This is a genomic window from Methanoculleus sp. UBA374 (genome assembly GCA_002508705.1).
Taxonomy (GTDB): domain Archaea; phylum Halobacteriota; class Methanomicrobia; order Methanomicrobiales; family Methanoculleaceae; genus Methanoculleus; species Methanoculleus palmolei.
This window is the reverse complement of the sequence record DAYL01000019.1, coordinates 29,890-85,743: the sequence shown is the minus strand read 5'-3', so window position 1 is coordinate 85,743 and position 55,854 is coordinate 29,890. Positions and strand designations below refer to the sequence as shown.

58 protein-coding genes (1 of these 58 only partly in view) are annotated in these 55,854 nt (G+C 60.1%); 30 read left to right on the top strand and 28 right to left on the bottom strand.

Features of this window, described 5'->3' with window-relative positions; genetic code table 11:
- The 5 genes from BRA42_RS06080 to BRA42_RS06060 all read left to right on the top strand — a co-directional run.
- Positions 1-778: the 3' portion of a hypothetical protein gene (locus tag BRA42_RS06080; RefSeq protein WP_292410927.1), read on the top strand. Its footprint begins 230 nt before the window's first position; the window shows 778 of its 1,008 coding nt (coding positions 231-1,008); the start codon falls outside the window, past its left edge; its stop codon occupies positions 776-778.
- On the top strand, positions 742-1,437 hold the full coding sequence (locus tag BRA42_RS06075) for an HAD family hydrolase (RefSeq protein WP_292410926.1): 696 nt from the start codon (positions 742-744) through the stop codon (positions 1,435-1,437). Before BRA42_RS06080 ends, BRA42_RS06075 begins: the two co-directional genes overlap by 37 nt.
- 201 nt (positions 1,438-1,638) lie before the next feature.
- Positions 1,639-1,797, top strand: a complete 159-nt coding sequence (locus tag BRA42_RS06070; protein WP_292410925.1) for a hypothetical protein — start codon at positions 1,639-1,641, stop codon at positions 1,795-1,797.
- Between the two features lie 11 nt (positions 1,798-1,808).
- Positions 1,809-2,564: a heparan-alpha-glucosaminide N-acetyltransferase gene (locus BRA42_RS06065; RefSeq protein ID WP_292410924.1), complete on the top strand. Its 756-nt coding sequence runs from the start codon at positions 1,809-1,811 to the stop codon at positions 2,562-2,564.
- A 377-nt stretch (positions 2,565-2,941) separates the two neighbouring features.
- Entirely contained in the window at positions 2,942-4,021 is a 1,080-nt protein-coding gene (locus tag BRA42_RS06060; protein ID WP_292410923.1) for a TerC family protein, read from the top strand.
- Between the two features lie 184 nt (positions 4,022-4,205).
- Here BRA42_RS06060 and ade read toward each other — a convergent pair whose 3' ends face one another.
- Complete coding sequence (ade, locus tag BRA42_RS06055; protein WP_292410922.1) at positions 4,206-5,852, bottom strand: adenine deaminase; 1,647 nt, start codon at positions 5,850-5,852, stop codon at positions 4,206-4,208.
- 8 nt (positions 5,853-5,860) lie between these two features.
- A complete protein-coding gene (locus BRA42_RS06050; RefSeq protein ID WP_292410921.1) occupies positions 5,861-6,220 on the bottom strand; it encodes a hypothetical protein in 360 nt (119 codons plus the stop codon).
- A 434-nt stretch (positions 6,221-6,654) separates the two neighbouring features.
- Here BRA42_RS06050 and BRA42_RS06045 point away from each other — a divergent pair, with 434 nt between their 5' ends.
- The 4 genes from BRA42_RS06045 to BRA42_RS06030 are packed head-to-tail and all read left to right on the top strand — an operon-like array spanning position 6,655 to position 11,697.
- On the top strand, positions 6,655-7,533 hold the full coding sequence (locus BRA42_RS06045) for a ParA family protein (protein WP_292410920.1): 879 nt from the start codon (positions 6,655-6,657) through the stop codon (positions 7,531-7,533).
- Positions 7,534-7,536: 3 nt separating this feature from the next.
- The gene (locus tag BRA42_RS06040; protein WP_342770269.1) at positions 7,537-10,383 is read left to right on the top strand and encodes a methyl-accepting chemotaxis protein; all 2,847 of its coding nucleotides are present in this window, start codon (positions 7,537-7,539) and stop codon (positions 10,381-10,383) included.
- A 12-nt stretch (positions 10,384-10,395) separates the two neighbouring features.
- Positions 10,396-10,875, top strand: coding sequence for a chemotaxis protein CheW (locus BRA42_RS06035; RefSeq protein WP_292410918.1), 480 nt, complete (start codon positions 10,396-10,398; stop codon positions 10,873-10,875).
- Positions 10,876-10,902: 27 nt separating this feature from the next.
- Complete coding sequence (locus BRA42_RS06030; protein WP_292410917.1) at positions 10,903-11,697, top strand: CheR family methyltransferase; 795 nt, start codon at positions 10,903-10,905, stop codon at positions 11,695-11,697.
- A 124-nt stretch (positions 11,698-11,821) separates the two neighbouring features.
- On the opposite strand, the gene BRA42_RS06025 is transcribed toward BRA42_RS06030, so the two are convergent.
- Entirely contained in the window at positions 11,822-12,079 is a 258-nt protein-coding gene (locus tag BRA42_RS06025) for a hypothetical protein (RefSeq protein ID WP_292410916.1), read from the bottom strand.
- Positions 12,080-12,264: 185 nt separating this feature from the next.
- Here BRA42_RS06025 and BRA42_RS06020 point away from each other — a divergent pair, with 185 nt between their 5' ends.
- Positions 12,265-12,864 (top strand): hypothetical protein, encoded by a 600-nt coding sequence (locus tag BRA42_RS06020; protein WP_292410915.1) that lies wholly within the window; start codon positions 12,265-12,267, stop codon positions 12,862-12,864.
- Between the two features lie 82 nt (positions 12,865-12,946).
- Here BRA42_RS06020 and BRA42_RS06015 read toward each other — a convergent pair whose 3' ends face one another.
- The 10 genes from BRA42_RS06015 to BRA42_RS05970 all read right to left on the bottom strand — a co-directional run bounded on the left by BRA42_RS06015 (position 12,947) and on the right by BRA42_RS05970 (position 21,885).
- Positions 12,947-13,132 (bottom strand): hypothetical protein, encoded by a 186-nt coding sequence (locus BRA42_RS06015; RefSeq protein ID WP_292410914.1) that lies wholly within the window; start codon positions 13,130-13,132, stop codon positions 12,947-12,949.
- A gap of 29 nt (positions 13,133-13,161) precedes the next feature.
- Positions 13,162-13,413 (bottom strand): DUF7123 family protein, encoded by a 252-nt coding sequence (locus BRA42_RS06010; protein WP_292410913.1) that lies wholly within the window; start codon positions 13,411-13,413, stop codon positions 13,162-13,164.
- A gap of 278 nt (positions 13,414-13,691) precedes the next feature.
- Positions 13,692-14,261 (bottom strand): hypothetical protein, encoded by a 570-nt coding sequence (locus BRA42_RS06005; protein ID WP_292410912.1) that lies wholly within the window; start codon positions 14,259-14,261, stop codon positions 13,692-13,694.
- Between the two features lie 212 nt (positions 14,262-14,473).
- Positions 14,474-16,309 (bottom strand): DHH family phosphoesterase, encoded by a 1,836-nt coding sequence (locus tag BRA42_RS06000; protein ID WP_292410911.1) that lies wholly within the window; start codon positions 16,307-16,309, stop codon positions 14,474-14,476.
- Between the two features lie 14 nt (positions 16,310-16,323).
- Positions 16,324-17,529: a potassium channel family protein gene (locus tag BRA42_RS05995; RefSeq protein ID WP_292410910.1), complete on the bottom strand. Its 1,206-nt coding sequence runs from the start codon at positions 17,527-17,529 to the stop codon at positions 16,324-16,326.
- Between the two features lie 29 nt (positions 17,530-17,558).
- Entirely contained in the window at positions 17,559-18,776 is a 1,218-nt protein-coding gene (locus BRA42_RS05990) for a magnesium transporter (protein ID WP_342770268.1), read from the bottom strand.
- The gene (rnz, locus tag BRA42_RS05985; protein ID WP_292410908.1) at positions 18,777-19,730 is read right to left on the bottom strand and encodes a ribonuclease Z; all 954 of its coding nucleotides are present in this window, start codon (positions 19,728-19,730) and stop codon (positions 18,777-18,779) included.
- On the bottom strand, positions 19,718-20,491 hold the full coding sequence (locus BRA42_RS05980) for a sugar phosphate isomerase/epimerase family protein (RefSeq protein WP_292410907.1): 774 nt from the start codon (positions 20,489-20,491) through the stop codon (positions 19,718-19,720). Before BRA42_RS05980 ends, rnz begins: the two co-directional genes overlap by 13 nt.
- Entirely contained in the window at positions 20,488-21,036 is a 549-nt protein-coding gene (locus tag BRA42_RS05975) for a dephospho-CoA kinase (RefSeq protein ID WP_292410906.1), read from the bottom strand. The genes BRA42_RS05980 and BRA42_RS05975 overlap by 4 nt, the downstream gene beginning before the upstream one ends.
- A 150-nt stretch (positions 21,037-21,186) precedes the next feature.
- A complete protein-coding gene (locus BRA42_RS05970) occupies positions 21,187-21,885 on the bottom strand; it encodes an anaerobic ribonucleoside-triphosphate reductase activating protein (protein WP_292410905.1) in 699 nt (232 codons plus the stop codon).
- Between the two features lie 176 nt (positions 21,886-22,061).
- Between BRA42_RS05970 and thiC the strand changes: the two genes are divergently transcribed.
- A complete protein-coding gene (gene thiC, locus BRA42_RS05965) occupies positions 22,062-23,336 on the top strand; it encodes a phosphomethylpyrimidine synthase ThiC (RefSeq protein ID WP_292410904.1) in 1,275 nt (424 codons plus the stop codon).
- Between the two features lie 51 nt (positions 23,337-23,387).
- On the opposite strand, the gene BRA42_RS05960 is transcribed toward thiC, so the two are convergent.
- Entirely contained in the window at positions 23,388-24,119 is a 732-nt protein-coding gene (locus BRA42_RS05960; RefSeq protein ID WP_342685807.1) for a class I SAM-dependent methyltransferase, read from the bottom strand.
- Between the two features lie 169 nt (positions 24,120-24,288).
- Between BRA42_RS05960 and BRA42_RS05955 the strand changes: the two genes are divergently transcribed.
- The 7 genes from BRA42_RS05955 to BRA42_RS05925 all read left to right on the top strand — a co-directional run bounded on the left by BRA42_RS05955 (position 24,289) and on the right by BRA42_RS05925 (position 30,396).
- Complete coding sequence (locus BRA42_RS05955; protein WP_292410902.1) at positions 24,289-24,705, top strand: carboxymuconolactone decarboxylase family protein; 417 nt, start codon at positions 24,289-24,291, stop codon at positions 24,703-24,705.
- Positions 24,706-24,763: 58 nt separating this feature from the next.
- Positions 24,764-25,351 carry a 5-formyltetrahydrofolate cyclo-ligase gene (locus tag BRA42_RS05950; RefSeq protein ID WP_292410901.1) on the top strand — a complete coding sequence of 196 codons (588 nt, stop codon included), beginning with the start codon at positions 24,764-24,766 and terminating at the stop codon, positions 25,349-25,351.
- A gap of 52 nt (positions 25,352-25,403) precedes the next feature.
- On the top strand, positions 25,404-27,827 hold the full coding sequence (locus BRA42_RS05945) for a CDC48 family AAA ATPase (RefSeq protein WP_292410900.1): 2,424 nt from the start codon (positions 25,404-25,406) through the stop codon (positions 27,825-27,827).
- 65 nt (positions 27,828-27,892) lie between these two features.
- A complete protein-coding gene (locus BRA42_RS05940; RefSeq protein WP_292410899.1) occupies positions 27,893-28,345 on the top strand; it encodes an Hsp20/alpha crystallin family protein in 453 nt (150 codons plus the stop codon).
- Positions 28,346-28,599: 254 nt separating this feature from the next.
- The gene (gene fbp, locus BRA42_RS05935; RefSeq protein WP_342770266.1) at positions 28,600-29,697 is read left to right on the top strand and encodes a fructose-1,6-bisphosphate aldolase/phosphatase; all 1,098 of its coding nucleotides are present in this window, start codon (positions 28,600-28,602) and stop codon (positions 29,695-29,697) included.
- A gap of 115 nt (positions 29,698-29,812) precedes the next feature.
- Entirely contained in the window at positions 29,813-30,049 is a 237-nt protein-coding gene (locus BRA42_RS05930; protein ID WP_292410897.1) for an LSM domain-containing protein, read from the top strand.
- A 5-nt stretch (positions 30,050-30,054) separates the two neighbouring features.
- Positions 30,055-30,396, top strand: a complete 342-nt coding sequence (locus tag BRA42_RS05925; RefSeq protein ID WP_292410896.1) for a helix-turn-helix transcriptional regulator — start codon at positions 30,055-30,057, stop codon at positions 30,394-30,396.
- 52 nt (positions 30,397-30,448) lie between these two features.
- On the opposite strand, the gene BRA42_RS05920 is transcribed toward BRA42_RS05925, so the two are convergent.
- From BRA42_RS05920 to BRA42_RS05905, 4 genes are read right to left on the bottom strand one after another with little or no spacing between them, the layout of a single operon-like run.
- On the bottom strand, positions 30,449-30,871 hold the full coding sequence (locus BRA42_RS05920; RefSeq protein WP_292410895.1) for a hypothetical protein: 423 nt from the start codon (positions 30,869-30,871) through the stop codon (positions 30,449-30,451).
- Entirely contained in the window at positions 30,861-31,484 is a 624-nt protein-coding gene (locus BRA42_RS05915) for an ArsR/SmtB family transcription factor (RefSeq protein ID WP_292410894.1), read from the bottom strand. The genes BRA42_RS05920 and BRA42_RS05915 overlap by 11 nt, the downstream gene beginning before the upstream one ends.
- A 37-nt stretch (positions 31,485-31,521) precedes the next feature.
- Positions 31,522-32,988 (bottom strand): IMP dehydrogenase, encoded by a 1,467-nt coding sequence (gene guaB / locus BRA42_RS05910; RefSeq protein ID WP_292410893.1) that lies wholly within the window; start codon positions 32,986-32,988, stop codon positions 31,522-31,524.
- 3 nt (positions 32,989-32,991) lie between these two features.
- Positions 32,992-33,681 (bottom strand): (5-formylfuran-3-yl)methyl phosphate synthase, encoded by a 690-nt coding sequence (locus BRA42_RS05905; RefSeq protein ID WP_292410892.1) that lies wholly within the window; start codon positions 33,679-33,681, stop codon positions 32,992-32,994.
- 44 nt (positions 33,682-33,725) lie between these two features.
- Between BRA42_RS05905 and BRA42_RS05900 the strand changes: the two genes are divergently transcribed.
- Together BRA42_RS05900 and tmk are read left to right on the top strand one after the other, a co-directional pair.
- Entirely contained in the window at positions 33,726-34,406 is a 681-nt protein-coding gene (locus BRA42_RS05900; RefSeq protein WP_292410891.1) for a HisA/HisF-related TIM barrel protein, read from the top strand.
- A complete protein-coding gene (gene tmk, locus BRA42_RS05895) occupies positions 34,400-35,017 on the top strand; it encodes a dTMP kinase (RefSeq protein ID WP_292410890.1) in 618 nt (205 codons plus the stop codon). The genes BRA42_RS05900 and tmk overlap by 7 nt, the downstream gene beginning before the upstream one ends.
- On the opposite strand, the gene BRA42_RS05890 is transcribed toward tmk, so the two are convergent.
- On the bottom strand, positions 34,974-37,568 hold the full coding sequence (locus BRA42_RS05890; protein ID WP_292410889.1) for a valine--tRNA ligase: 2,595 nt from the start codon (positions 37,566-37,568) through the stop codon (positions 34,974-34,976). The genes tmk and BRA42_RS05890 overlap by 44 nt on opposite strands.
- A 194-nt stretch (positions 37,569-37,762) precedes the next feature.
- Between BRA42_RS05890 and BRA42_RS05885 the strand changes: the two genes are divergently transcribed.
- The gene (locus BRA42_RS05885) at positions 37,763-38,959 is read left to right on the top strand and encodes a DUF92 domain-containing protein (RefSeq protein WP_292410888.1); all 1,197 of its coding nucleotides are present in this window, start codon (positions 37,763-37,765) and stop codon (positions 38,957-38,959) included.
- Positions 38,960-39,650: 691 nt separating this feature from the next.
- Here the strand turns inward: BRA42_RS05885 and BRA42_RS05880 are convergent.
- The gene (locus tag BRA42_RS05880; protein WP_292410887.1) at positions 39,651-40,478 is read right to left on the bottom strand and encodes a hypothetical protein; all 828 of its coding nucleotides are present in this window, start codon (positions 40,476-40,478) and stop codon (positions 39,651-39,653) included.
- A gap of 2 nt (positions 40,479-40,480) precedes the next feature.
- Positions 40,481-41,071, bottom strand: coding sequence for a pyruvate kinase alpha/beta domain-containing protein (locus BRA42_RS05875; RefSeq protein ID WP_292410886.1), 591 nt, complete (start codon positions 41,069-41,071; stop codon positions 40,481-40,483).
- A gap of 221 nt (positions 41,072-41,292) precedes the next feature.
- Here BRA42_RS05875 and BRA42_RS05870 point away from each other — a divergent pair, with 221 nt between their 5' ends.
- Positions 41,293-42,462 carry a redox-regulated ATPase YchF gene (locus tag BRA42_RS05870; RefSeq protein ID WP_292410885.1) on the top strand — a complete coding sequence of 390 codons (1,170 nt, stop codon included), beginning with the start codon at positions 41,293-41,295 and terminating at the stop codon, positions 42,460-42,462.
- Between the two features lie 43 nt (positions 42,463-42,505).
- The gene (locus tag BRA42_RS05865; protein ID WP_292410884.1) at positions 42,506-42,826 is read left to right on the top strand and encodes a hypothetical protein; all 321 of its coding nucleotides are present in this window, start codon (positions 42,506-42,508) and stop codon (positions 42,824-42,826) included.
- Positions 42,827-42,962: 136 nt separating this feature from the next.
- Here BRA42_RS05865 and BRA42_RS05860 read toward each other — a convergent pair whose 3' ends face one another.
- The 4 genes from BRA42_RS05860 to larB all read right to left on the bottom strand — a co-directional run bounded on the left by BRA42_RS05860 (position 42,963) and on the right by larB (position 46,553).
- On the bottom strand, positions 42,963-43,787 hold the full coding sequence (locus BRA42_RS05860) for a hypothetical protein (RefSeq protein ID WP_342770265.1): 825 nt from the start codon (positions 43,785-43,787) through the stop codon (positions 42,963-42,965).
- A 133-nt stretch (positions 43,788-43,920) separates the two neighbouring features.
- Positions 43,921-45,222: a hypothetical protein gene (locus BRA42_RS05855; RefSeq protein WP_342770264.1), complete on the bottom strand. Its 1,302-nt coding sequence runs from the start codon at positions 45,220-45,222 to the stop codon at positions 43,921-43,923.
- A 36-nt stretch (positions 45,223-45,258) separates the two neighbouring features.
- Positions 45,259-45,783, bottom strand: a complete 525-nt coding sequence (locus BRA42_RS05850; protein WP_292410881.1) for a nicotinamide-nucleotide adenylyltransferase — start codon at positions 45,781-45,783, stop codon at positions 45,259-45,261.
- On the bottom strand, positions 45,780-46,553 hold the full coding sequence (gene larB, locus BRA42_RS05845) for a nickel pincer cofactor biosynthesis protein LarB (RefSeq protein WP_292410880.1): 774 nt from the start codon (positions 46,551-46,553) through the stop codon (positions 45,780-45,782). The genes BRA42_RS05850 and larB overlap by 4 nt, the downstream gene beginning before the upstream one ends.
- Before the next feature lie 47 nt (positions 46,554-46,600).
- On the opposite strand from larB, the gene BRA42_RS05840 reads away from it, so the two are divergent.
- The 6 genes from BRA42_RS05840 to BRA42_RS05815 all read left to right on the top strand — a co-directional run bounded on the left by BRA42_RS05840 (position 46,601) and on the right by BRA42_RS05815 (position 51,750).
- Positions 46,601-46,933: an ABC transporter permease gene (locus BRA42_RS05840; RefSeq protein ID WP_292410879.1), complete on the top strand. Its 333-nt coding sequence runs from the start codon at positions 46,601-46,603 to the stop codon at positions 46,931-46,933.
- Positions 46,934-46,949: 16 nt separating this feature from the next.
- A complete protein-coding gene (gene hisS, locus BRA42_RS05835; protein ID WP_292410878.1) occupies positions 46,950-48,182 on the top strand; it encodes a histidine--tRNA ligase in 1,233 nt (410 codons plus the stop codon).
- Positions 48,169-49,971 (top strand): DNA topoisomerase VI subunit B, encoded by a 1,803-nt coding sequence (locus BRA42_RS05830; protein WP_292410877.1) that lies wholly within the window; start codon positions 48,169-48,171, stop codon positions 49,969-49,971. Before hisS ends, BRA42_RS05830 begins: the two co-directional genes overlap by 14 nt.
- Positions 49,964-51,052, top strand: coding sequence for a DNA topoisomerase IV subunit A (locus BRA42_RS05825; protein WP_292410876.1), 1,089 nt, complete (start codon positions 49,964-49,966; stop codon positions 51,050-51,052). Before BRA42_RS05830 ends, BRA42_RS05825 begins: the two co-directional genes overlap by 8 nt.
- 108 nt (positions 51,053-51,160) lie before the next feature.
- Complete coding sequence (locus BRA42_RS05820) at positions 51,161-51,454, top strand: hypothetical protein (protein WP_342685806.1); 294 nt, start codon at positions 51,161-51,163, stop codon at positions 51,452-51,454.
- 20 nt (positions 51,455-51,474) lie between these two features.
- Positions 51,475-51,750: a hypothetical protein gene (locus BRA42_RS05815; RefSeq protein ID WP_292410874.1), complete on the top strand. Its 276-nt coding sequence runs from the start codon at positions 51,475-51,477 to the stop codon at positions 51,748-51,750.
- A 623-nt stretch (positions 51,751-52,373) separates the two neighbouring features.
- Here the strand turns inward: BRA42_RS05815 and hepT are convergent.
- The 3 genes from hepT to BRA42_RS05800 form a co-directional block, all read right to left on the bottom strand.
- Positions 52,374-52,643: a type VII toxin-antitoxin system HepT family RNase toxin gene (gene hepT / locus BRA42_RS05810; RefSeq protein ID WP_292410873.1), complete on the bottom strand. Its 270-nt coding sequence runs from the start codon at positions 52,641-52,643 to the stop codon at positions 52,374-52,376.
- 14 nt (positions 52,644-52,657) lie between these two features.
- A complete protein-coding gene (gene mntA / locus BRA42_RS05805; RefSeq protein ID WP_292410872.1) occupies positions 52,658-53,140 on the bottom strand; it encodes a type VII toxin-antitoxin system MntA family adenylyltransferase antitoxin in 483 nt (160 codons plus the stop codon).
- Between the two features lie 359 nt (positions 53,141-53,499).
- On the bottom strand, positions 53,500-53,859 hold the full coding sequence (locus tag BRA42_RS05800; RefSeq protein WP_292410871.1) for a winged helix-turn-helix transcriptional regulator: 360 nt from the start codon (positions 53,857-53,859) through the stop codon (positions 53,500-53,502).
- Positions 53,860-53,945: 86 nt separating this feature from the next.
- Between BRA42_RS05800 and hcp the strand changes: the two genes are divergently transcribed.
- Positions 53,946-55,562 carry a hydroxylamine reductase gene (hcp, locus tag BRA42_RS05795; RefSeq protein WP_292410870.1) on the top strand — a complete coding sequence of 539 codons (1,617 nt, stop codon included), beginning with the start codon at positions 53,946-53,948 and terminating at the stop codon, positions 55,560-55,562.
- The last annotated feature ends 292 nt before the right edge of the window (positions 55,563-55,854 follow it).

Sequence of the window (55,854 nt, the reverse complement as noted above, 5' to 3'; positions counted from 1 at the left end):
GTTTGCAAGCGGGATCGCGCGTTACACAAACCAGGCCGCCTTTGAATCGATGCGCGTATCCTATGGGCAGCTCAAGAAGGATGTCTTCTTCGGCCTGGATACGAACCTTTTCTACCACGGTTTTGCGTCGAACAACCCGGCGATCAACCACTCCTCCTACCTGATCGTCGATACCGTCCGGGACGAGATCACCTACGCCATCAACCGCAAGTACCCGGCGAAGACGATCGCGGAGATGGCGGCGTGCGCACCGGGCTCGCGGGAGTTCATCGGGGAACTCGAGAACAAGCGGACGAAGCGGTCCCGGAAAGCGGCCTACCTCGCGCTGAAGGAGTACCGGACCATCCGCGACCGGGCGATGGAGATCGCAGCGCCCGGCCCCCACACGCACCTGACGGAAGAGAACGACCGTAACATCGTTCGGGCGCTTCGGAAATTCGAGGAGGAACGGTATGCCCTCCCGGTTCTCCTCACCGCCGATATCTACATGGCCGACCTCTGCATGGCCGAGGGGCTCGAGTACTTCTACTTCGACCGCCCATATAGACTGGAGGGGGCGACCTGCACGGCAGAGGAATTCCGGCGGCTGATCTTCAACCTGGCCGCTGTCTTCGGGTTTATAGGCTGCAACGGTTTCACCGTCTTCGGGGAGTTCGGCGGGAAGGGCAACGACCTCGACGAACTGAAGGTGCGCTTTCGGGATGACGGGACATACCATGAATTCACAAGGGAACTGGAGATATGCAGGCGACTTGCGGCACTCGGCATAAGAAAGTAACGGCGGTCCTCTGCGACATGGACAACACGCTCTTTGACTTCGTCGGAGCAAAGCGGGAGGCATGCCGGTGCGTGGTCGACTACCTCGGGACCGGGGACCCTGAAACGCTCTTTTCGCAGTTTCTCCGGGGGACGTACGGGTTCGAGGACCATAGAAACATCCGCGACTATCTCAGAGACCTCGGGGTGTACGAGCCCGGGACGTTCGACGTCTGCTGCCGCACCTATGAGGACGTGAAACTCGATATGGTCGAGGCGTATCCGGGCGTCGAAGAGACGCTCCGGCGCCTCGCGGACGCCGGGATCGGGCTCGCGGTCGTCACCGACGCGGAGACGTTCCAGGCGCGTCGGCGGCTCAATAAAACCGGGCTCATCGATTACTTCGAGACCGTGGTGACCCCGGATATATCGGGAAAACGAAAACCGGAACCGGACTCCCTTATTTATGCCCTCCGGCGGCTCAATGCGGCCCCGGCGGAGGCGATAATGGTCGGCGACAGCCTGGTCCGCGACATCGCCCCGGGAAGGCACCTAGGCATGACGACGGCGTTTGCCGCCTACGGCGACTGGCGGCAGAGCCGGCCGGCGGAGATCGAGGTGGATATCGTCCTTGCAGCGTTTTCCGAACTCCCGGGCCACGTGGGCATCCCGGGCAGGTAGGTCAGCAAAGCGGCGAGTGGACCTGCGGTCCCGGGACATGCTGTGATGCGCAAGGCCGGGAGGAGGGCGGCCGTAATATAGGCAGAGGGCCCGGGCGGACACGGGAATAACAGTGCCATCCCCGACCCGGGGTAAACGCTTATCTGATTGCCGCCCCATGGACATAGGAGATGCTTACAGAGGATAACGGGGTGGTGAGATATGGGCAGGATCTGTAGCCCGTTTATCGTGATCGAGTGCAGTCGGCAGTGCGGCTTCACCCGTATCTACAACGAGCCTACCGAAGAGCAGAACAGAGAGATCGACGATCTGAAGACCTGCCCTGTCTGCGGCGCCCCCGTCCGGCGAAGATCTTTCTGACGGCCGGGACCATGCCGGGAGAGCGCTACTGGGAGATCGACGTCGCCCGGGGCGTCGCCGTCGTGACGATGATCGTCTTTCATGCGGCATTCGACCTCAACTTCTTCGGGGTGCTCCCGCTCGACGTCTCCGGGGGGTTCCTCCGGATGCTCGCCTACCTGACCGCGTCGACGTTCATCTTTCTCGTCGGGGCCTCGTTCACGATCAGTTACGCCCGGGCCGGGCGACGGCTCGCCGGGAGGGACCTTACGCTCAAGTATGTCCGGCGCGGTCTTACGATATTTTGTTACGGCCTCGTCATCACCGCCGTCACCCGGCTCTTCCTGCCGTCCGTCTACATCGTCTTCGGCATCCTGCACTTCATCGGCGTCGCCGTCCTGCTTGCCCCGCTGTTTGCCCGGTTCAACCCCATAAATCTCATCCTCACGAGCACCGCCTGCATCTTCGCGGGCTATATCGCCGACGCCGTTCCGGGGCCCTGGCCTCTTCTCTGGCTCGGGATTCACCCGGAGTCCTTCGCGAGCCTCGATTACGTACCGCTCCTCCCCTGGTTCGGCCTCGTCCTCCTCGGGATGGCCTTCGGGTCCCTCTTCTACCCGGACGGGAGGCGGGGGTTCTCATTCCAGGCGGCGGAGCCGGCAGCCGTCCGGCCGCTCTCGTTCCTCGGCCGGCACTCGCTCCTGATCTACTTCCTGCACCAGCCCTTCCTTCTCCTCGTGATCGCGGCCCTCGCGCCCGGGGCCATGTCGGGATCGGGGTTCTGGTGAGAGGGCTGGAGCGGTTTCAAGTGCGACGCAGGAACGGGGCAGAAAGTATTTTCGACGGGGGAGCAGAAATGATCAGGTGAGACGATGGGGTGCGGGACCGGTCACCGAAGAACTGAGATATTGCCTGATCGAGATTTTGATAAAGGTACTTCCGTCAGGGAGGGTTTTTCGACGATCCGCTCCCGCAAATCCGCACAAGAGGGGACACCTTGAAGAGAGTTCTAAAGGGGGCTACGTTGCCTATGGCAGGTGTGGCCCGGGAACGATGATGTCGCCCGGAATCTCAAGCAAAGCCGATCTTAAGTTCTATTTCCGCCCCGTTTTATCCCACAGGCATCCTGGCGTGACCGGGACGATGCCCCGGGTTGAGTGATCCTATGACAGAAATAATGGACGCAGCGTGGATCGTATTCATCATCAGCATAGTGGCGCTCCTGGCATTGGACCTCGGCGTCTTCAACCGCAAGGCCCATGTCATAAAACCAAGGGAGGCGCTCTTACAGGTCGCCGTCTTCATCTTCGCCGCGGTGATCTTCAATATCGGGATATATGCCTGGATGGGGCCCCAGGCCGGGCTGGAGTTCACCACCGGCTACATCATGGAACTGATGCTGAGCGTCGACAATCTCTTCGTCTTCGTCATCATATTCGCCGCATTCTGCGTGCCAGCAAAGGACCAGCATAAGGTGCTGTTCTACGGCGTCATAGGGGCTCTGGTGTTCCGTCTGGCGTTCATCATGGCAGGTGTGGCGCTGGTGGAGAGGTTCTCCTGGGTGCTCTACATCTTCGGCGCCTTCCTGATCCTCACCGGCATCAGGATGGTAGTCAAGAAGGAGGAGACAACGGTCGAGCCGGACAAGAACATCCTGGTCCGCGGGTTCAGGAAGATCATGCCGGTCACCCGGGACTACGAAGGCGACAGGTTCTTCGTCAGGAAGCCGGACCGGACCGGCAGGACGGTGCTCTGGGCCACCCCCATGTTCGTGACCCTGCTGGTGGTGGAGACCACCGACATCATGTTCGCGGTGGATTCCATCCCCGCCGTCATCGGCATCACCACCAACTCGTTCATCGTGTTCAGCTCCAATGCCTTTGCCATTCTCGGCCTGAGGTCGATGTACTTCGCGCTGGCGCACATCATGAACGCCTTCTGCTACCTGAAGTACGGTCTGGCCGGTATCCTCAGCTTTGTCGGTGTCAAGATGCTGATCGCCGATATCTACCACGTCCCGGTGGAGGTCTCACTTGCCGTCATCCTCCTGATCCTGGGGGTGGCCGTCGTCGCATCCATGATCCGGAACCGGCGCACCGGAACCTGTCCGGTGGTGGAGGAAGTGCAGGCCGGGGCCTGCCCCGCCCTCAAGAACCTCAATGCCGATGACGCCCCGGCCCTTACGGAAGAGACGGCCCGTTCAGGATCAAAAGACCAAAAGGAGCCCAAGAAAGACGACGAGTGACCTGTATTCAGCAGCGACTCGTCCCCGGCCACCGAACCTGGAAAGGAACGGTGGCCCGTTTTCTCTTTTCTGCATCACCATTCCTCCCCTCTCGTCCGGCTGCCCACCCGTCGAGACAACCGAACGCCAAAAACGATTGATTGTGAGAGAAAGAGCATCTGTCAGGTGCTCTCCCGCCCCCTCTTCACTCGCAGAAGATCGGGACGTCCGCAAAGGCCCGGACGTCGAAAACTCCCCGCTCCGTGACCCGCACCTCCGGGATGACGGTCAGGGCGAGGAACGAAAGGTACATAAAGGGATTCTCGACCGCTCCGAGCCGTCGGGCATGCGCCTCAAGAGCCGCAAGGCGTCTCACGACCTCATCGTGGGGGAGCGCCGACATGAGCCCGGCGCACTCGAGAGGAAGCACGGTCCTGTCATTGCCGGAGACCGCCGCAAGCCCCCCGCCGAGCCGGACCACCTCGCCGACGGCGTGAATGATATCCGCGTCGCCGACCCCGACGGCGACGATGTTGTGGGAATCGTGGGAGACCGACCCCGCTATCGCTCCATTCTGCAGCCCGAAGCCGTGAACAAGCCCGACACCGGAGCCGTTCGCCCGGTAACGGTCGGTGACGACCGCTTTAAGGATATCGCGGTCGGTGTCCGGGACCGCGGCGGCGTCCACCGGACAGCGCAGGTCCCGGGTCACGATCTGCCCGGGCACGATCCCGATCACCCGCGCCTCTCCCCGGCCGGTGATCCGGATGTCGCGGGGTCCCGGGACGCGGGCGTGCATGGGTGCCGCAGGACAGACCGGCGGGCGGTAACCGGCGTCGACCACCTCGACGCCGCGCTTGAACGTCCGCACGACACGGAAACGATCGGGGTCGTCGACGACGCAGAAGTCGGCGATCCTCCCGGGAGCGAGGGCGCCCCGGTCAGAGAGCCCGAACCGCCCGGCAGCGGAGAGCGTGGCCATACGGAGCGCCTGCTCGACTTTGAGGCCGCCTGCAACCGCCTTTCTCACACAATCATCGATATGCCCTTCCCCGACAAGCATGTCGGCGTGCCGGTCGTCGGTGGCAAAGCAGCACCGCGGCGCCGTGCAGGCGTTCACGAGCGGCAGGAGGTCCCGGAGGTTTTTCTCCGTCGACCCCTCCCGGATCATGACGTACATTCCCCGGAGGAGTTTCTCCCTTGCCTCCGCGAGAGTCGTGCACTCGTGGTCGCTTCTCGCCCCGGCGGCGATGTAGGCGTTCAGGTCCTTCCCGGAGAGGCACGGTGCGTGGCCGTCGATCACGGGAAAGAGATCCATCTTTGCCCGGAGGTCCCCGTCCCCGGCGAGAACGCCGGGAACGTTCATCACCTCGGCAAGCCCGACGACCCCCTCCCGCCCCCGGAATCGGGCGAGGTCTTTTGCCGTGAGCACGGCGCCGCCCATATCAAGGGGCGTTGCCGGGACACAGGAGGGGAGCATGACCAGGATGTCGAGCGGCGTTCGCGCTCCTTCGGCGAGTATATACTCGATTCCCGGCGCTCCGCAGACGTTCGCGATCTCGTGGGGGTCGGCGATCACCGTCGTCGTGCCGTGCGCAAGAACGAGCCGGGCATACTCCGCCGGCGTGAGAAGAGAACTCTCGATATGGACGTGGGCGTCGATCAGCCCGGGCACCACGTAGGTCCCCGCAAGGTCGTACTCCCGCTTCCCCTCGTACTCCCCGAGGCCGACGACGTAACCGTCCTTCACCGCAAAGTCCGCACGCTCCCAGACGCACGCAAACGGGTTGAAGACCTCACCTGCGGAAAAGACCGCATCCGCCGGTTCAAGTCCCCGGGCCGCCGCGAGCAATGCCGGGGTCAGGCTGCTACCCCCAGGTCGCGGATGACGGAGGCTCTCCGTTCGGTACCGACAAAGACGGTCAGGAAGGCCCTGTATGATCCGGGCTGCAGGTCAATCGGGATTGTATATTCGTTCTCTCCACGGTCAAGGTAAACATATCGTGCTTCGGAAAAGACCTTGTGCTGTTCAAGCGCGCTCACCTCCATGATCGTTACCTGGAGTACAGCGTTCTCAACAGGTTCGCCGGAATTCGTCACATGGATCTGCAGGGCATCGCCGCTGTAGGTCACCGCTTCAAATGTCGCAGATAAGCATCCGGCAGTCCCGATGAGAACAGTAAGGATCAGTATCAGAAAACCAACGTATTTGCTGGGCATTCGCTTGGAGAACCGGAGGGGCGCACCGTGCCGGTGTAGCGCGGGTCGGGCATCCTCCGCATTACTCTTTCACCTCTATTCATTCACCATTTTGATTGCTAATATTAATATATTGTGAAAAAAGCGCAAATTGCAATCATCCCGTTTTCCGGCCGGTCCGGTGAATGCACGCTCCATCCTCCCGATCGGCCCGGACCAACCCTGTCTCGCAGGAGACGTCGCTGCACACCTATCATCCGTCGAACACAAGAGCGGGAAGAAAATAGCCGGCCCCTGCCTCATGTCGATCCCTCCGTCCAGATGTTCCTCGCAGATACAAACCGGATTAATTAACAGGGTTTCTCAGTCATTTCAAAATCCAAAACATAACCCGCATACGTGAGTATCATAAAAGTAAGTTTAATAACCCGCATTTCAAATAGTGGTATTGAGGGGTGCTGGATATCACAACTGTAGCGTTCGCCCACCACAAAGGTGGCACCGGAAAGACGACATCGTGCCTCAATGTTGCGGGATACCTCCAGAAAGACGGAAAAAGCGTTCTGGTGGTGGACTGCGACCCGCAGGCCAATGCCACCACGGGACTCGGGATCGTCCCCGAAACCCTTGAACTGAGCATGTACGACGTCTTCATGAGCACGTTCGAAGGATTTCCGGACGTCGTGATTGAAGATATCATCATCCCTACGGCATCAGGGATCGACCTGGCCCCGGCAACCCTGGACCTCGTGGGGGTTGAACCCTATCTCTACGGTATCGAGGACAGAGCAGGGCTGCTCAAGGAGGCGCTCGCCCGGGTGAGGGATAACTACGACTTCATCCTGATCGATACGCCCCCGAGCATGGGCCAGTTCGTCATCAATGGACTCGTCGCAGCGGACCACACCATCGTCACCCTCGATTCCGGTACTTTTGCCCTCAGAGGTATGGAAGCCCTTTCAATGGTCTTTGATGACATTAGAGAGATGCTCGGAGAGGACGTCGTAGCGGATTTCGCCATCCTGACCCGCTGGAAGGGTTCAGGCAGCCAGGCGACCGGAACGCGCGGCCTCGCGCTCTTCCTGAAACGGATCTTCTCACCCGGCTCCTCCGCAGAAGAGGAAAAAGAGCAGGAGCGGCTGAAGACTTTTGAATCCGAGGTCAAAAAAACGTTCAAACAGGTATTCACCGTCCCCTACTCACCTGCAATCTATGAATCACAACAACGAGGACTTCCAATCTCCCACTACGCGCCCGAAAACGAGGCGGGCAGAGAGTACCGAGCAATAACAACTGCGCTCCTGGAACTGGACAATGAACATGATGAGGTGTAATCAATGACCGATAAACCTGGAAGGAAAGCACTATTCACCGGGCCGATTGTGCCGGGTACTGCAGGACAGAAGATAGAACAGGGGCCGGTGGTACTGCCGGAGGCCATCGAAGGTGCGCTCCACGCAGGGATCGACGGCGACGACTTGGCGAAGATCGACCTTGCCGGCGTTCCGGAGGAGTTTCGGCCGCTCGCAGTTTCGATTAATGCGCTGCTTGAGAAGACGCAGGAGGAGAAGCGGGACCTCCAGAACAGACTGGAGGCGGCAGGAGCCGCCCGGCAGCGGTCCGAGACGATCGTCCAGGAAAACCCTATGCCCATCCTGGTTGTCGACCCGCAGTTCAAAATTACCCTGGCAAACGCTGCTTATGCCGAGATGAGCGGGATCCCGGAGGGGCAGGTGCTCTCAAGGAGACTCTCGGACTTCAAGATACTCTCACTGAATGGTTCCGGCCTCCGGCAGGCCATCCGGGAGAGAAAACGCGTGTACGGGGAAGTCGTCGTCGAATTACCCTCGGGGACCCATACACTTGAGCAGTATGGCATTCCGCTTCTCGACGAGAAGAACGAGATCGAGAGCATCCTCATCATCTACAACGATCTCACCCGGCAGCGGGAGGGGGAGGAGGAAAGCCGGCGGATACGGCGCCGCGTCGATACGATGATCAAGCAGAACCCGCTTGCAATCGCGACGCTCCGCTCGGACAAGAGCCGGATCGATATCAACGACGAGTACGTCCGGATGTGGCGGGGGACCCGGGAAGAGACCCTTGCAAAGAAACTCTACGACTACGACATCACCATCCTCAACGACGTGCACTTCTACGCCTGCTACGAGACGAAGAAACCGGCACGAAGCGATGTCATGGTCAAGTGGCCCGACGGCGTGAAGAAATACCTCACCCTGAACGCCATCCCTATCCTCGACGAGAAGGGCGAGATCGAGATGGCCTTCTACGTCTGGAACGACTGGACCGACCTCCATGAGAAGGAGGAAGAAGTCAAGAAGACCGAATACCGGGTGGATGCGATGATCAAGCAGAACCCGCTTGCAATCGCGACGCTCCGCTCGGACAAGAGCCGGATCGACATTAACGACGAGTACGTCCGGATGTGGCGGGGGACCCGGGAAGAGACCCTTGCAAAGAAACTCTACGACTACGACATCACCATCCTCAACGGCGTGGACTTCTACACCTGCTACGAGACGAAAAAACTCGCCAGAAGCGACGTCATGGTCAAGTGGCCCGACGGCGTGAAGAAATACCTCACCCTGAACGCCATCCCCATCCTCGACAAGAAAGGCGAGATCGAGATGGCCTTCTACGTCTGGAACGACTGGACCAAACAGCAGGAAGAGATGGAAGAGATCAAGGAACTGCAGGAACAGACGGACGTCATGGTTCAGGAGAACCCGATGCCGATCCTCCTCTGGAACCCTGATGCGACCCTGAAGATGGCAAACAAGGCGTTCCTGAAACTCTCGGGGTACACCGAAGACCAGGCGTCGAGGCTCACCACACAGGACTTCAAATACCGTTCCCAGTCGGGACAGGGGATTCTCGACACTATACGGACACGGCAGGCAAGCCACGGAGAGGCAGCAATAGAGTTCCCGGCCGGCACCTACCTCCTTGATCGGCACAACATCCCGCTCCTCAACCGTACCGGCAATCTGGACTCGGTTCTCACCGTCTACAACGATATCACGGAGCAGCGGGAGAGAGAAGAGCAGGTTAAAAACCTGATGGAGACTGCAAAGCAGGAGAAAGAGAGACTCGCCGAAAGCGCCGAAGAGCTTGGGGAAGCACTCGCCGCCATGGCACAGGGCAACCTGACGGCGTTTGTGAATGCAGGAAACGACGACCCGCTCCAGGTCGTCAAGAACGATTACAACGCTTCGCTGACCGCCATCCGCACACTCCTCGGAGAAGTGGCAAAAACAGGGCACCAGGTGGACCTGACGACAAAAGAGGTCAGCAAGAGCACCGACGAGATCATCCGGGCCACCGAGCAGGTTGCCACCTCGACACAGCAGTCGTCGGAAGATGCACGCCGGCAACTCGACAAGATCGAAGAGATCGGGAAGGATATCAACGACCTCTCGGCGTCTATCGAGGAGATCGCAAGCACGTCGCAGGAGGTCATGGACCAGGCCGCAAAGGCGTCGGAAGAAGGGAAAGAAGCGGCCTCGCTCGGCGAAGTCGCGGCGAAGAAGATGCAGCTTGTTGAGGGGATCTCCAAGCAGACCGTAGACGAGATCAGCACCCTCAACAACCAGATGCGGGAGATCAACAATATCGTCAAGTTGATCGCCGACATTGCCAACCAGACAAACCTCCTTGCGTTGAACGCCGCAATCGAGGCCGCCCGCGCCGGAGAGCACGGTCGTGGATTCGCCGTGGTCGCAGGCGAGATCCGGAACCTTGCCGGGGAGTCCAAGCGTGCGAGCCAGGATATCGAGGACCTGATCCGGACGATCCAGGCCAGCACCGAGAAGACCACCGGTTCGATGCAGGCGTCTCATCAGGAGATCCAGGCAGGCATCGAGAGCGTCAACAAGGTCATTGTGGGCTTAAACCGGATCGTCAACAGTGTGGAGGTAGTCGCCCACGGCATCACCGAGATCTCGAAGGCCACCGAAGACCAGGCCGGCTCCACCAACGATGTCATGCAGAAGATGGACGAGTCCAACCACATGACCAAGGAGAGCCTGGACCGCACCGAAGACATGGCGGCGCTTGCAGAAGAGGTCAGCGCCTCAACGCAGGAGGTCGGGAGCGCATCTCACGAACTGGCAAGTATGGCCGAACAGATGGAAGCGGCACTCAAACAGTTCAAGATTAACTAGAAGGAGGAGACGATGACAGCACCCGTAGACGTTGTAGAGTTCCAGCTCGGGGAGGAACACTACGCGCTGGACATCCAGATTGCGCGGGAGATCGTGGAGATGATGCCAATCACTCCCCTCCCCCGCGCTCCCGAGTACCTTGCGGGTATCATCAACCTGCGGGGCGAGATCACGAACATCATCGATCTCAGAAATCTCCTCGGGCTCCCGGAATCGGAAGAGGCCGATAGCCGAAAGATCATCGTGCTGATGCCGGACGTAGCAGGCGGGTCGAACGTGGGGATCATCGTCGACGATGTTCACGGCGTCATTTCGGTTCGTGACGACCAGATAGAACACATCAATGAAGGTATCACATCGTCGATCAGCAGTTACGTCAAAGCAATCATCAAGATCGGGGGCGAAGATGACGAGAAGATCGAGACCCTCATCATCTGGCTCAATGTCCAGAAAGTGATCAGCGACATCGGGCACTACCAGAACGCTCCGTAAAGCGTCCGGGACGAGAGAAAGAACGGCATGGACGCATTTGCATCACTCCAGAGGAGCATCGAGAAGCTGGTCCAGATCCAGTGTTCAAACTATAAAGAGGATTACATCAAACGGCGTATCCTCTCGCGGATGCGCCTGACGAATACTGCAGATTACGAGGCCTATCACAAGTATCTCCTCGCAAACCCGGAGGAGATCAATCTGCTCCGCAATGCTCTCACCATCAACGTCACCAAATTTTTCCGGGACACGGAGGTCTTTGAGGTGATACGACGGGACGTGTTGCCGGACCTTGCGCGTCGGAGAGACACGATCAGGATCTGGTGCGCCGGCTGCGCCACGGGTGAAGAGCCCTACTCGATAGCGATCCTCGTACACGAACTTATGGCACTCCATCCGGGGGTCAGCGTAACGATATACGCGACCGATATCGACGCCGTGGTGCTGCAGAAAGCCGCGGCCGGGATCTATGACAGAAAGGCGCTCGAAAATGTGGATGAGAAGAGAATCCGCAAGCATTTTATCAGCCATGACGATGGTAAGTTTGAAGTGCGTCCTCACATCAAAGACCTCGTCAAGTTTCGGAAACACGACCTGATGTCGGGCGTTCCCATCGCACGATACCTTGACGCCGTCACCTGTCGGAACGTCACCATTTACTTCACGGAAAAGCAAAAAAATGACCTGACGCACCTTTTTTACTCCGCACTTGCGAACGACGGCTTCTATATCATAGGTAAAACGGAGTACCTTTCAAGGGAGGTGGAGAGCCTCTTTACGCCGTACAACACGATGCAAAAGATATTCCGAAAAGCTGCATAGGGAGAGATCGTAATCGTCCCAAAAAGGTCCGCAAACCTTTTTTTGTACTACCTTGATCAAAACGCTTGCATGTCATGTGTTTGCCATCCGGGCCTTGGCAGAGCAGAATTTTGGGACAACCTCATTACCAGCGGTGGCCGGAAGAGTCCGTGTCCGTCTCGGTTTCGTCGAACTGCGACATCCGGTGCATGAACGCCTTCCGGGCCTGGTAACGCCTCAACTCAGAGAAGAGCAGGTAAAAATTTACTCCGACGACGACGATGATGAGCATGAGGCTGACCCAGAGCTGGCTGTCGCTCTGGGTAATGAAGACCGCTACGAGGAGCACCACAAACGAGAGCAGATAAAAGATCACCCACGTGCGAACCTCAGTGACGTCCATGCTCTCATCAGGACATTGGAACTGCCTCTGTATTAACGGTTCCGTTTTAAAACCTCAATCGAGAGGGGATACATGATAAAACCGGGATTATTCAAATCTCAAACGACAATTTCCACGATTACCAGGGGAGAATACAGATCTCAAACCAGAAGGTCTTTTGCCTTGTACTCCCTCCTACTATACCTGTGGATAAAGGCGACGCATTGAGCATCGTTGCTGCCCTGATCATCGTCTCCGCAATAGCGGTGATATTTCGCCCGCCTGTAGCGGATGCGGGGTCGGAAATTCCGGAAAACATCCCCCCGCCGCCCACCGTCACCGCTGCCCCTGCGCCGACATCGCCCGTACCGCCCGAACCTGCCAGGCTCACCTATACGGCCGGGTTCTGGAGTTACCCCCTCTGTCACCTCCCCGATAATCTCACGTTCTATGGGGGTTCCGACCCGCCATGGAAGGAGACCACGAAGATCATCCCGTTCGCGTACATCGAGGAAACAAGAGGAGGCATCACCGAGGCATTCCATGTGCCCTACGCGATCTGGAGGCTGAACTGCAGTTTCTCTTCAACGGTAAGGCCTGAAGCGGCACACTTCAGGATGGCACTTGTGGAACTCGAGAGCGGGACCATTGTAGAAGGGGCCGACCTGCATTACCCGGGCGGCATCATCAAAAACGTCGAGAGGGGCGGTAAGGACTTCTACGTCATCGTCAGTGTGGATGAGGTCGACTCCTACCGCATCACTCTGGAGACGCTCCCTGAATACCTGGAAAATCCTATCGAATAGAACCTCTTTTCCCACGCACCGTGAACGTGTTGGGGTCCCATCCGCGACGAGGAGGGGGGCCCCAACCGCAGCGAGCCTTAACTCAGATCTTTTCGACCGTGACCCGGACACGGTCTCCGGCCTGTATACCGTGCCCCTTCGGGACATCGATATTAAACCAGAGCACAGCAGGGTTCTCGTGACTCTTGTCCTGGGACATGAGGCAGTCTTTGTGGTCGTTGATGGTGGCCACAAACTCGACAGGTGCTTCGAACTCGACGATCTTCATGCCGTAGAGTACGGCGTTCCAGAATAAAACTATGCTGCCCGGGGGGTAACACGCCACGTCGTACTGTTCGAGTAACTCCAGCGCTTGATATCCAGCTCGTCGCAGATCTCCGAGAGGATAGCAAGGTTGATCCCGACTTCTTTCGGGGAAAGACCCAGGTCCGTCGCGATATACTTTGATTTGAAGTAGGATTTGCCTGTCTTCAGCCCGGATTTGAGGTGGTACAGGATCTTCCTCTGGGTATCGGTATATTTCTCTTTAATTCGATCTTTTGTCGACATCGACTCATTCCCTCGTGAGCAAGTGCTTTTTGTAGCGAGCACTATAAAAACCTACTCATTTGACACCAAAATATCTCCATAGATCTATACAAATCACCGGATATTATTGTGCATCGGCGCGCCGAACGGTGAGGCGAGGCGGTCGATATGCCGGAAGGGGTGGGACTGGCCCCCTCTTTTATCGGGGCTGCATAACGGTGGAGCGCCCGGTATAGGCGCCGTTGACCCGGAGACGCGGCCGTCCGGCACCGATCCGGTAGGAACCCTGTATCCTCTCGTTACTTCCTGTTCCTCCGCATCACGACAAGGAGCCCGGCTACTGCAACCGCCGTAACGACGCCGACAAGCGAGAGAGGGGCGGTAGCTGTCGGGCTTACGTTGACCTGTGCCGCCTGTATCGGCGTGAAGGTCGGCATCTCGGCCGTTGAAGTCTCTGCCGGTGTCGCTTCCGTCGTCACCTCATCCGTCCCGATGATGATGGGCGGTCCGGTCTCCACAGCAGTCTCGTTGAGAGTCTCGTTGCCCGGGGTTTCGTTAGCCGTTTCGTTGGTTGTCCCGTCAGCCGGGGTTTCGTTGCTCGGAGTCTCGTCCGGAGTCACGTCGTCCAGAGTCTCATCGACAACGGTTTCGTTGATTGTCTCGTCATCCGGAGTTTCGTTGCTCAGCGTCTCATCCGGAGTTGCCTCCGGAGTCGCATCATCCGGAGTTTCTTCGGGGGTCGGGGGGAGAGTCCAGGTCAGAGGTTCTGCGGATGCCGTGCTCTGGGCCGTCACGGGAAACATAAGGGCCGCTGCTGTCACGAAGAGCACTACCAGGAGTCCTCTCCATGTCCATCGATTTCCTGCCATGAGGACCCCGATTCGGTATAAACCTATTTTTATATTTCGGTATCAATCAAAGATACACCGGTAGTGGTTCTCCCAGACATAGCAATGCTGGAGAGATCGTTATACGGAAACAAGCGCCGTAAGAAGACACAGTGCCCGTGAAAAGACCCGAACCAGGGCCGCAAAAGAGAAGAACCCGGCAGAGAGGAATATCAGCGAGAAAGAAGTAGCGATCAGATTGGTGCTTCGCCAATCTTCTGGATCAGGCTATCCAGTACCACATCGCGCATTCCCTCGACGAACTTGATGCTCCCGACGACAAGATGACCGCCGCCGCTCACCCCGCCGCCGGAGATCTCACTATGGAGTTCGCGCACCATCCGGGGTATGTTCATCATGACGCCCCGGGAACGCAAGACGGCAAAGTCCGGCCCGAACCCGATCGTGACGACCGGCTCTCCCGGATGCGCTTTGACCAGCCGGTCATGCACCTCTCCCGAAGTCTTGCCGGGCGGCGGGAACGTGAACCTGTGAGCGAAGATCTCCACATCGAGCATGAAGAGATGAGCCCCGTTCTGCAGCACCCGGCTCTCGACGTGGGGCATGATGGCACTGAGTTGCTCCTCGATCGCGTGATTTGCCTCTTCGACCAGCAGGTCGACGAACTGTTCATGGCGTTCTGGCTTACCGGAGAGGTTCAGGATATCTTTGACAAGTTCTCTCCCATCGCCGAACCGGAGCCAGAATTGCTCATAATCGAGTGCCAGAGCAATATCGCGGCAATCGTCCTCCGAGTAGCCGGGTGCGGCCACCGCGAGGTAACGGGCACGCTCCGGTGCTTCGCTCCGGTCGCCGACCCCCGCAATCGCCGGCAGGTGCCGGATCTGGTCCTCGATCGCCGGGTTGACCATGCGGGCGATCTCCGTTCCCAGCATCCCGGCCGTGATCCCGTAATCTCCCCCCGCCAGATAGGGGTTCACGTGCCCGATCAGGTAATCATCCACGACCTTATCGGGATGGTGGTGGTCCACAACCATCACCGGGAGACCGTAGATCCGGGTCAACTTCAGCGACGGCATATCCTCCTCGGTGGACCCGTTGTCCATCAGGAGGATCAGCGGCATCTTCTGTCCGTAGCGGACGTTGTCCTTGAGAGCGAAGTCGAGGTCGCGCGTGATGTCCTCCACCTCGTAGAACGGGGCTTTGGACGGCGACCGTTTGAAGAGGAAGTACTCTGCATCGAAGTCTCCGGCGCTCTCACGGAGCAGCGCGGTCACCGCCTGCTCAATAGCAACGGCAGCACAGATCCCGTCAGCGTCCGCATGGTGCCGGAGGATAATCGGCCTCGCGGTCAGGACCGCCTTCCGGATCTCCTTTGCCACCTGGCGCATCCGGGGCCGGAGAGCGTCAAGGACCTCACTCTCAATAAGGAACGGAAGGTCGGGCGGTTCCGCACGCTTCTCAAGCGCCGCATCGATACGCCCCCGGACCTCGCCCGCGTCCCCCGGGTCCATGACCGCCATGGACCTGGCCTCGATCTGGAGCTGGTTGTTGCGCTGCATCACCTCACCCGTGAGGGAAACGATATCACCGAGGTTCACCTCAGGGTAGGCGCGGACACCCGCCTCGATGAATGCAGCCGCGTTTGCGGTGCCGGATTCGTCCACGACCGTAAAGATCGTCGGTCCCGATGTTTGCTTGATCTGGGCGATCTCGCCCTCGATCAGTACCGTCCTGCCGATCTTCTTCCCGATATCGGAAAGAAGCACATTCGTCGTCTTCTTGTTCACGTTCTGGGTCTGGTAGACGGTCGGCGTAACCTCTTCAAGGTCGATGTTGCCGTTGCTCCGGATCTGGAGGACGTGAACGATGATCGGGTCGCGCTCGGTATGCTGCAACTTTACATTACTCTTATGAACGAGCCCCTTAACCCGATCATTCAACTGGACGAAGACGCCGAACGGGGCGAAACCCTGCACCCGTCCAAGATACGTCTTTCCTTCTTCCACCTCGTCGAGGTCACAGTTCGCCCCGAGGCGATAGACAATCATGTCGTTTGTATCTTCCATAACAGTTCACCAAATCATTCTTCTTCGGGCACCCTGGCGGGGTATCCGGCAAGTTCATACAACCGGCACTCACCATCCCGTCTGCCCTTGGCGATGATAATATCACCGCTCGCTAGTCGGACATCCTTCCCCGGGCGGTAGACCCACCGGTCGCGGTGTTTGATGGCGAGCACGACCATCCCGGTCACCGTCGAAAGCGACGCCTCCTTAAGGGTCCGCGCCACGAGCAGCGACGAGCCGGCCACAGGAACCCGCGTGATAATCTCATCCGACTCACGGACGATCTTCTTAAAGACCGGCGGGACCTCAATATCACGCAGGATTACGTCGACAATGGCGTGGGCAGAATCACTGATCCCCTGTGCAAAAGAGGACATATACAAAAGACCCCGGAGGTAGCGCACATCGTCGATCTTTCGCGCCGCTTCAAGGATCCAGAGGTCCAGGTCGTAGCGCATGTCGTCGAGCGTCGAGTCAAGGGCGACCACCTCGTGCGCGACCTCCTTGTTGTTGAAGAGCAGGGAGGTGTATGCCAGTCCAACGGAGAGTTCCGAGAGGTTTTTCATCTCGATGATCAACTGGACCGCCCGGTCAAGGTCATCGACCTCGGCCGCATGCGAGGATTTTCCCGGGGCGCATTCCGTCACCCCCGCCATCCGGGAGAGGATAGCCGCTCCGGCCTCCGAGCCCCGCGATATCAGGATGTCGCCGCTCTCCACCCGGGTGGTTTTATCGGGGTCGTAGATCCAGCCCCTCCCGCGACGGATGGCAATCACCTGCATACCCGTCGTACTCTGGATTTTAAGTTCGCCGAGCGTGCGGCCGACAAGTTCGCTTCCCTGGCCGACGATAACCCGGGTGACAATCTCTTCAGCTTCGGGAAAGACGCGCTTGAGTTTTGCCGGGAACCTGATGTCTTTCAGGATAAGTTTTGCTACGTCGGAAGCCGAGTTCGCAATTCGCTCCGCTGCCTCAGCCACCTGAAGCATACCGCTCATCGCTTCCGCCTCTTCGAGCCTTCGAGCACCAAGGACGCTCTGAATTCTGGCCTGATAAACCAGTTTATTCATGCTTTCCTCGAGATTAATCACCTCGAGCGCTATCTCTTTGCTGTCGAAGAGTATCGCAGAATAGGCGAGGTCAACCATCAGTTCCGAGACGTCCTTCATCTCGATCAGAACGTCTTTGAAGCTGATCGGCTGATATTCACGTTCCGTCATGGGTCTGTCAACCATTTTCTCATGTTTTACTACAACAGCAGGTTCATCACTGTCACAAGGGTGGCTGCGCCGATCAGGTCGATCAGGCTTGTGATGACAGGGATTCCGAAGTTGTCGGGATCGAGACCATACCGAAACGAAAGGCTGGCGGTTATATACGCCACGCCGTTCACCAGTGTCACGACGGCCAGACCTGCTACAAGGCTGATGGTGACCAGTACCCCGGGGCCGGGGCTGTTTAACTCCATGAGCACCGCCGCACCATGCGCGATGAGCGCCAGCAGTGGAAGCAGTATCAACGTATAGAGATAGGAAATAATAAAATGATGCACGACACCGCGCCCGGGGAGGAACGAGGGGTTGACTTCGCCGGTGTGCATCTCCGTCGATAGGCGCGATGCGAGGATGCCGCCTATCGATCCGAGTCCGCCCGTGAACGGCGGTATCAGGATGAGGAAGACCGCAAGCACAAGCAAGTTGTCCAGATTGAACGAGTAGGTCAGCCCGGCCAGCGTACCGAAGACGCCGAGCGGGATGAGGAGAGCGAGGTTCTCGCGGACGATGGCTCCCGTCCCCTCCGACCGGCGGCGGGTGTAGAGGAGCGTGGCTATGACGACGGCGACCACGACGACACCGAGCGCCTGGCGTGCCCCGGGGGAAAGGAGCATGACCGATGTCGCGGAGAGCATGAGGATCGGGAGCGTGACGATGTCTCCGGAGGTGGTGACGGTCGGTGCGGCGATCATATCGAGGTCGAGGCCGTAACGGTAACTTACAAGCGCAACGACCAGGGTGACTCCCGTCACCACAAGCCCGGAGACGATCCCGCTCACAACCGAGATCAGCACGAGGTCGACGACGCCCACCGTGGGAAACCCGAAGAGAAGACCCGCCGCGTAGGCGAGGATGCCGAGCGCGAAGGCCGTCTCGACCGTCACCACGAGCGAGGCACGGATATTATCGCCGAGGACCGAGCCGTCCCGAAAGTCGATGGAGAACTCCCCGAGGTGCATCGACGACGAGAGGCGGGATGCAAAAACCCCGGCGATGCTCCCCCGCATATTGATGGTCGACGGCAGAAGCACCATCAGGCCGGGGATCAGGCTGAGGACTTCACGGACGGAGCCAAGATAGATGCCTGCAATGCTTAAGGCAGCGGCGCTGGCGAGCAAAGCGCCAAGACCGGTCAGGATCAGGCGGTTCTGGCTGAAGAGACCCTGCCACATCACCATCACCGTCCATCGCAATCAACCTCGATACGGGACCTCCAGCACCGTCAGGTCTGCCGGCAGGATCACGTCTCCCTCATACTGTCGCTTTGCATCGCGTATATGGTTTGCTGTGCTCGTATACCGGGAGCTTATATGCATCAGGGCAAGCATACGGGCGTTTGTGGCCCGGGCGGCCTCACCGGCTTCACCGGCGGTGGAGTGCAGGACCTCCCGGGCGCGGTTGCTCTCCTGGTCGTCGAACGTAGCGTCGTGGATCAGGAGGTCGGCGTCCCGGATCATCGCCGCGGTCTCGGGCTGGTTCTGGAGCGGTCGGGTGTCCCCGGTATAGACGACCTTCCGTCCGGGGCGCGGCTCTCCCAGCACATCGACGGGCAGGACCTCGGTCTCGACGCCGTCGCGGACGATGCGGACCGCTTCCCCGCGTTGCAGCCTCCCGAAGAGCGGACCCGGCGGGATGCCGAGCGCAATCGCCCGCTCGCGGTTGAACCGGCCGGGCCGTTCATCCTCCTCCATCACGTAGCCGAGCCCGGGGATGCCGTGAGACGTGGCGAACGCCCGGACGGTGTAGCCGCTGAAGGGCACGACCGAACCGTGGTCGAGAGCGTGAGCGGTGACGGAAAATCCCCGGGTGTGGCGGTTAATCTTCTGCACGATCTCGACGAACTCCTCCACCCAGGGAGGGCCGTAGATCGGAAGCGGGTCGGTACGTCCCATGAACGCAAGGGTCTCGATAAGCCCGAAGACACCGAGGAAATGGTCGGCATGCCAGTGGGTGATGAAGATGGCGTTCACGGTGAACCCGGTCCGGGCGCGCATCATCTGCTGCTGGGTACCCTCCCCGCAGTCGAAGAGCAGGGTATCGGAACCCCGTCGGATCAGGATACAGGAGGGGTTTCGCTGCGGCGACGGGAGCGCACCCGCCGTACCGAGGAAGTGAACGTGCAGGGTCTCGCCGGCTATACAAACCACTCCCTGAATGCTGCAAGGCTCCGCTTTGCCTCTTCAAGCGTCCGGCCCTCGATCACGACCCGGCCGGAGTAATCGCGGGCAACGACCCACCCGACCTTCTCCCAGGCGATGGTCCCGTCGCCGAGGGCAAGGTGCTCGTCCGACTTTCCGTGGTTGTCGTGGACATGCAGGTGACTGGCTTCCCGGACATGGGCGAGAAACGCATCCACAAGACCGTTGGTGTTGGCATGCCCTATGTCGAGGGTGACCCCGATCCCCGCAATCCCTTCCGTGAGTCCGAGGAGTTCCTCCGGGTAGCGGCAGAGAAAGTCCTTGATGCTGATCATGTTCTCGACGCATGCAAGGACGCCGTGCTCCTCCGCATACTTCCCGATCTCGACAAGTGCGGTCTTCTGCATCTCCCAGACCTTCTCGGGGACGAGTTTTCCTACGGGGGAGACAAACCCGGGGTGAACCGTTACCCGGTCGGTCAGGTCGGCCGCGTAGCGGATGCAGCAGCAGGTCTGACGGATGGACTCGCGCCAGATGGGGTAATTCAGCGATGCAAGGTTTAAGTCGCTGTAGGGAGCGTGGACGGTCGCGAGTAGACCGGTGCTTTCGAGGTTCTCCCGGATGGCGGCGAAATTTTCGGGGTTGTCCAGGCGATACTTCCCGTCGGCAACGATCTCCCAGCCGGTGTACCCGATGTCCTCGAGTCCGAAGACCCAGTCCCGCGACTCCCAGACCTTGGATGAAGATGAAAAATACGGAATAAGACTCATGCCCTCCCTCCGAGACGGCGGAGCAGGGCACGGACCTCCGCGGTAAATTCTTCGAGCGTTCCCTCGTTCACAACGCGACAGTCTGCCAGGGAGAGGGCTCGACCGAGCCCCCACCCGAGCTCCCGCTCGTCGCGGACCCGGAGCTCGTCGGCGGTGAGGGTGTCGTCGGGCCGGCCCCGGTTCGCGAGCCGCCGATAACGGGTCTCAAACGAAGAGACGATCCCGATGAGCGTGAAGTCGGGGAAGTGCTCCCGAAACGTCGCCACCTCGTAGTCGCCCCTGATGCCGTCGACCAGGACCACCGGAGAGGACCGGGCCTCGATGGCCGGGATGGTGATCCGGGCGACGGCGTCCATGCCGAGGTCCGCGCGCAACTTTCCGGCGATCGTGCCGCAGTTTGCGTCCGTCACCGGAAGCCCGGCCTCTCTCACCCGGTCCCGTATCGCGTCCCCCATGACCACGACCGGAATCCCGAGGTCCCGGGCGATCTTTGATATCTCTCCTTTTCCGCTTGCCGGCATACCTACGATTCCAATGACCTTCATCGAGGCTTCTCCACTTTATATAGTATATCCAGAACAGCGGGCTGTGGCGGTCGCCGCAGCCATCTCCATAAACTTTGCGTTCCCGACGCTCTTATGCTTAACGTCACCGCTGCACCGGCAGAACCGGGAACGGTGCACCCGCCGGAACAGTCACCGCTCCGGGTCGTAGCGGACCTCTCCGTCCTCCCGTGTCCTTATCCGGACGCTCCGCCCGAGCGGTGCCGCCGCTGTCTCGAGTTCCGGCCGGGTCAGAGGAGAAAAACCCGGGGCGACTCCCTGCTGGAGCACGAGGTCCGTCTCCCCGACCGCCTCCGCAATGGACGGGAGGTCGCACTCGCGGCCGCGAAAGAGAGTGACCACGGCCTCGAAATCTTCGAGGCTGCCGTCGGCCCTCGCCTGCCTGCAAACGGCGAGCGACCGCTTCACGGCATCGACGGCCGCAAGCCCGAGAAGGCCGTCGTAGCGCTCCCACGTGGTCTTGATATCGAGCGCGATCATATCCACCAGACGCCGGTCGATCAAGTCCTCAAGCACCCCGGGGAACATCCCGTTCGTATGCAGGCCGACGGAGAAACCCAGAGTACGGGCGGCGGCGGCGAGGTGGACGAGCGCCGGCCCCTGCAGGGTAGGCTCCCCGCCGGAGAAGACCACGGCGCCTGCAAGAGTACGGGAGCCCCGGATCATCGAGAGGACCTCTTCAGCGTCGCGGGGGTCTTCGCCACCCTGGAGGGCGGCATTGTGGCAGTAGAAACAACGCGCGGGGCACCCCCGGAGGAAGACGGTGCAGGCCGCCCGCCCCCGCCAGTCGACGGTGCTGATCGGGATGAAACCCCCAAAATTAACGTACAACGGATCACCAGACGGTATACTGGTGCTCCCCGATCTCTTGTAAGCCTTGGCTTTCCGGATAGCGTAACAGGATCTGAATAAGGTAAAAACAATTTTACTTGAGGAGAGATCAACAATATCTTAGCCGGAATTGAAAAAACAAGCCTTTATCAACTCTTTTCTACAAACATATGGCCATGGGTCTCATAGAAGACGCACAGCGCGGCGTCGTCACCGAGGAGATGCGAACCGTCGCAGCAGCAGAAGGTGTAACTGAAGATTTCGTCAGGCGCGGCGTGGCCGAGGGTCACATCGTCATCCCGGTCTCTCCTTACCGGAAGGTAAAGATCTGCGGTATCGGCGAAGGGCTCCGCACGAAGGTCAACGCAAGCATCGGGACGTCCTCGGATATCGTCGATGTAGATATGGAGATCGAGAAGGCCCGGCAGGCCGAGCGTGCCGGTGCCGATACCCTGATGGAGCTCTCCACCGGCGGCGACATGACGGAGATCCGGCGCCGGGTCGTCGGGACGACGACCCTCTCGGTCGGGTCGGTCCCGCTCTACCAGGCGTTCATCGAGGCCGCCCGGAAGTATGGCGCGGTCGTCGACATGAAAGAAGACGACCTCTTCCGGATCACGGCGGAGCAGGCGAAACTCGGGACCAACTTCATGGCAATCCATACCGGGATCAACTACGAAACGATGAAGCGCCTGAAGAACCAGGGACGCCATGCCGGGCTCGTCTCCCGGGGCGGGGCCTTCATGACCGCGTGGATGCTCCACAACGAGAAGGAGAACCCGCTCTACGCTGAGTTCGATTACCTGCTTGAGATCCTCAAAGAGCACGAGGTCACCCTCTCGTTCGGCAACGGTATGCGGGCAGGCGCCGTCCACGACGCAACCGACCGCGCCCAGATCCAGGAACTGCTCATCAACGCGGAGCTTGCCGACAAGGCGCATGCAGAGGGCGTGCAGGCGATCATCGAGGGACCGGGGCATATCCCCATCGACGAGATCGAGACGAACGTCGTCCTCGAAAAGCGGGTTACGAACCGGAAACCGTTCTACATGCTCGGGCCCCTGGTCACCGACATCGCGCCCGGTTACGACGACCGGGTGGCCGCCATCGGGGCCGCACTCTCTTCCTCCTACGGCGCCGACTTCATCTGCTACGTGACGCCGGCGGAGCACCTGGCGCTCCCCACGCCCGAGGAGGTCTACGAGGGCGTCATCAGTTCGAGGATCGCCGCCCACGTCGGGGATATGATCAAGCTCAAAAAGCGGGATGCCGACCTCGAGATGGGACACGCCCGCCGGGACCTCGACTGGGAGCGGCAATTTTCAGTCGCGATCAACCCCGAGCGCGCCCGGGCGATCCGGGCCGAGCGGATGCCGGCCGATACCGATGCCTGCACGATGTGCGGGGACTACTGTGCGTTGAAGATCGTCGGGCGGCATTTCAACTTCTAAAGGATAGAAAGAAGGAGGGGGTTCGGCGGACTCTTCTCCCCATCACCGCTCTTACTTTTTCCCAAGTATAAAGAAATGCTTGCTATCCTGCTTTCTGCCTTCAAGGAAGCAGTCATTGGTGTGTCGAACGTCCAATAGCGTAAAATCTGAAAACAACCGGAGCACATCGTCCAGGTTCACATGAAAATGCGGGATATCCTTTTCCGGACCCTCATCGGTCTTCACAATCGTGTTTTCGTCCAGTCTGGGATACCCGGCCTCAGTAAACGACCAGGTCTCCTTGGAGCACAGCGTCAAATAAAACTCACCGCCGGGCTTCAACACTCGCTTGATCTCCCTCAAAATGACGTTCATCCCGCGGGTGTCGGTATGAGATGCGACGTGATATGCAAAGAGGCAGTCAAAAGAACTGTCTGAATACGGCAATTGCAGCATGTCGGCAACCCGGGTATCAATGCATAAACCTTCCCGGTTTGCCCATTCTCTCAGATGCCTAACCCCGTCGGATGATAGATCAAACGCCGATACGCAAAACCCGTAATTCGCAAAAAAAATGGAGTGGCGACCTAAACCGCAACCGAAATCCAGCAGATCTTTAAACCCCGCCTCCTTCCAGCGATAGGCGATATAGTGACTCTCTTCGCCGGGTATGAGCCATACATTATCCTTTTCAGCGTTCCAGTCCCAGGACTTCGATACTGACATTTTTTCGTTCGCCTCCGGGCATAACATCCGGACCGGTTTTGTAGCCCACGGATGTACCTTGAAGATCAGGACATACAATGCCGTCCATAACGCAGGTTTGACCTCATGGATATTATACCCATAGAGCGAACTCGCGGTTATCAATCGTGTACACCCCTACTTCATACTCGACTCCCGTACCAACGGATGCATACAAAAACCACACCGTTATCCTCCTCCCCGTTCACACTCATTACGAGGAGATCTCATGAAACCCGATACCGAAAAACTGGTGAGCGACTTTCTTACCCATGCAGACGATCTCGGCGACGATATCACGGAGGACATAAGAGAGATGCTCGGCGTCGTGCCGTTCATCTTCACCGTTCTCCGGGACCGGCCCGACACCTTCGCGCTCTCAGCCATCGCCGATTCCCGGATCGCCCGGCCGGACTCCCTCAACGCAAAAACCGCGGAACTGATCGCCGTTGCCGCCGCTGCGGGAGCAGGGGCGGAAAACTGCCTGAAAGTACATCTCGGAGCCGCCCTGAAGGAAGGGGCATCGCGCGACGAGGTCCTCGACACCCTCCTGATCGCCGCCATGGTCGGCAAAACCCGGGTCCTTGCGTCCTCCCTCCGCCAGTTCCGGGAGGTCTACGGCAAAGAACAGGGGGCGGAGGAGTAGGCCGCACACCCCGGGGCATGCATACTTTATGGTCTGATTCAGCCAAACCTTTTTCACAATGAGCCAGACAAAGGCGGCCCTCCGGGAGCAGGCAAAGGAGGCCAGGTCTCTTCTCTCGCCTCGAGCGATCGCCACGTACAGCAGCAGCATCGAAAGAAAACTCCTCGAACTTCTGAACGGATTTACGACCGTCATGGTCTATGTCTCAAAGCCCCAGGAGGTCCGGACAGACGACCTCATCATCGACCTGAACCGCCGGGGCGTGCGGGTTGTCGTGCCTCTCATCGAACGGGAGACCCGAAGCCTCCGCCTGTCGTATCTGCCGGACCCCGCGGTCCTTGTCCCGAGCACGTTCAACGTGCCCGAGCCGATCGGACACGAACTTCCGGCACGGCCGGGAGACATCGGGGTCGTCGTCATACCGATGCTTGCATTCGACGCCAGAGGAAACCGCCTCGGTTACGGTGCCGGGTATTACGACCGTTTCCTCTGCCGCTGCCCGCACGCGCAGAAGATCGGCATCGCGTTCTCCTGTCAGCAGGCACAGAGCATTCCTGTCGACGAGAACGACGTGAAGATGGATTACATCGTTACAGAAAAAGGGATTTACCGGGTGCAACGCGAGTGGGACAGTGAGAATATATAAATACTAGATAACACTTACTTATAGTAAACCATCCAAAGAGGAGATTGTTCACATGCCTAATACCGAATCCGTTGAGGTAACCATCAAAGAAGCGGCTCACGAGGATGCCGGCCGTGGGATCGGAAGACTGAGCATGGACACCATGAAGACTCTCGGTCTCGTCAGCGGCGACGTCGTCGAGATTGAGGGCCGTCAGAAGGCGGCGACGCTCATATGGCCGGGATTCCCGCAGGACACCGGCAAGGCGGTCCTGCGCATCGACGGCAACACCCGGAGCAACGTCGGGGCGGGGATCGACGACAAAGTCCGGATCCGGAAGACCGAAGCCGGATACGCGAAAAAGGTGACCATCCAGCCGACGCAGCCCATCCGCCTGGTGGGCGGGGAACAGTACCTGGGGAGAATCCTGCGGGGCCGGCCGGTCACCGAGGGGCAGCAGATCCGGGTCAGCATCCTCGGCAACCCGCTCACGTTCGTCATCGCCAAAGTGGCCCCGAAAGGCATCGACATCGTCACCGACAGCACCGAGATCGAACTGAAAGAGACCCCGTACGAGCCCAAGGAAGGGCAGCGCGAGGTTGTCGGGGATGTCCACTACGAGGATATCGGAGGGCTCGACCGTGAGCTCCAGCTCGTCCGGGAGATGATCGAGCTCCCGCTCCGGCACCCTGAACTCTTCGAGCGTCTCGGCATCGAACCCCCGAAAGGTGTTCTGCTCTACGGCCCGCCCGGAACAGGAAAGACGCTGATCGCAAAGGCCGTAGCAAACGAGGTGGACGCTCACTTCATCACGCTCTCGGGCCCCGAGATCATGAGCAAGTACTACGGCGAGTCCGAAGAGCGCCTGCGGGAGGTCTTTGAAGAAGCCCAGGAGAACGCACCCTCAATCATCTTCATCGATGAGATCGACTCTATCGCACCCAAACGTGAGGAAGTGAAAGGAGAGGTAGAACGCCGGATCGTCGCCCAGCTCCTGGCCCTGATGGACGGGTTAAAGACCCGGGGCAAGGTGGTGGTTATCGCCGCAACGAACCTCCCGGACCTCATCGACCCCGCCCTCCGACGCGGCGGCCGGTTCGACCGTGAGATTGAGATCGGCATCCCGGACACCAAGGGGCGGCAGCAGATCTTCCAGATCCACACGCGGGGCATGCCGCTTGCCGAGGATGTGAACCTCGACGACTATGCCCGCTCCACGCACGGTTTCGTCGGCGCAGATATCGCGCTGCTCGCAAAAGAGGCCGCAATGCACGCGCTCCGCCGGATCATACCGCAGATCAAGATCGAGGAGGAGATCCCCGCCGAGATCATCGACCAGCTCCGCGTAACAAACGAGGACTTCATCGAAGCGCACAAGCATGTTGAGCCGAGCGCGATGCGGGAGGTGCTCGTAGAGATTCCCGATGTCAAATGGGAGGACGTAGGGGGTCTCGACGACGTCAAAGCCGAACTCGCGGAGGCCGTTGAATGGCCGCTCAAATATCCGGAAGTATTCTCCTCTCTCGATACCGAACCCCCCCGCGGCATCCTGCTCTTCGGACCCCCGGGGACCGGGAAGACTCTCCTTGCAAAAGCGGTAGCAAACGAGAGCGAATGCAATTTCATCTCCGTAAAAGGTCCGGAGCTCCTCTCAAAATGGGTCGGAGAGTCTGAGCGCGGCGTCCGTCAGGTATTCCGAAAAGCGCGGCAAGCAGCACCGTCGATTATCTTTTTCGACGAGATTGACGCACTTATGCCCAAGCGCGGAGCTTATATAGGATCGTCACACGTAACTGAAAGTGTGGTAAGCCAGATCCTGACAGAGCTCGACGGCCTCGAGGAGTTGAACAATGTCGTGGTTCTCGGCGCTACCAACCGCCCGGACATGCTGGACGAGGCGCTGCTTCGCCCCGGCAGATTCGACAGGATCATCTACGTCCCGCCGCCCGACCGGGAAGGCAGAAAGAGGATCTTCGAGGTGTACCTCAAGAACAGGGAGATCCTCGCAAACGACGTCGACATCGACGACCTGGTCGAGAAGACCGAGGGTTACGTCGGCGCCGATATCGAGGCACTGGTCCGCGAAGCAAAGTTATCCGCCATGCGCGAATTCATCGCGGCGATGGGCGGAAAGAGCGAGGAGGAACGGCGCCGGGCGATCGGCAACGTGAGGATCACGAAGAAACACTTCGCGGACGCCCTCACCCGCGTGAGGGGTACGCTGGATCTCGACCGGCTGGAGGAGAACGAACGTCATTCCTGGGAGATCCTCTATAACCAGGAGCAGCGGTCGACGCTCGAGGATGCCGTCTCGACCGTTAACCGTGCCGGGATGCGGGAGACCGGAAAGGTCGAGCAGGAAGTCAAGGACCTGGCGCAGGCCCTCAAAGAGGCGGTCTACGCAAGAAGGAAAGACTTCGGGGAGATCAAGCGCCTCACAAAGGAGTTAAAGACCAGGATCGAACGCCCGCTGCCGCAGACGGCTACGGCGTTCTGACCGGGCGTCCCCAGAGGAGGGGGCTCGCCCCCTACCAGCAGTGATGAAGAAACAACGTGATGCACATGAGTGACAGTCCAACAGACATCTTCGAGCAGCTCAACGAACTGATGAAACGCCTCATGGAGCAGGGGCTCAAAGAGCAGGGAGACCAGAATAGGCCGTTCGCCTACGGGTTCAAGATCGTCCTCCACGATGCCGGGGCGACGGAGCCCGCCGTAGAGGATACTGAATCCACTGTCTATCCTGCAGAGGCCCAGTCAGAAGGGACCATTGAGCCGATAGCAGAGATGTATACGACCGACGATGACGTAACGGTGGCAGTCGATCTTCCGGGCGTCGAGAGGGAGGATATTCACCTGTCGCTCATCAACGGTACGCTGACGATCATCGCGGGCGCGAGCCAGCTGACCTCGGTGGAGATCCCGACCGTGGACCCCGACTCCATGCAGTCAAACTATAAGCACGGAGTCCTGGAGGTCAAGTTCTCCCGGGGTAAGCCCATCAAGATCGACTGACCGGAACCTGCCTGCCGGCCCAAACCCCGGCAAGGCCGCAACAGTTTTTTCTCCCATCGGGCATCCCCGATGATCTCGCCCGCCGGGAACACTAACCGGCGCATATGCTTCGAAAGGATCGGCCCGCCAGAAACCAGGCAAACCGCATATGCGGGTTTGCCGCAGCCAACGTTTTTCAAGACAACAACACCTACATATACGGTAATACCTATCTACTAGTCGTAAGGGCTACGCCCGCCAGGTAGTGTGATGAAATGGTTAAAACCACCGTGTCCGTAATTAAAGCAGATGTTGGCAGTTTCCCGGGGCATTCCCGGACCCACCCGAAGCTTCTTGAGGTAGCCGCCCGGAGGCTCAAAGAAGCGGAAGGCAGCACCCTCATCGACTCGTACGTCACCCACTGCGGTGATGATCTCGAGTTGATTATGACGCACAACAAGGGCGAGGACAATGAAGAGATCCACAAGTTGGCGTGGGACATCTTCATGGAGTGCGCCGGGATCGCGAAAGAGATGAAACTCTACGGCGCCGGCCAGGACCTGCTCGGCGACGCGTTCAGCGGCAACGTCAAGGGAATGGGACCCGGTGTCGCAGAGATGGAGTTTGAAGAGCGCGGTTCCGACCCGGTCCTGGTCTTCATGGCCGATAAGACCGAGCCCGGGGCATGGAACTACTTCCTCTATCGGATCTTCGCCGACCCCTTCAGCACATCCGGCCTCGTCATCGACCCGTCGATGCACCAGGGGTTCACGTTCGAGGTTCATGACGTCATGGAGAAGCGGAGGATCCGCTTCAACACGCCCGAAGAGTCCTACAGCCTCCTTGCGTACATCGGAGCTCCGAGCCGCTACGTGATCAAGTACGTCTGGAAGAGGGACGGCACGATCGCGGCGTCCACCAGCACCCAGCGGCTGAACCTGATGGCCGGCCGCTACGTCGGTAAGGACGACCCGGTCATGGTCATCAGGGCACAGAGCGGGTTCCCGTCGGTCGGCGAGGTCATCGACCCCTTCAGGACACCCATCCTCGTGGCCGGCTGGATGCGCGGCTCGCACCACGGACCGTTCATGCCGGTGGGCGTCTGCGATGCGAACTGCACCCAGTTCGACGGACCGCCCCGGGTCATCTGTCTCGGGTTCCAGGTCAGCAACGGAGAGTTGATCGGGCCTGCGGACATGTTCGACGATCCGGCGTTCAACCGCGTTCGCGACCGGTGTTGCGAGCTCTCCGACGTTCTCCGGGCCCACGGGCCGTTTGAACCGCACCGCCTCTCGCTTGAGGAGATGGAGTACACCACGCTCCCGGGCGTTGAGAAGCAGTTTAAGGACCGCTGGGAAGACCTTCCCGAGTAACTCACTTTTTTTCGAATCGGCCGGCGGGTGCAGAGGTATGCGCTCAACGGTGCCGCGACGCCTGCAACCAGTCATGGGGAAACCTTAATGCGTGAAGATAACCATATAGGAACAGATGGTTAACGGCATTGTACTCCCCGTAAAGAAAGTTTTTTCGCTCGTCGACTCTAAAATCGTCGTTGAGATCAAAGATGACGGCAGAAAACTCCAGGGCCGGCTCGTGGCAGTGGATGAACACCTGAATCTGCATATGGACGAGACTACCGAGTATACCGGCGATCAGAGAGGCCGCACCCTTGGAACCGTCGTCATCCGCGGCAACAATATCCTGACCATTGCACCCGTGCTCTGATAGCCATGCCCGACCAGGAGGAAGAAGCACTCAAGGTTATTCAGTCCCAGCGCCAGGGAATTCTCCAGAGCACGCTCTGGAAACATCTCAATATCGACAGCAGGAAGTGCTCAAGGATTGTAAAACGGCTGCTGGATGCAGGGTTGATCGAACGCGTCGAGTTCCGCAGCGACGGCATCAAGACTTACCTTCTGCGGGCGAAGAGGCGAGCGATCGACCCCTGCGTCATCCTGGCAGGAGGAGAGATCCTCCCGTGCATCGGCTGCGAACGGGAGTGCACACCTGAAGATTGTGCGCTCCTCCTTGACTGGATGTACCAGCTCGCCCTTGAAGAATGTCAGGAATGAGACACTTTATTTTTAACCCGATATAAAAGAGTGGAAAAACTCCGGGCCCGGTTCAGGACCGGGCAATCTCGCCCGGGACGCTCTTCTTACGACAGACTGCATCGATCACGCCGTGCTGCACATTGTAGAAACTGTGCAGAATGTCTATCTCGCAGTCGAGATCGATGACCGTCTCTTCGTTGCCCCCGGTGCAGAGCGTTACGGAGTTTTTCTGGAATGTGACGTAAGGAGCGCCCTCTGCCCGCGCATCCGTCATCGCGGTGATGTAGATACAGTCATCTCCCTCGACCACCTCCACATCGGACCCTTCATTCTCGTTCTCCGCGGACGGGTCAAGGTAAGGCGACCCTTCGGGCAATCCGCTGATGATGGTGAACCCGATGATCCTTGGGTCGTGAAGGGGCATCTCGCTTAAGATCCTCTCCATCAACCGCGCGATATTCCGAAACATTTCGTCGTATGGATCATTCGCCATGTGTACCACGTATTCGATATCGATTGTTGACCTGCTCGACAACCCCGGTATACACGAGATTGCTCAGTCTCTGTTTCAGCTCATCCGTGGACAGGCTGCTCACTTCCTCGAGTTCAACGAACGTCAGGTCGGCATGGGAGAGAGGAAGAATGATGTCCAGATCCCCATCGTCGGTGAGGAAACCTCCCTTCGTGCGCAGGACCTCGTCGAACCTCGATTCGATCTCCCGCTCCAGTTGTTCGAGATTATCCAGAAGTTCGTCGCGGGCCCGGACCATCCGCCGGAGTGCCGTGAGATTTCGCATAAATCTTGTCTCCTGGTCCTCTTCAACAGAGGGGAGCATAACCCCATCCTGCTTTTGCAGGTTTACGATGACATTGATGTCTTGCGAGAGGTAGTAATACTTTCGCCTGCGCTCGTCCTGGCAGGAAACAAGGAGTTCCTCCCGCTCCATCAGCTGCAGGTGCTCTATCACCGCTTTCGGACTGAGCAGCAGGCGCTCGGAGATCTCAGTCACAAAACACGGTTTCTGCCTCAGCAATTCTATTATTCGCCGTCTGTTCCGGTTTCCCAGGATATCGAGTAAACGGGAAACGTCGCTGCCCTCAAGCATGTTTACTAAATGTTAGTGATTTCAAGATAAAAAGATATCATTCGAAGAGGCGATAGTTCGGTGCCTCATCGGTGATCATAATATTATGAGGGTGACTCTCGCCGTAGCCCGCAGGCGTGATCCTGATGAACTTGCCGTTCTTCTTCAGGTCGGGTATCGTCTTCGACCCCGTGTAACCCATCGCAGACTTCAGACCGCCGACAAGCTGATAGATGACGTCCGAGACCCGACCGACGTAGGGAGTGACCCCCTCGACGCCTTCGGGAACGAACTTGGTCCTCCCGATCCCCTTCTTCTGGAAGTAGCGGTCGCTCGACTCCCCGCTGCTCATGACACCGAGCGAGCCCATCCCCCGGTACTGCTTGTAACGCCGGCCCTTAATCGTCGTAACCCGTCCCGGCGCTTCATCGGTGCCGGCAAAGAGACTGCCCGCCATGATACAGTCCGCGCCCGCGGCAATCGCCTTTGCGATATCTCCGGAGTAACGGATGCCGCCGTCGGCGATCACCGGCACGCCGGCATCGCGCGCCACCTCGGCGACGTTTGCTATCGCAGAGATCTGCGGCACGCCCACGCCCGCGACGATCCTTGTGGTACAGATGGAACCCGGTCCGATACCCACCTTCAACCCGTCGACGGAATCGACCAGGACGGAGGCAGCCTCTCTTGTGGCAATGTTCCCGGCCACCACATCGACGGCGACGCTCGCCTTGATCTCCCTGACCGCTTTTACGACGTTCATGTTGTGGCCGTGCGCGCAGTCCACTACCAGGGCGTCGACGCCCGCCTCGACAAGCATCATGGCCCGGTTGAAGTCAAAGGGGCCCACCGCGGCGGCGACCCGGAGTCTCCCGTTTGCATCACGGTTTGCGCGGGGATACTGCCGTTTTTCGAGGATATCGCGCATCGTGATGATGCCGACAAGGCGACCCTGCCCGTCGACAACCGGCAGGCGCTCGACTTTGTTCGAATACATCGTATCGAGCGCACTGTCCGCAGTGATGTCTTCCGATGCGGTGATCAGGTTCTTGGTCATGTAGCCGGTGATCTTTGCATCGCCCTGTCGGGGCAGGATCGCCCGGATATCCCGACGACTGACGATACCGATCACCCTGTCATCCGTGATAATGGGCACGCCGCCGATACCGTACTGTTTCATGACCCGTTCCACATCGGTTACCGTGGACTCGGGGCCGACCGTCACGACCTCGCGCTCGATCAGGTCCTCGGCCTGTTTGACGATCCTGACCTCGGCGACCTCGCGCTCCGCGGGCAGGTTCCGGTGAATGACGCCGATGCCGCCCTCGCGGGCCATCGTTATCGCCATCACCGACTCGGTCACCGTATCCATGGCGGCGCTCACCAGAGGGATATTCAGGGGGATGTTTCGTGAGAACCGCGACCTGACGTCGGCCTCGTCGGGCTCGACCCAGGATTCAGCGGGCTCAAGCAACACATCGTCAAATGTAAACGTTGTTTCCAGATTCATCTTCTCGCTGTACATACGTCACCTGATCATCATCATAGCTTTTTCCACCAGTTCGGTCCGGATCGCGGCCGACCGGTCGCCCCCGCAGACCATCCCCCGGACGCCAATGATCTCCGGGTCGATGCGCTTTAAGGCAGCGAGATCTTCAAACTTCAGCGAACCGGCAAGGGCCGTCTGAAGCCCGAGCTCCCGGTTCCGTTCAGTGAACCGGGCCAGTGTCTCCTCGTCCATGAACTCAAAGAGACTCTTCCCATCTTTAATACCGGTGTCGATCATGGCGACATCGGCTCCTGCCTCTGCAACCAGCGGACTGACAGCAAACGGAGAGATCGTACCCAGTCGTTGAAAATCAGCATAAGCGGCGATGACAACGGACTTCCCGGGAAATTCCTGCTTTACCGCCGTGGTCACCGCCTCGATGACCTCACGGGCACGGTCGGCCCCGTCGAACATCAGACCGATCTTGATAAAATCCGCTCCTGCGTGCGCGGCACCGTAAGCCGAAAGAGCCGCAGTTCCGGGCTTATACTCATTGTCCCCGATTGCAGCGCTGACAGGCTTTTTCCCGGCGAGAGCCTTGATCTCCCGGATGACCCAGGGAAAGTTCGCACCCAGCGAGCCCTCCGAGGGTTTCTTCACGTCGATTATGTCAGCAGAAAGCGAACGTTTTGCCTCTTCAGTGCTGCTTGGACTGACGAGTAATTGCATAGAAATTAATGATCCTGCACCCTAATAGTGATTGCGTTGAGGACATGGAACTGATTCTTGCAGTCGATCTTGCAGCCGGTCTCGTGGTGCACGGGAAGTCCGGAAAGCGCGCCGACTACCGACCGCTCACCTGGGGGATCTCCCCCTCGGCCGAGCCGGAGACCTTCATATCCACCCTGCAGCCCCGTTTTCTCTACATTGCGGACCTCGAAAGCATTCAGGGGAGGACCCCGCAGGACGAACTTGTCCGCCGCTCTGCAGCGCTGGTCGAGCGCTGCTACCTCGACCGGGGCTGCCGGTCGCCTGCCGACTGCACGGCGGTCGCCGGGACGACACCGGTCGTCGGTACCGAGACGGCGGCGAGGGCGATCGAAGACCTTGCGGCCTATCCGGGAGGTTACCTCAGCATCGACATCAAAGACGGTCGGGTTCTTCCCTGGGGCATCCGGCCGACGGAGATGCTGCACCATGCATCCAGGTTCTCGTTTGAGGGATGCATCATCCTGAACATCGGCGCCGTGGGAACGGAGCGGGGCCTCTCCCGGAAAGAACTTGAGGAGATGCGGGCGTGCTACCCCGGGCGCCTCATCTACGGGGGCGGCGTTGCCGGGATCGACGACATCCGTCTCCTCGACGACGCCGGGTTTGACGGGGCAATCGTCGCAACCGCCGTCCATCACGGCGCGGTGCCGCTACTCTGGGTCCGGAGGGGCCACCCGTGCTGATCACCATCGAGGGGATCGACGGGAGCGGCAAGAGCACCCTTCTCTCCCGTCTCCGGGAACTCCTCGCCGACCTTGACCCCGTCTTCACCCGCGAACCCGGCGCCACCTGGGTCGGCGACCCGGTGCGGCGGGCGGTCGCCGAGCGGATAGACCCGATCACCGAGGCGCTGCTCTTCTGCGCCGACCACGCCGCGCACATCGATAGGGTGATTCGCCCGGCGCTCGACGAAGGGCGGCTCGTCATCTCCGACCGCTACTCCGACTCCCGGTTTGCCTACCAGCCGGTCGTCCTCGACGGGCTCCTCCCCGATCCCCTTCAGTGGCTGCGCCGGATCCACGAAGGATGGTCGATCCGGCCCGACCGGACGTTCCTTCTCGTCCTCCCGGTGGAGGATGCCGTCGCAAGGCTGGACCCTGCGAAAAAGAGAGAATATTTCGAAAATGCCAAAATTCTCGCGCGGGTGCAGGAAAATTACCTGGGCCTTGCCGCCCGGGACCCCGCGCGGTTCGTCATCGTCGATGCCCTGCTCCAGAAAGAGGAGGTTGCCGGGTTCATCGCCGACGAGATCAGGACGAGTGTCCGATCGTCACGACAGCGTCCTCGAACGTGAGGACGTCCACCTCTTCTCCCGCCACCCGATAGGCGACCTTCGGCGTGAAGGAGCCGGGAGGCACCGGGACCTCCGCACCGTCGACGGTGACGGTTGCGGGCGGATTTTTGAGTTGCTCCGACGGAAGCGCCTGCACGGCCTCCATGAACCCGCGGGCCTGCTTTCGGAGCGCCGGGCCAATGACCGCCATGTTAAAGTTCACACCGCTTGCGACCTCTTCGAGGAGGGGTTTCCCGGTGCTCCAGCGGGCAGCGGCATTGAGCGCCCGCCCGGCGTCACCGGCGTCGTCAACCGGCTCCGGGGCGTAGATCGTCACGTGGCCGAGCGGGGCGTTCAGCGCCAGACCCCGGTCGTGCTTGTAGCGTCGGAGTTCAGCGACCGTCTTCACAAGGAGGTCGCCGTGGCGCCGCGCCGCATCGTCGATATACTGGAAGTCGGGCCAGGCCTCTTTATGTACGCTTCTCCCGGCGAGGTAATGGTAACACTCCTCCGCAAAATGCGGGATGAACGGGGCGAGGAGACGGCAGAGGACATCCGTGGTCGTCCGAAGTGCGCTGCATGCGCTTGCCCTGCTGCTTTCGTCTGCATACAGGCGGCCCTTCACGATCTCGATGTAGTCGTCGGCGAGCGTACCCCAGGCAAACTCCCGGATCGCCCTGAGCGCCCGGTCGAACTGGTAGCCTTCCATTGCGGCGGTGACCTCTGCGACGGTATCGGAGAGCCTGACGAGCAGCCACCGGTCGATGAGTTCCGTCACCGGCGCCGGGTTCTCCGTCCCGGAGTCCAGGTGCCCCACGACGAACCGGAAGATGTTCCAGAGTTTCGTCTGGAACCGGGACGCGGCGACGACGTCGTTCCAGTTAAACGTGATATCCGAGCCGATCGCCGCACCTCCCGCACCCCACTGCCGGAGCGCGTCCGCGCCGTACTTCCCGACGATCTCCTCAGGGGCGATGATGTTGTTCCTGCTCTTGCTCATCTTGAACCCGTCTTCCCCGAGCACCATGCCGTTGACGAGGATCTTGTCCCAGGGGTGGCCGCCGACGAGCGCCTTTGACCGGAGGATCGTGTAGAACGCCCACGTCCGTATGATGTCGTGGCCCTGGGGGCGGATCTGCGCCGGGAAGAGCGGGGGTTTTGCGTCGGTTCCGTCCCACCCGGTGACGTGCAGCACCGATATCGATGAGTCCATCCAGGTATCCAGGACGTCCTTCTCGCCGATGAAGTCCGAACCGCCGCACTTCGGGCAGGGAGTTTTCGGCTTATCGACGGTCGGGTCGATAGGGAGGTCCTCCAGGGCCGGAAGGACCATCTCGCCGCAGGAGGCACAGAACCAGACCGGGATCGGGGTCGCGAAGATCCGCTGCCGGGAGATGCACCAGTCCCATTCCATCGATTGAGCCCAGTTCTCCATCCGGGTGAACATATGCTCCGGCGTCCAGGAGATCTGCCGGGCCGTCTCGAGGATCTGGTCCCGGTGGACCTTCACGAACCACTGGCGCTCCGAGAGGATCTCGATCGGGGTCTTACACCGCCAGCAGGTTCCGACCCGCTGTTCGAGTTCTTCCTGCCGCTTCAGGATGCCCGCCTTCTCCATGTCCCGGAGGATCGCCTTTCTGCAGGCCTCCGAAGACATCCCTGCATAGGGGCCGGCCACCGCGGTCATAACACCCTTCCGGTCGATTGCCTTCCGGAGGTCCAGTTTATGCTGCTTCCACCAGTAAACGTCCGTCTTGTCCCCGAACGTACAGATCATCACCGCACCGCTGCCGAAGCCCGGATCGACCGCAGCATCCTCGATGACCGGCACCTGGTGCCCGAAGATGGGGACGGTGAGCCGCTTCCCCGCAAGGTCGCGGTATCGCTCGTCGTCGGGATGAACCGCCACCGCAACACAGGCCGCGAGGAGTTCCGGGCGGGTGGTTGCGATCTCGACGCCGTCGAAGTCGAAATAGTTGAGGCGGGTGGTACGGGGGGTGTAGTTGACCTCGGCGAACGCGATTGCCGTCTCGCACCGGGTGCAGAAGTTCACCGGATGCTCGCTCTGATAGATGTCGCCGGCTTTGAGCATCTTGAGGAACGACGCCTGGGTCTTTCTGTAGTACTCCGGAAGCATGGTGATATACTCGTGGCTCCAGTCGGTCGAGAACCCGAGCCGCCGCATGGTCACACGCATCTTCTTAATATTTGCAAGCGTGAGGTCGCGGCACATCTCCCGGAACTTCTCCCGCGGTACATCGTTCTTGGTGATCCCGTAGGTCTCCTCTACCTTCACCTCGGTGGGGAGGCCGTGGCAGTCCCACCCCTGCGGGAACATGACGTTGTAGCCGCGCATGCGCTTGTATCGTGCGATGAAGTCGATATAGCACCAGTTTAAGGCGTTCCCGATATGGAAGTTGCCGGTGGGGTACGGCGGCGGCGTATCGATGATGAACCGGGGCTTCGGTGAGATGGGATCGAAATAGTTATCTTCATCCCGCCAGATGCTCTGCCAGCGCTTCTCCACTTCTTCGCTATCGTAGTTCTTTGGTAGTTGATGTGACGGCGACATTTTCAGTGTATAATCTCTCTCTTTCCAGTGAGATATATTGTTCTACAGGGTTTTCCTGCCGTGGAGCACCCTCACCCGTATGGCGGCTCCACCGTCCCAAAAGGAAGTCTCCCGGGGGTTAACCACAACAAGCAGCGGAGACGGCGAGCATTCGAACCTAAAGGCTTTTTCCCAGTACCGCCAATGATGTATGAATGACAAGACCGCTGGGGTTGGTTCTGGCGTCGATACTCACCCTCGCCTGCATAGGCCTTGCCCCCCTGCTCCAGCCGGCATGGCTGCTCACGCTCCTCCTTATCCCGCTCTCGCTTGTCCTCTCCCTTATCCGGGACACCCGGTACATGTCGTTCTCGATCATCGCACTTGCCGTGCTCTACGGGCTCGGCTGGCTCTCGACATTCGTCCTCACCTGTACGCTCGGTATCGTGGTGATCGGCGAGCTGGCGTTCCGCCTTACCGGGGGGAGGCAGGCATCCTACCTCTACCACCTGGTTGCCGCCATCGGCGTCTCGCTTGCGGTGATGCTCTACCTCGACTACACCGCACCGCTCGTCGCGGTTATGGGTGTGGTTACCGCGGTGCTGCTCCGGGCGGTTCTCCGGGGCCGGAACGACGCCCTGATGATCACGGCGCTCGGTGTGGCGATGACCATGTTTCTCTTTGAAGAACTCCACTTCGAGGTTGATCTGACCATTCTCGTCGCGGCGGCCGCGATAGGGTTCGGGTTCGGTTACACCGCCTACTGGTTCCGGGTGGCCGACATCAGCGGCCTCTTCTCGGGTGCCATGATCGGCATCATCCTCATCGTCTTTGCGGACGTTCGGTGGTTCCTGATCATGCTCACGTTCTTCATCATCGGCGCCGGTGCGACCCGGTACCGCTACGGGGAGAAGGAGAGGCTCGGGGTCGCCCAGGAGCACGGGGGGGTGCGCGGTTATTTTAACGTCTTTGCAAACGGCCTCGTAGCAACCGGTGCCGCCATTCTCTACGGGATAACCGGGAGTCCTGCCTTCGTGGCGCTCTTCATGGGGAGCGTCGCTTCCGCCGCCGCCGACACCGCCGCAAGCGAGATCGGGGTCACGGGAAAGACACCGTACCTGATCACGACGCTCCGGCCGGTGCCCCGGGGGACGAACGGCGGAGTGACCTTGCTGGGGGAAGCGGCAGCCGTCATCGCGGCCGTCATCGTCGCGGCCGTCGCCTGGGCGATGGGAGTCGCCGACCCCTGGATGGTCGTCGTTACGGTCGTCGCCGGGTTCATCGGCACCAACGTTGACAGCGTCGTAGGCGCAACGCTCGAGAACAGCGGCAGGATCGGAAATGCAGGCACAAACCTGGCTGCAACGTTCTTCGGCGGGGTCTCGGGGATGCTGCTCTACATGGTGGTGTGAAGGAAACGTGCGGGCTCCGGGGCGGTTTTGGCTTTTAGTCTCTTCAAAAATTCGTAATTGCTGAAATTTTCAATGACTAAAAGGCCTGAAACAGTGGAGCATGGGACTGTACACTTCGCACAACACAATTATCGCTATCCCCTTGTACGGATTTCGAGAGGATATCGCCACGCACTGCCCCCGCCCTCAGGGTGGGGTAAAAGGATGCCACCTTGTAACCAGGGGGGCACCCGTTCGAAGACCTTCGGTCTTCTCATGCACCCGGCGAAACAGCGGGTGCCCCCTCCCGGTCCCTCACTCGAAGACCTCCGGTCGTCTCCCGCTCTTGCTCTACGACCAGTCGCTTCTCGAAGACCTCCAGTCTTCTCCCGCTCTTGCTCTACGACCAGTCGCTTCTCGAAGACCTCCAGTCGTCTCAAACTCCTGCCGTACCGGCAGTCGTTCCCTGCGTGGCGATAATTCCACAATCCGGTGTATCGGGCGAGCCGGGGAAACTCACATTGTTCTTCTGCAATAATACCCCCGGTGGAACGGAATACGGACACCAGAGGCGTGAGGTGCGCCGGGACGAAGGTGCGAACTGCAGGACTCAATAGAACCTGCCCGTGGTGAGATAACCAGTGGCCCAGGCGGATTTAATCGCCTGAACAGAGCACGAAAAAGAGATGTAGTGTCCCGCCGGACACCCGTGTCAGTATTTATACCACCGGCCCTTCTCGTCGTATTCGCCCTGGGGCATACGTGCCCCTTCGGCGTGGTTACGGAAGAAACTTGCCTTGTAGGCGTAGAGGAAAGCCGAGTAGAGGAAGATCACAACCGCATAGACGACCGCGGATACCCATATGCCGTCCGTCCCGATGAGAGCGACGATGTCCTGCGGCATCAGCGTCTGGAGTTCGGTCTGGTTCATGAGGGTGAGCGGTTCGAGTTTGTCGACGAGCAGGGCGGTCCAGGCGAAGAGTGCCGCGAGCCCGAGCACCACCAGGACGGCGATGTTTGCCAGATAGAAGAGAAGGACGCTGCCGAGGTTGTTGACGACGAACTCGATGCCCCGCCGGATCGACTCAAAGACGGTTGTCTCCTCAAAGACCGCCGCGGTGTCGTAGAAGAACGTGAGGAAGGCGATCGAGAGGGCCACGCCGAAGAGGAGCGGCGTCAGCCCCGCGGCAACATTGGTGCCGAGGAGCGAGAGCGGTATCGCGAGCAGAAAGACCGTCAGGAGAACCGCAAAGAGGATGACCAGCGCAGGGAGGAGTATCCGGAAGTAGTAGGTCCGGCCGAACCGCAGGAACTCTCCGGGCTTGAATGCCTCTTCCTTGACCGCACCGTACACCCCGCCGGCCAGAAACGGCACGACAAGGACCTGCAGGAGTGCCAGGGGCTCCACGTAGAACGTCCCGCCGTACACGGGGACAACGATGTCGAGGACCGCGAAGGCGCCCATGACAAGACCGATCAACCAGAGGACCGGGTGCTGCCGGAGGAGTGCGGCGGCACCGGTAAGAGAGTTGAACGCCATAATCACCGGTTTCTCGGCATGGCGACGATCTCGCGCACCTGCAGGTCGAAGAACGTCGCGGTATGCGCCGGGCGGATGACACAGACGGTATCGGCACCGCTTGCGGTCCCGCCCACCGCGATCACCTCTTCATCGACGCCGACCACACCCTGGTCTGCGGCGATGAGGACACACTCCACCGCGACCTTCAGGCCGACCGCAACGACGCGCCGCAACGCCTCGGCGATCGCCTCGGTGCGGGAACTCCCGCCGAGCTTCGGCGATCGCGAGATCGCGCGTTCGAGCCCGGAGAGCACATGCGTGCCGGTGACGATGGTCGCTCCCTCGGATCGGAGGGTCTCGGCTGTCTCCTTTGAGAACTCCCACTCGCCGGGTTTTGAGTAGCCGACCGCGTGGGTGACGACGATCAGATCGAGATCCGTCCCCGCGATGGCGTCCCGGAAAATAAGCGCCGTCCGACCGCTGGTGCTCGCGACCACAATCTTCCGGATGCCGAGCCCCCGCGCCCGCTCGACGGCGAACCTGGCGGCGTCGCGGGTGTTCTGTTCGCCGGGGGCATCGAAATAGTAGGTATTTCTGGTTACGAAGCCCATGCAATCATGTTGTCCTCTCTCCTAATTGAACCCCCCGTTTCAACGGGCGGCGCCACGGGATCGCAACCGCAAGGGCCGGCGAACCCGGGGCATGCGGTATCCGCTCTACCGACGGCTATCCACGAACGAGACAACCGGACCGGATGACCGGGAAGAAGAGGATAAATGGTGCATGCCCCAACACTATTCTTAACCGAACAGTGAGATAAAAGGAGTTACTCATGATCACACTGGCCATTGCAGGAAAACCCAACTGTGGTAAATCGACATTTTTCAGAGCCGCGACCCTGGCCCAGGCGGAGATCGCCAATTACCCCTTCACAACCATCGACGCCAACCACGGCGTCGCGTATGTCAGGACCGCCTGCCCCTGCCGGGAGATGCACGTGCCGTGCGAGAACTGCCGGGACGGAGTCAGGTTCGTCCCGGTCGGGCTGATCGACGTGGCGGGCCTTGTCCCCGAGGCGCATATGGGGCGGGGGCTTGGAAACCAGTTCCTCGACAACCTTCGACAGGCGGACGCGATCCTCCAGATCGTCGACGCCAGCGGGGCGACGGACGCCGAGGGAAACCCGGTCGATATCGGCTCGCGCGACCCCGTGAAAGATATCGAGTTCCTCCAGTACGAGATGTCGATGTGGATGTACGGCATCCTCTCGCGGAACTGGGCGAAACTCGTGCGGCAGGCGCAGACAAAGGATTTTTCGCTTGCAGCCGCGATTGCCGAGGTCTTTGCCGGTCTCGGGGTGACGTTCGAGCACGTCCGCGATGCCGTCGAGGCCGCCGGGGTCGAACTGCGGACCGCCGGGGAGGAAGACCTGGTCCGGTTCTGCCGGGAACTGATGACGATCAGCAAGCCGATGCTGATCGTCGGGAATAAGGCCGACCAGGCACCGGAAGAGTGCCTAGACCGGCTCGCAAAGCACGACGTCATCTTCGCAAGCGCGGCCGGGGAACTTGCGCTCCGAATGGCCGCGGAGGGAAAGTTCATCAATTACCTCCCCGGCGATGAGAGTTTCACCCTGAACCCCGGGGCAAACCTCAGCGCCGCGCAACGCGCCGGCCTGCAGCAGATAGCGGACTTCATGCAGAAGTTCGACGGCACCGGCGTCCAGAAAGCGCTCGATGCCGCGGTCTTCACCCTCCTCGACCGGATCGTCGTCTTCCCGGTCGAGGACGAGCATAAACTCACCGACGGCAAGGGTCGGGTGCTTCCCGATGCGTTCCTGATGAAGCGCGGGTCGACCCCCCGCGACCTTGCCTACCAGGTCCACACCGATATCGGCGAGGGGTTCCTGTACGCCATCGACGCAAGGACCGGGATGCGGATCAAGGATACCCACGAACTGAAGAACGGGGATATCATCAAGATCGTCAGCGTCCGAAAGTGAACCGGCAGGCATTTATAGAGCATTGAGGAAATAGTCGATCAGTATGAGCGGCGAGGTCTATCAGGCACAGGTCCTCCGGAATTTCTTCGATACCATCACCGGAACGGACAGGAACCTGACGAGAATCTATATGTGCGTGATGAGCCTCGCCAAACTTCGCATGGAGCCTCCCGAGAGAATGACGTTCCTTGTGGACCAGCTCCGCAAGTCCAAGCAGAAGCGGGAGCTTTCGGTCGACATCCTCGATTATATGTGCGACGTGGCGCGCGACCTCGAACTTGCCACGGTCCAGACCGCGTTCGGTGTGAAGGACATCAACGCGGTCGCCGACGAGTTCAGCGGGATCAGCCTCGACTCGCTCTGATTTTTTTATCAGTTCTTTTCATTCTCGATCGGGCAGGCCGCGCGCCGTTCCGGGGGAAAGGGAGGGCTGAAAACCGTACGTAGGCCGGGCCCGGGGGCACGGAAGGAAACTATCCCAGATCGGGCCGATTATACGGTCATTTTTTGGAATAGGATTCCAGGATCTGGAGGATAAAGCGCTGGTGCTCTTCGAGGGCCTGCTCATCGTCGGGGGAGGTCTCGATCCCGACAGCGTAGAGCAGGACCAGCGCGTTGTCAAGGTCGAGCGCCGCAGGGTCCTCGACCTGGTCGGGAGGAAGGTGGATGGCGAGGTCGTCGGCGTCCGCCCCTGCAAAGGTGTACTTCGGGCTTGCCGTCACCCGGGAATCGGCGAGGTCGCCAGCACGCTCCCGAAAGATCAGCAGGGCACGCTCCAGAGCATCGGGATGCGGGGTGATCGCGTTGAGCCGGGCAAGCGCAGCCGTGCTCTTCTCGACCGCGTTCCCATAGAGCTCGAACTTATAGGTCAGCAAGGATTGGGCAATCAGGTGGCCGGTCTCCTCATCCACCACGGCGATAAGCGGTGCAATCCGGCCGATGTAGTCGTTCAGTATCTGCTTCATTGTTCTCTTCTCTCGCTTCGGCGCATTAAACAATTTTTCTACTCGAACCGCGAGGACGGTGATCGTCGCCGCGAAGAACGCCTGCGTTATTACGCCCGTGCTGATCTCGCCCGGCACAAGAAAGATCAGAACCGCAAAGAGCGGCACGAAGAGCGAGACAATATCCCTGCGTGGTTTGAGGTATGCCTGGTAGCAGAGGATGCACGAGGCGATCACGCACCCTGCAATGCCCGCCCAGACGGCGTATGGGAAGCCGACGAAGGCGAGCAGGAATGCAATCCCGATACCCCCGAACGAGACTGCAGGAACCGCTATCCAGAGACGAGACAGAGGCCCGGATGTGGTGTTGTCCAGCGTCATCAGTAGTTCTCTCTGAGTGGTTGCACCCGGAGCATAAACAGGATTTCCTTTCGTACCGCCGGGTGCTCCCGCCCTCCGGCTCCGGCGGACCGGCGCTTTTAGAGGGAGGCCGCTTTCCCGTGCCCTTTATAGGTCATGAGGAAGGAGACGGGAGGTCGGGCACATCGACCTCCACCTCCCCTTCGGCAAGGGCAATCATGCGGGACTGGAGCCTTTCGCGCTCGGCAGCATACGAGGTCCGCAAGACCTCCTGCTGGTTCTCCGCCCGGGTCCGCGCGGCGGTTCTCGTTTCGCGCTCCCGCCGCAGTTCCGCGAGCGTCGCGGTGAGGCGGTGCTCCTCGATCACACCCGGAAGCGCGGCGTGAGTCTCCTGCAGTGCCGCGCGCTGTTCCCGGACCTCCCTCCGCCGGTCCAGAACCTGCCGTATTCCGGCAGGCAGGGTATCGGGGTCCGAGAAGAGGTGAACCTCATCCTGGTTCTTGAGAGGGAGGGACCCCTCACGGATCATGGCAAGGGTTGCCGGCATCGCTGCTTCGGTCAGACCGACCGGGTCCTCACTGCCGTCCGTGAGGCTGCCCGTATAGGCATCGAGGACCCGCCCGACTGCCGCGGCCGCCGTGCTATCTCCCGCCTTTTCGGCAACCTTCTCGGCCTTCCGGAAGACGTGGACGGCAGGGACCCGCAGGGCCGCGATCTCCCGCTCGATCTTTTCGTCCGCAGAATCGAGTTCACGGATCTTCCCTTCGAGATCCTGCTTTTCTGCGTAATCCGGGTGCTGTCTGAGGGCGGCGAGGTCTTCTTCAGCCTTCCGGATCGCCGCCTCCACTTCTGCGAGCGCCGCCCCGCAGACCCGTACCTGACCGGAGGCGACGGCATACTCCTCACGAATATGGACGAGGGAGTCATACGACTTTCTGACATCCGCCACCGGCTGCCGATCCGCACGCGCCCGGGTAATCGCCTCCGTCATCGCGTTGATCTCCCGCCCGAGGTCCCTGACGGTGGTGCGCACCTCCTTCATCTCGTCCGGGTAGAGGGAGGAGAGATACTTTCCCTGCCCTTTCACCGCCTTGAGAGCGCTCTTCAGGGTCTCGGCGGCGGCGGTGTAGAAGGTTTCCGGGTCGCCGGAAGGCCTGCGGCAGAGGATCTGGGTCATCGACCTCGCAAATCCGGGAAGCGCCTTCCGGGAGATATCCCGGAGCCGTGGGTGGACCTCCTCACTACCCTCCGCTGTTTCCATACGGGCGACCACCTCCTCGAGGTTATCGAGGATACCGTCGATTGCCTCCCGCGACGAACTCGTGGCGCCGACGAGTTCGTTCTCGATCTTCTCCTCGCGGGAATCCAGCCATGCGGGAAGGTCGTCAAAGGCGAGCCCTAGAGCCTCCTTTTCAGGTTCGGTTCGCCGAAAGAGGTCTCGCAGTTGCTTAAACATAGTCCACCTGAATGTACCCTGTGACGGTCGTCCCCATCATAGTTCCTCCTTGCCGTCGTCCTTCCCCGCAATCCTCTGGAGGCGTTCCACGCCGCGGATCTCCCGGATGACGTCCGCCACGGCAGGCGGGACCAGGTGCTCCCAGGGTTCGCCGTCAAGCATCCGCTGCCTGATGGCGGTGCCGGAGTATACCGTCCGCTCGTGCATATCGGGCGACCGTACGCACATGCCGGCCTCGGTGAAGAGTTGCACGACGAGGGGGTTCGACGAGTAAACCATATCGAACGGCGGCGTCATCGACCGAACGTGAGCGACCCAGAGGGCGTTTCTCTGGACGTCCTCGATCGGGATGACGTAGAAGGGGCTCTCGAGGCCGGAAAGCGACCTGGTGAGCATCAGCACCCGTTCTCCTGCCGTGAACGGGTTATCCAGGGTATGGGAGACCTGGGCGCTCCCCACCCCGATGACGATCTCATCGACGGAACCGGCTATCTGCTCCAGTACCGCCTGGTGCCCGTAGTGGTAAGGCTGGAACCGCCCGATGTAGAATCCCCGGCTCATGCCCGGCCGCCCCCGTGCGCGATCTGCGCGGCAAACGCGCCCGCCGTGAACCCGGCATCGATGTTCACGACCGCAAGCACGGAGCAGGCCTGGAGCATGCTCGCAAGCGCCGCTTCGCCGCCCCCCATGTAGCCGTAGCCGGTGCTCACCGGAACGCCGATCACCGGGCGGTCGACAAGCCCGGCGACGATCGCCGGGAGCGTGCCCTCACGTCCGGCCGCCACGATGAAGACGTCCGCCGGTATCATATCCCTGATTGCCGAGAAGAGGCGATGGATCCCCGCCACCCCGACATCGTACGCAGTCCGGACCTCGCACCCCATCTCTTCGGCGATCAGCCTCGCCTCTTCGGCGACGGGGATATCGGACGTCCCGGCGGTGAGGATGGCCACGGTTCCGCCCCGGGGAGCCGGCCGGTCCCCCGTCGAGAGGACGACAGCACGCGCCGCTTCCCGATGCTCCATCCGGACCTCCGGCGGCAGTCTGGCCCGCAGGGCCGCGAAGTGCTCCGGCGAGACCCGGGTCGCGACGCACCGGCCGACCGCCTTCACCTGCGCGAGCATGATCTCGGCAAAGGCTTCTGGCTCCTTTCCCTCGGCGAGCACCACCTCGGGCATCCCGCAACGCACGCTCCGCCCGGTATCGATCCGGGCCATGCCGTCGATCATCTCGATACGGAGCCCTTCGATGGCGGCCGTCGCCTCGTCCTCAGATACCTCACCGTTACAATACATCCGGAGGATGTCCCTGATGGTGGCATTCGGCAGCATAGTTCGATAACAAAAATAGGGGTGGAAGTATAATATTACTTCATCTCATGTCATACCTCGCCTATGTCGCAGGGTTCGGCGTTGCCGTCACCGTTTTCCTGTGGCTCCGCGACCTGCGGATATTCTTCCGTACCGGTCTTCCCGGATACCGGAAGGCGGCCTATGTCGGGGTGCCCTGCACGGCACTCGCCCTGTTCGGCTTCTTCGTCACCGCGTTTGCCGAAGCGTGGGAATTCTTCGGCCTCGGCCTGGTCCTTCTGGCCCTCTACCTCCAGGGCCGGGTCGATCGGGAGAACGTATGGCACGGCGAGGGCGCCGCCGAGCGATTCTTCGGCAGGGCGAAGCGCACAAAAGATAAGGGTTCAGGCAAGAGACTTTAGTTCAGGAGACTACCGAATGCTTCAGAAACCACGGGGAACACGGGACTTTTTACCCGACGAGATGGAACGGCGGCGGCTGATCGAACGGCGGATGCGCGACGCGGCCCGAAGATGGGGATACCGGGAGGTCAGCACCCCTGACTTCGAGCACCTCGAACTCTTCACGATGAAATCCGGCGAAGGGATCATGCAGGAGATGTACGTCTTCGAGGACAAGAGCGGCCGGAAGATGACGCTCCGGCCGGAGGTGACGGCGGCGGTCCTCCGGATGTACGTCAACGAGGGCAAGGTCCTCCCGAAACCGATCCGCTGGTGCTATTTCGCCGACTGTTTCCGCTATGAGCGTCCCCAGAAAGGCCGTTACCGGCAGTTCTGGCAGTTCGGCGTCGAGCTCATCGGCGCGGACACGGCAAGCGCCGACGCCGAGGTGATCATGCTCGCCGACGAGGCGCTCCGATCGAGCGGAGTCACTTTCGAACTCCATGTCGGCCACCTCGCGCCGATGAAGCATCTCCTCTCCGACCTCTCGCCCGGCGACCAGCGGGCGATCATGGCCTGTCTCGACAAACACGACCGGGAAGGGCTCGAAGCAGCGCTCGTCGGGCGGGGTCTTACCCGCCTTGCCGAACCTCTCGCCGCCCTTTCGGAGTGCCGCACCGTCGCGGAAGTCTTTGAGATCGTGGGCGACATCCCGGAGCGCGCGCGGATCGAGGAGACCTTCGCGCTCCTTGACTCCCAGGGCATCGACTACCGGCCCGATTTCGGGATTGCACGCGGGCTCGATTACTACACAGGGATGGTCTTTGAGGGATTCGCCAATAACCTCGGCGCTGAAAACCAGATCCTCGGCGGCGGGACCTACCGGCTCGCCCACCTCTTCGGCGGCGACGACGTCGCATCCGCGGGGTTCGCCATCGGGTTCGACCGGGTCATGGTCTCGGTCGGAGACTTTCCCCTCGCGCACGAGCCCGTCGTCGGCGTCGTCTGCACGCCCGAAGCACGGCCGCGGGCGCTCGAGGTCGCCCGGGCCTTTCGGGAAGCGGGGGTCCGGGCCGAGACGGACCTGATGCAGCGGGGAATTGGCGCCCAGGTCGCGCACGCCGCAAAGACAGCGGACTATGTCGTGATTCTCGGACAGCGCGAGGTCGAAGCGGGTACGGTTACCCTGAAGGACCTCCGCTCCGGCGAGCAGCAGGAGAGGAGCCTTGAGGACGCCATCGCTGAGGTAGCACGGTATGGTGCTTGCTGAGGACCTCGCCAAACAACAGCGGAGCATCAGCGTCGCGGAGTTCTTCGAGAAGAACAAGCACCTGCTCGGTTTCGACTCCCCGACGCGCGGCATCATCACCACCGTCAAGGAGGCGGTGGACAACGCCCTTGACGCCTGCGAGGAGGTGGAGGTGCTCCCCGACATCTTTGTCGGCGTGAGGAGAATCGATACCGAGGTTTACCGGATAACCGTCGAAGACAACGGCCCCGGGATCGTGCCGGAGAACGTTCCGCTGGTCTATGGAAAACTCCTCTACGGGTCGCGGTTCCACCAGATCCGGCAGAGCCGGGGTCAGCAGGGTATCGGGATATCGGCGGCGGTGCTGTATGCGCAGCTCACCACCGGCACCCCGGCGCGGGTCACCTCACGAACGGGGGCGAAGACATCGGCCCACCGGTTCGAACTGATGATCCGGACCGAGACCAACGAGCCCGAAATCGTCAGCCACGAAGAGATTGACTGGGACCGGACGCACGGGACACGGATCGAGATCCAGTTTAAGAGCACCCTTACCGCAAAGAAGCGGCTGGTCGACTACCTTCGTCTCACCGCGATCGTCAACCCCCACGCCCGGATCACGGCCGATATCGACGGTGAGGTGATGACGTTCGAGCGGGTGACGAGCGAGGTCCCGCCGTGCCCGAAGCCCGTCCTCCCGCACCCTCACGGGATCGAGTTCGGGGCGTTGAAACGGATCGCGGCCGCGAGCACCGGGACCGTCGAGGAGTTCCTGATCAGCAGTTTCTCCCGGGTAGGAAAGAAGACCGCAGACGAGATGATCGCCCTTGCCGGGCTCAAGCCTTCCCGAAAGGTGAGCAAACTCGATGCCGACGAGTTGAAGAACCTCCTCGATGCCATGCAGAGCGTGAGGGTCCCGGCGCCGCTGGCGCAGCAGTGTCTCTCCCCCATCGGGGAGGACCTGATCTGCAAGGGGCTTGAGAAGGAGATCCAGCTTGACTTCATCAAGGCCCGTACCCGCCCGAGCGCGGTCTACGGCGGGCACTCGTTCATCATCGAGGCGGCTATCGGCTACGGCGGCAAGATCCCTCCCGAGGGAAACGCCCTGATCTTCCGGTTTGCAAACCGCGTCCCGCTCCTCTACCAGCAGGGCGCCTGCGCGATCACGGACTGCATCTCGCAGGTGAACTGGAAGAACTACGGCCTCTCGCAGCAGGGGCTTCCCATGGGCCCGGTGCTCGTCATGGTCCACGTGGCGTCCACGAACGTCCCCTTCACAAGCGAGAGCAAGGACGCGGTCGCGTCCATCCCGGAGATCGAGCGGGAGATAGTCCTCGTCCTCCAGGAACTCGGCCGGGAACTCAAGATGTACCTCTCCCGGCGGGAGAGGAAGAAACTGCAGGACGACCGCGCCCGGGCAATCTGCTCGATCATCCCCGAGATCGCTGCGAAGGTGAGCGAGATCGTGGAACTCCCCCTTGTGGACACCTCCCCGATTGAAGGGAAGATCATGCGCAAGGTCGTCGCCAAGAAGAGGACGAACGACGGACGGGTCCGTATCGACGTGAACAACTACACGGCAAAGGAGGTGACCATCGTCCTCTACAACCTCTCCCGTGATGCGGCCGCGGACGCGGAGCCCCGGCCCGACTTCGTGGATGAGATGGACGGGGAGTACAACAAGGTCTGGCGGTGCACGCTCGGCTCCGGCGCCGCCTGGCAGGTCGCCTACACGGGAGCGGGCGACGGAACGCTTGACCTCCGCGGCGTGGAGGACGGCATGAAAGTGGTGGTGGATCTCGATGTCTAAGGATGAGATGGATGCGCTGGCAAAGGAGCGGCTGATGAAGATCGCCCGGGGGTGGTATGACCAGATGCGGGACGGTATCGTGCCCTACATCCGGCTGCCGACGCGGACGAAGCGGAATATCGCGTACGACGACGTAAGCGAGGTCTGGAAGTACGGCGAGAAAGAGAGCACCCGGGCGGCGACGACCGAGAAGAGCGCGGTCCACCTTCTGAAGATGGCCTACGTCATCTGGTTTTTAAAGAAGCAACTCGTGGAGAACCGGTCGTCGACCTTGAGAGAACTCTATTACATCTCCGAAGGCTGGAAGAAGGCGAAGTTCGCCGCCCAGGACGAGAGCAACCTCTTGATCGAGGACCTGGAGATCATCACCGAGGTGCAGCGCGAGGCGTTCCACCTCCGGCCGGAGGAGGACGGCGCCTCGATCTTCGGGCCCCTGCGAATCCGCGAGACCACCCGGCGGGGCGTGAAGGAGATGCATTGTCAGGAAGACGTCGGGGAGGCGGGCTACCCCATCCCGAACAACGTCGACAACCTCGACTTCATCGACCACGACGCGAAGTTCGTCATCGCCATCGAGACCGGCGGTATGTACGCCCGTCTGATGGAGAACGGGTTCGACGAGGAGTACGGGGCGATCCTGGTACATCTCAAGGGGCAGCCGGCGCGCTCGACGCGCCGGGTCTTACGACGGCTCAACGAGTCGCTCAACCTTCCGGTCGTGGTCTTCACCGACGGCGACCCCTGGTCCTACCGGATCTACGCGAGCGTCGCCTACGGCTCGATCAAGAGCGCCCATATGTCGGAACTCCTGGCGACCCCCCAGGCGCAGTTCGTCGGGGTGCAGCCTTCCGACATCTCGGACTACAATCTCCCCTCCGACCACCTCACCGAGCAGGACGTCAACGCATTGAAGGCAGAGTTGACCGATCCGCGGTTTGCAACCGAGTACTGGCATAACCAGATCAACCTGCAGCTCGATATGCAGATGAAGTCGGAACAGCAGGCGTTCGCGAGCCGAGGGCTCGATTTTGTGACGAAGGAGTACCTGCCGACGAGGTTGTCGGAGATGGGGGTTATCTAGAGCGGGGCCCTTTCGTCGGAAGCACTTTCACCCCACACGGCGCATCTTAATACCTGACGGGGGTGACACCAATCAAAATAGGTGAAGAACGTGCTACGAACCAGGATTGTGATCGACAGGATCCGGAAAGACGGGCTTGTTTTCGCCTCAGACTACTCGGACTGTGACCATTCGACGGAGGGCTTCAGGAGGGTCATGTTCCGGGTGAAGGAGGGGCCTGTCCTCAAAACCGGGGTGGCGTACTCGCTTGAGTATGAGACGGAGGATATCCTCAAACCTTTCGCACAAAAAAGCCGGAGCGGGAAAACAACCTACTATTACCCTCAGAGGTTCTACCACAAAATCACAAACGTCACCCTACTGTCAGCTGATCCGGACGCAGACCTCCTGCTGGACCTCTAATCCTCAAAATTACTTTAATCATGAATGAGCAGAGAAAGGCTGCTTCAAAGTTTAAGATCGGGATTACAACTGACTATAATCACCGAGCAGAAGGTGATGATTATTTGTTGAATGACTACGACCGCATGATCGTCCTGTATCGAACGCAATCTAAAGAGAGAGTGTGCTTGATGGAGCAGTATCTCATAAAACGCTTTAAAAAGTATAAGGAATGCGAAAATATCCGGGCCGATGGTGAAGGCAAACTGAAATGGGGCCCTCCATACTATGCGTATCTCGCTATGAAAACAAAATAGATGTCAACTTTAAATCTGGTAGGAGCGAGATAACCGTCGCTCAAAGGGCCTGATCTTCTCAAATTTCTCCCTGCCGTGCCCTGCTCCCTCCCTTACGTGATGAAACTCAGAAAAAGCCGCGTTCACAACAAAGCAACAGATGCGACTCATATTCACATAAACATGTGTCGGAGTGTTTTATTCGTGCGGATCCTCGCTCGCCGGATCCTTTTAAGATTAGCCCCCTCCCCGTCTCACCACTCCGCGACCCTCTGTACCTTCTTCTTTTCGTCAAATCCCGCCGCTATTGTCGTCTCTAGCAGAAGTAAATCCACAGCGACGACCTTTGCGACTGAGAGTCATGAATATCGATGTAATTTCCATAACGAGAACGCTTCTTTGGCCACCTTGAAGACATCCTCGATCCGGGACCGGATGGCCACGAACTTCCTCCACTGTTCCAGATTCCAGAGCAGGTTCTGACCAGTCTATTGTAGACCTACTGGGTTCTGCGGTGGTCATGGTGAGAGAAGATCGAGAGCGGATAAGAGTATGCGACCGTCACTCCCTCACGCAGTTCGAAGAAAACGGAGATACTCATCAAGAAACTCCTCAATGTCGCAAACATCTTCCTGGAGGAGATTTTAGATGGTTTCGTCGTTGATATCCCAGTAAATATGGATCAGGCGGTTTCTGAACCGTGCCATCCTTTGAAGGCGCTCTGCAAACTCTGCGTCAACAATACCACGCTCCTCCATGATGCGGAATGTATCTGCATAGTCCTCCGGCGCTCTCCATCGATTTCTTGCAATCAGGTGGTTGGCGAGATCGATGGCGGCCTCGATGCCGATGATGAGGTGATACTTTGCGCTGGCGACCAGGTGAGGGTCTCTAACAACGACCTCTTTCGGCATACGGCCGAGGTCCTTCAGACGCCCGCACGCCTGCACCAGCTCCGACGAGAGTGCGGTGACTTTCTCGTCCTCGTAGGAGACCAAGTGCTTCCCTCCGGTAACGCTTTCGGTAGTAGGCAAAATCGTGGTAATAAATAGGCATATATCCTGCAGACGAAATCGCAGCGTGCCTGTTCGTCGCGAGAAACGAGCACTTCCCCGGTCTGCAGGACCGAGTAGGCGAACGGCAGAGGCGCAACGTTCAGGACCCTGACGTCGATGGGCACCCCCGTACTGTTTTCCAGTTCCTGCTCGAGCGCCGTTTCGTACCTGAGAGAAACGGCTGCTCCGCTGCTTTCGTCCCGCAGGAAGACGCCGATATCGATGTCGCGGAATGTACCGTGGAGCAATGACCCATACAGGTAGGCAAAGAGAATCTCCTCTCTCTCTAAGAGCAGCCCGGCGAGTAGATTGGAGAGCCGCTGCTTCTCCTTAAAAGAGAGGTCTCTTGGTCTCATCGTAGAATGATTGGCGTAGGCGGTGATGAGGTTTGCGCCTCCCCTGATGTTGGTTTCTGCAGTCTGCTCCGCCGGGTCCGGCCGGAGTCCCTCCGGAGGCGGATGGATGATTGAGCGGGGGAAAACCTTCAAATGACGGAGAGGACTGCCCTCTTCAGCCCGTATGCATCTCCCGGAGGCCGAACGTGCTGTTCCCCCCATATCCATGCAAGACCGCAAACTCCGTTTCTTCACACCTCCGGTGCTCGCGCTCTGATTCTAACGAACCGTCGCCCTTCGGAACGTCGTTACTCGAAAAATATTTCGCGTCTTTCTCGAACTCTGTTTCTTTGCACCCAGCGGTGCCCACGGAACGGAATTCACAACACACAGTTCCGGCAGTCCTGCGCCCCGCATGCGAGGTTCTCGATCTTCCACCGGAGGGCCCATCGCTTGATATCCTTGATTACCTCGACCATCTCAAGCCCGCTTTCGGTGAGCGTGTACTCGCTTCTGACGGGGACGGTTCCGGTCTCCATCCGTTTCTCGACGAGGCCCTCCTCTTCGAGCTCCTTCAAGCGGGCCGAAAGGACCTTTGCCGTGATACCCGGGAGTCGCTCCTTCACCTCGGTAAACCGCCGGGTGTAGCCGTCCCCTTTGTAGAGTTCAAGGATGATCAGGAGCATCCACTTCTTCCCGAGGTATTTGACGGTCTGATTGACCGTGCAGCCGTCCTGCATGGTATAATGAGAGAAACCTTCTCCTACTTATACGTTGGTATCTCATAGATACTTTGTATCAAAAAGATACTTTGGAGTGAGCATGAATGTTCTGCAACCAGTGTGAAGAAACAGCAAAAGGGCTCGGGTGCACCGTCCGTGGTGTCTGCGGCAAGGACGGGGAGACCGCCGGGCTCCAGGACGTCCTGATCTACCTCCTCAAGGGGGTCTCGGTCCGGAACCTTGCGGCGGCAGAGAAGGGCGGCGGCGATCCGGAAGCCGGGAGGTTCATCGCGGAGTGTCTCTTCGCCACCCTGACCAACGTGAACTTCGACCCTGCACGGTTCCGGGATGCCGTCCGGGAGGCGGTCCGTATCCGCGACGCCCTCCCGCCCTCCGGGAGTGGGGAACCCGACGCCTGCACCTGGGCGCCAGGTTCGCCGACGGCGATTGCGGCAAAAGCGCAGGAGATCGCCGCCGCGCGTGAGACCGTGAACGTGGACCTGCAGTCGCTCCGCGAGCTTCTCGTCTACGGGCTCAAAGGGGTGGCCGCTTACTCGCACCATGCAGCCGTCCTCGGTTACGATGACGAAGAGGTCACGACCTTTATGCAGAAGGGCCTCGCCGCCACGCTGCAGGACCACACTGTGGAGGAGATGGTCGGCTACGTGCTCGCATGCGGTAAGATCGGCGTGAAGGTCCTCGCCCTCCTCGATACGGCGAACACCGCCGTCTACGGGACGCCGGCGATCACGAAGGTCGGCACCGCGGCGGGCACGCGCCCGGGCATCCTGGTTACCGGCCACGACCTCAAAGACCTCGCCGACCTCCTCGAACAGACCGTGGGGACGGGGGTGGACATCTACACCCACGGCGAGATGCTCCCGGCGCATGCCTACCCGGAGTTCCGGAAGTACAACCACCTCGTCGGAAATTACGGCGGTTCCTGGCCCTTCCAGCGGGAAGAGTTCGAGCGGTTCAACGGCCCGGTCCTCGTCACCACCAACTGCCTCGTGCCCCCGAAGGACTCCTACCGCGACCGGGTCTACACTACCGGGCCCGTCGGATATCCCGGGCTTACCCACATCGGTGCCTCGCCGGACGGGAAGAAGGACTTTTCGGCCCTGATCGAGCATGCGAAGCGCTGCAACCCCCCGGAGGACCTCTCCCGCGGAGACCTGGTCACCGGGTGCGCCCATGCCCCGGTCCTCACCATCGCCGATACGGTCGTCGGTGCGGTGAAGTCCGGCGCCGTCCGGCGTTTTGTCGTGATGGCGGGCTGCGACGGACGGCACGGCGAGCGGGACTACTACACCCGGTTTGCAGAGGCCCTTCCCGCGGATACGGTCATCCTCACCGCCGGGTGCGCGAAGTACCGTTACAACAGCCTCGGTTTCGGGGATATCGGCGGCATCCCCCGCGTCCTCGACGCCGGACAGTGCAACGACTGCTACTCCCTGGTGGTCATCGCAAAGGCCCTCGCCGAAGCATTCGGCGTCGGGATCAACGAACTCCCGATCTCCTACAACATCGCCTGGTACGAGCAGAAGGCGGTGCTCGTCCTTCTTGCCCTCCTCTCACTCGGGGTTCGGGACATCACCCTCGGCCCCCGTCTCCCGGCCTTCGTCTCGCCCGGTATCCTGAAAGTACTCGTCGAGAACTTCGGGGTCCGGGGGATTGCGACGGTCGAGGAAGACCTTCCCGGGATGGTGCCGGGGAACTGAGTAATCTTTTTTTTGAAGAACTGGACTTAGGAAACCCGGGTGCGGGCCTTTATCCCCGCGGGGTTGAAGGAGCGGAGCGGGAAGACCCCTGCGCAAGAGGAGGTGGTTCACGCGGATGGATCCAGATGCAAATGCTCTGTGGAACGCTCTGGCACTCGAGGAGCGTACAGTTGAAGTCATCCCAAAAGTGTCCAGCGGCTGAAGATTTATATAATTCAGAGTATTCTGACACATCCCCACGAAAAAATGAGTAATCTTTGGCATCAAGTTGCTGACACGGCTTCCCTCTGGG

What these genes read in the sequence shown, in the direction of transcription:
- BRA42_RS06025 (WP_292410916.1), bottom strand. Translation starts at nt 12,079, where the DNA reads ATGGACGTCACTGAGGTTCGCACGTGGGTGATCTTTTATCTGCTCTCG.
- BRA42_RS05800 (WP_292410871.1), bottom strand. Translation starts at nt 53,859, where the DNA reads ATGCAGGACGGCTGCACGGTCAATCAGACCGTCAAATACCTCGGGAAG.
- BRA42_RS06030 (WP_292410917.1), top strand. Translation starts at nt 10,903, where the DNA reads ATGGACGCATTTGCATCACTCCAGAGGAGCATCGAGAAGCTGGTCCAG.
- BRA42_RS05925 (WP_292410896.1), top strand. Translation starts at nt 30,055, where the DNA reads ATGCCCGACCAGGAGGAAGAAGCACTCAAGGTTATTCAGTCCCAGCGC.
- BRA42_RS05840 (WP_292410879.1), top strand. Translation starts at nt 46,601, where the DNA reads ATGTCATACCTCGCCTATGTCGCAGGGTTCGGCGTTGCCGTCACCGTT.
- hcp (WP_292410870.1), top strand. Translation starts at nt 53,946, where the DNA reads ATGTTCTGCAACCAGTGTGAAGAAACAGCAAAAGGGCTCGGGTGCACC.
- hisS (WP_292410878.1), top strand. Translation starts at nt 46,950, where the DNA reads ATGCTTCAGAAACCACGGGGAACACGGGACTTTTTACCCGACGAGATG.
- BRA42_RS05900 (WP_292410891.1), top strand. Translation starts at nt 33,726, where the DNA reads ATGGAACTGATTCTTGCAGTCGATCTTGCAGCCGGTCTCGTGGTGCAC.
- BRA42_RS06010 (WP_292410913.1), bottom strand. Translation starts at nt 13,413, where the DNA reads ATGTCGACAAAAGATCGAATTAAAGAGAAATATACCGATACCCAGAGG.
- BRA42_RS05940 (WP_292410899.1), top strand. Translation starts at nt 27,893, where the DNA reads ATGAGTGACAGTCCAACAGACATCTTCGAGCAGCTCAACGAACTGATG.
- BRA42_RS05815 (WP_292410874.1), top strand. Translation starts at nt 51,475, where the DNA reads ATGAATGAGCAGAGAAAGGCTGCTTCAAAGTTTAAGATCGGGATTACA.
- mntA (WP_292410872.1), bottom strand. Translation starts at nt 53,140, where the DNA reads ATGAGACCAAGAGACCTCTCTTTTAAGGAGAAGCAGCGGCTCTCCAAT.
- BRA42_RS05860 (WP_342770265.1), bottom strand. Translation starts at nt 43,787, where the DNA reads ATGACGCTGGACAACACCACATCCGGGCCTCTGTCTCGTCTCTGGATA.
- BRA42_RS06075 (WP_292410926.1), top strand. Translation starts at nt 742, where the DNA reads ATGCAGGCGACTTGCGGCACTCGGCATAAGAAAGTAACGGCGGTCCTC.
- BRA42_RS05915 (WP_292410894.1), bottom strand. Translation starts at nt 31,484, where the DNA reads ATGCTTGAGGGCAGCGACGTTTCCCGTTTACTCGATATCCTGGGAAAC.
- BRA42_RS05870 (WP_292410885.1), top strand. Translation starts at nt 41,293, where the DNA reads ATGATCACACTGGCCATTGCAGGAAAACCCAACTGTGGTAAATCGACA.
- BRA42_RS06070 (WP_292410925.1), top strand. Translation starts at nt 1,639, where the DNA reads ATGGGCAGGATCTGTAGCCCGTTTATCGTGATCGAGTGCAGTCGGCAG.
- BRA42_RS06060 (WP_292410923.1), top strand. Translation starts at nt 2,942, where the DNA reads ATGACAGAAATAATGGACGCAGCGTGGATCGTATTCATCATCAGCATA.
- BRA42_RS05995 (WP_292410910.1), bottom strand. Translation starts at nt 17,529, where the DNA reads ATGACGGAACGTGAATATCAGCCGATCAGCTTCAAAGACGTTCTGATC.
- BRA42_RS05980 (WP_292410907.1), bottom strand. Translation starts at nt 20,491, where the DNA reads ATGAGTCTTATTCCGTATTTTTCATCTTCATCCAAGGTCTGGGAGTCG.
- BRA42_RS05875 (WP_292410886.1), bottom strand. Translation starts at nt 41,071, where the DNA reads ATGGGCTTCGTAACCAGAAATACCTACTATTTCGATGCCCCCGGCGAA.
- BRA42_RS06065 (WP_292410924.1), top strand. Translation starts at nt 1,809, where the DNA reads ATGCCGGGAGAGCGCTACTGGGAGATCGACGTCGCCCGGGGCGTCGCC.
- BRA42_RS05945 (WP_292410900.1), top strand. Translation starts at nt 25,404, where the DNA reads ATGCCTAATACCGAATCCGTTGAGGTAACCATCAAAGAAGCGGCTCAC.
- guaB (WP_292410893.1), bottom strand. Translation starts at nt 32,988, where the DNA reads ATGTACAGCGAGAAGATGAATCTGGAAACAACGTTTACATTTGACGAT.
- BRA42_RS05830 (WP_292410877.1), top strand. Translation starts at nt 48,169, where the DNA reads ATGGTGCTTGCTGAGGACCTCGCCAAACAACAGCGGAGCATCAGCGTC.
- BRA42_RS05850 (WP_292410881.1), bottom strand. Translation starts at nt 45,783, where the DNA reads ATGAGCCGGGGATTCTACATCGGGCGGTTCCAGCCTTACCACTACGGG.
- BRA42_RS05825 (WP_292410876.1), top strand. Translation starts at nt 49,964, where the DNA reads ATGTCTAAGGATGAGATGGATGCGCTGGCAAAGGAGCGGCTGATGAAG.
- BRA42_RS05885 (WP_292410888.1), top strand. Translation starts at nt 37,763, where the DNA reads ATGACAAGACCGCTGGGGTTGGTTCTGGCGTCGATACTCACCCTCGCC.
- fbp (WP_342770266.1), top strand. Translation starts at nt 28,600, where the DNA reads ATGGTTAAAACCACCGTGTCCGTAATTAAAGCAGATGTTGGCAGTTTC.
- BRA42_RS05905 (WP_292410892.1), bottom strand. Translation starts at nt 33,681, where the DNA reads ATGCAATTACTCGTCAGTCCAAGCAGCACTGAAGAGGCAAAACGTTCG.
- BRA42_RS06015 (WP_292410914.1), bottom strand. Translation starts at nt 13,132, where the DNA reads ATGAAGATCGTCGAGTTCGAAGCACCTGTCGAGTTTGTGGCCACCATC.
- BRA42_RS05950 (WP_292410901.1), top strand. Translation starts at nt 24,764, where the DNA reads ATGAGCCAGACAAAGGCGGCCCTCCGGGAGCAGGCAAAGGAGGCCAGG.
- BRA42_RS05975 (WP_292410906.1), bottom strand. Translation starts at nt 21,036, where the DNA reads ATGAAGGTCATTGGAATCGTAGGTATGCCGGCAAGCGGAAAAGGAGAG.
- BRA42_RS05865 (WP_292410884.1), top strand. Translation starts at nt 42,506, where the DNA reads ATGAGCGGCGAGGTCTATCAGGCACAGGTCCTCCGGAATTTCTTCGAT.
- BRA42_RS05880 (WP_292410887.1), bottom strand. Translation starts at nt 40,478, where the DNA reads ATGGCGTTCAACTCTCTTACCGGTGCCGCCGCACTCCTCCGGCAGCAC.
- thiC (WP_292410904.1), top strand. Translation starts at nt 22,062, where the DNA reads ATGGGTCTCATAGAAGACGCACAGCGCGGCGTCGTCACCGAGGAGATG.
- BRA42_RS06035 (WP_292410918.1), top strand. Translation starts at nt 10,396, where the DNA reads ATGACAGCACCCGTAGACGTTGTAGAGTTCCAGCTCGGGGAGGAACAC.
- BRA42_RS05890 (WP_292410889.1), bottom strand. Translation starts at nt 37,568, where the DNA reads ATGTCGCCGTCACATCAACTACCAAAGAACTACGATAGCGAAGAAGTG.
- BRA42_RS05955 (WP_292410902.1), top strand. Translation starts at nt 24,289, where the DNA reads ATGAAACCCGATACCGAAAAACTGGTGAGCGACTTTCTTACCCATGCA.
- BRA42_RS06050 (WP_292410921.1), bottom strand. Translation starts at nt 6,220, where the DNA reads ATGCCCAGCAAATACGTTGGTTTTCTGATACTGATCCTTACTGTTCTC.
- BRA42_RS06000 (WP_292410911.1), bottom strand. Translation starts at nt 16,309, where the DNA reads ATGGAAGATACAAACGACATGATTGTCTATCGCCTCGGGGCGAACTGT.
- BRA42_RS05920 (WP_292410895.1), bottom strand. Translation starts at nt 30,871, where the DNA reads ATGGCGAATGATCCATACGACGAAATGTTTCGGAATATCGCGCGGTTG.
- hepT (WP_292410873.1), bottom strand. Translation starts at nt 52,643, where the DNA reads ATGCCGAAAGAGGTCGTTGTTAGAGACCCTCACCTGGTCGCCAGCGCA.
- BRA42_RS06040 (WP_342770269.1), top strand. Translation starts at nt 7,537, where the DNA reads ATGACCGATAAACCTGGAAGGAAAGCACTATTCACCGGGCCGATTGTG.
- larB (WP_292410880.1), bottom strand. Translation starts at nt 46,553, where the DNA reads ATGCTGCCGAATGCCACCATCAGGGACATCCTCCGGATGTATTGTAAC.
- BRA42_RS05930 (WP_292410897.1), top strand. Translation starts at nt 29,813, where the DNA reads ATGGTTAACGGCATTGTACTCCCCGTAAAGAAAGTTTTTTCGCTCGTC.
- BRA42_RS05855 (WP_342770264.1), bottom strand. Translation starts at nt 45,222, where the DNA reads ATGTTTAAGCAACTGCGAGACCTCTTTCGGCGAACCGAACCTGAAAAG.
- BRA42_RS06005 (WP_292410912.1), bottom strand. Translation starts at nt 14,261, where the DNA reads ATGGCAGGAAATCGATGGACATGGAGAGGACTCCTGGTAGTGCTCTTC.